Here is a 56,199-nt window from a genome sequence, read left to right on the forward strand (position 1 = left end):
GGTTTTGAATGGTTGTTTATGTGGTGGCGTTCCTTATAGCGAGATAAAGATACCCGCCAAACATGCACTCATTAGGTTCGCTAGCGTACCAGCCGCTACCGCTTTCAGACCCATGTTCGCTACGTCTTTACGACGCTCAGGTGCCATTACACCAATAGAACCAAGTTGAATGGCAATAGAACCGATGTTCGCGAAACCACACAATGCAAACGTGATGATCACTTGCGTATGTTCAGTCAGCGTTGCTTTGTGTTGGACGAAATCGATGAATGCAACGAATTCGTTCATTACGATTTTCTGACCGATGTAAGAGCCTGCCGCTAATACTTCGTGACCCGGAACGCCGATTAACCAAGCGAGAGGGGCAAATAGGTAGCCAAAGATCGCTTGTAGCGTGATGCCCGCAAAGCCGAACATTTCGCCTAGGTTTTCCAGACCCGTGTTCACCATTGCAATCACACTCACGAACGCGATCAGCATTGTACCTACCGCAACCGCGACTTTCATACCGCCCATCGCACCACTTGCTAGCGCGTCGATCACGTTGCTCTCTTCAGACTTATCCAACTCGATGTTGTTGTAATCACTTGGCGTTTGACGCTCTGGCACGATGATTTTCGCCATCAAAAGGCTACCAGGAGCAGCCATGAAGCTCGCTGCGATTAGATACTTAAGCTCTACACCTAGACCTGCATAACCACCTAGAACACTACCCGCGACTGATGCCATACCACCTGCCATTACGGCGAACAGTTCTGAACGAGTCATGTTTTGCAAGAAAGGGCGGATAAGAAGTGGCGATTCGCCTTGAGAGAGGAAGATGTTACCTGTCGCAACAAGAGATTCAGCTTTGCTGGTACCCAAGAATTTTTGGATTGCACCACCGATAAATTGAATCACTTTTTGCATGATACCCAAGTAGTAAAGGGCAGAGATAAGAGCGCTGAAGAAGATGATGATAGGAAGAACGCGAACCGCGAAGATGAAGCCTGTAGAAGCAAGGTCACCGAAGAGGAATTTGATGCCTTCATCGGCAAAACTTAATAACCCTGCAACCCCATTACTCAAACTGGCTAGCGCCGCTTGTCCCCATGGGAAGTAAAGCACTAAGGCTGCAAAACCCATCTGAAGCAGCAATGCACGAGACACGGTTTTCCAATTGATTGAAGAACGGCTCTCTGACAGCAGGAACGCACAACCTAACAGTGCAACAATACCAAATAGACTAAATAGAACACTCATGAATCGGACCTACTGAACGTTGAAAAAGAAAGGAACGCCAAAAGCATTGGCAGAAGAAAGGGACAACGCATCGAGTGACAGCGCACTCGCAGATCCAGATTGGAGGAAGAACGGATAGTTCGACATCTTATTTTTACCTTATACAAGCAATTGAACGTAGCTGGTCCGGTCCGTGGGGTCATTCACTGCTGGAGAGTTCTCGACTCATCCCGCTCCATGTGACGGCTTGTATGGGTAAGGGTCCTGAACAACGAACCCTAATTCCCGCTTAAACGGGTCGCAAGTATAGCCATCAAAACGAGAGTTTCATCACATTTATTTACGCAAACGTTCAAGCGTTCATTATTTAAGCAAAGATGCCATTTTGTGGTCATACTTGTAGGGAAAATAGGGGTATTGAGAGGACAAGTAATGGTAAAACCGCCAAAAGCGAACAATAAATGTTCAGTTAAACACCAAAGACCAAAAATGAGCAATTTTACTCTCGCCAATCTATGGATTTTGGATATACAATTTGGAACGCTTCATTCAGAAGCCTCTGTGTATTCAGAGCATCATGATGCCGAGATGGTGAAATTGGTAGACACGCTAGCATGAGGTGCTAGTGCCTTAGGTGTGAGGGTTCGAGTCCCTCTCTCGGCACCATTCCTTTCTTTCAAAGAATTTAGAGTGTAATGCAAAGTTCTAAACAGGCAAAACAATCCGCTGACGCTAACCAACTACTTAGCGAGCTCGCGGTGCACGCCTTATTACACCTGCACTTCAAAATCCACGCATCATCGCGAATGCTTCCCCTTAAAGAACGTAACGATCTATTGCAAAAGTGGCTTAAGCCTAAGCTCAAAAGCAATCGCTACAAACTGATTAAAAAGCCATTAAAGTCTTTGACTCAACAAGCAAAAGGGGAAAATGGCAATTTAGAAGCTTTACTTGAACGTTGTGTAGGTGCCGATAAACCTGGTAACCCGCAGCCTCACCTTGATAGCTACCTGCTGCTGATCAACGAAGTCGAGAAAAAATTAGGCACGACGGTAATGCTATCTCGTCCTGAAGATGTCGACTTATCTCACGACCAACACGGTTGTTTGCTGTGTGTGCTGTCTGATAACTTAAACCAACACTTCGACGATAATAACGCCCTAATCGCACCTATTTCGATGCTTTTCCGTGGCCCTATGAGTCAACGCTCTCTGTTCCTAGGCAGTATATACGCGAGCAATACCTTCAATTACGAAGTGCTGTACCAAGACGAGCAATTTGTGCGAATAACGCTAGATTTGGCGTAATACGACACTCAAATAAATCAAAAAAAGCCGCGAAATTCGCGGCTTTTTGCTTAATTAACGTTTATCAATGTCATTAACGACCCACAGAATTATTAATCCAGTTCGCGGAAACGAGCTGTGAAGTGACGAAGTACTGGTGGTTCGTATTCAAACGTCAATCCTTTCAGTTCATGAGCACGATTCTTCAACTCGATGATCGCATCAGCGATGTAATCCATGTGATCGTTGGTGTACACACGACGTGGAATGGTCAAACGCATCAACTCAAGTTCTGAAGCTTTTTGTTCACCGGTTTCCGGATCGCGACCAAGCAACAGTGACCCAATCTCTACCGCTCGAATTCCCGCCTCTAAGTACAAAGCATTACACAACACTTGTGCAGGGAATTGCTCTGGTGGGATATGTGGCAGAATCTTAGCCGCATCAACAAAGACGGCATGACCACCTGTTGGGTATTGAATTGGAATGCCACCCTCGCGTAGACGCTCACCCAAGTATTGCACTTGGCTAATGCGGTAGTGAAGGTAATCTTCATCCGCACCTTCATACAATCCGCGAGCCAAGGCTTCCATATCACGACCTGCCATACCACCGTAAGTGACAAAGCCTTCCATCGGTACACATCGTGTTTGAACCGCTTGGAAAAGCTCTTGATGATCGCGAATACAACACATACCACCAATATTCACCATCGGATCTTTTTTCGCTGACATGGTGAGCATGTCACCGTATTGGTACATCTCGCGAATGATTTCGAGAATTGACTTGTTCTCGTAACCCGCTTCACGCAGCTTGATAAAGTAAGCGTTCTCGCAATAGCGAGCCGAATCGATCACCACAGGGATGTCGTACTTGGTTGCGATTTCGTACACGCTGCGCATGTTTTCCATCGACACAGGCTGACCACCAGAGCTGTTACACGTGACCGTTGTGATGATCGCACAGATGTTATGAGAACCATGTTCTTCAATGGTTGCCACCAACTTATTAAGGTCAAAGTTACCCTTCCAGTCGTATGGCGTGGAGGTATCAAACGCTTCTTCCGTCACTACGTTAATCGCTTTACCGCCATTGAGTTCAATGTGGCCCGCAGTGGTATCGAAGTGATAATTCGAGATAAATACGGGCGTTTCACCACCGCGAACCTGACGCATACGTTCAATCAAAGCAGGGAATAGGATTTGCTCCGCCCCGCGACCTTGGTGCGCAGGCACTGTGAGCTTGTAACCAAAGAAATGCTCTACCGCGTCACACAAGTTGTAATAGTTACGACTGCCTGCATAGGACTCATCGCCCATCATGATACCTGCCCACTGATTGTCACTCATAGCACCTGTACCAGAGTCAGTCAGTAGGTCGATGTAGACATCATCACTACGAAGAAGAAATGGGTTAAAGCCCGCTTGTTTAAGGGCAACTTCTCGGTCAGCCAAGGTCGTCATTTTGATTGGCTCAACCATTTTGATACGGAACGGTTCTGGGATACGTTTCATTGTTAATTTCCTTATACGCATGACCCTACGCATTTAAGCGTAAGATTAAAAACAAACTGACAAATTGCTTTTCAATGCGGGAGCATTGAGGAAATTAACGCGCAGAGATTTTACTAAGAAGAGACAAGCAGTAGTCTAGGTTGTACCAGAACGACAGCACCAAACGGCTATCGAGAATATCTTTAATTCTCATCGTCTTCGTCCTCCTGATAAAAAGAAAAGCCAGAAACCCCATGTCTCTGACCTTTTCAATATAGTGCAGTTTTCAATCAAATTTCAGTGAAGCTCACCTCATTTTACGAAGGTCTTGCCCTTTTCATTCTGCGTTTGATGTTGTTCTCTTTGACCATGTAGTCGAACAAAGGAGCAAACAAGTTGGCAAACAGAATCGCTAGCATAATGCCTTCCGGATAGGCTGGGTTGAGTACGCGGATAAATATCGTCATCACACCAATCAAGATACCGTAAGCCCACTTACCACCATTAGTAAACGCAGCGGATACTGGGTCTGTCGCCATAAAGAAGGTACCAAACGCAACACCACCGATCACGAAGTGCCAGTAGAACGGCATAGAGAACATGGGATTTGTATTCGATCCAATCGCATTAAGCAGTAGCGAAGTTACGGCTAAGCCAACAAAGACCCCTGCAACAATTCGCCACGAAGCGATCTTCATGAAGATCAGTACTAAACCTGTGAGCGCAATAAGTAAGGTAGAGACTTCCCCCATCGAACCGGGCAGATTGCCAACAAACGCATCCATCCATGAGATAGACTGCCCCGTCATGTTGTTCGTCAAGGCACTCTGACCACCTTCATACCATTGGCTCAGCGGTGTAGCGCCAGAGTAACCATCTGCCGCAACCCAAACAACACCGCCAGACATGTTGGCGGGATAAGCAAAGTACAAGAAGGCTCGCCCTGCTAGTGCCGGATTTAAGAAGTTTCGCCCCGTGCCACCGAAGATTTCTTTCGCTACCACAATACCAAAAGTGATACCTAACGCGGCTTGCCACAGTGGAATGGTTGGCGGCAGAATCAATGAGAACAGAATGGAGCTCACGAAGAAGCCTTCATTCACTTCATGTTTGCGGACGATGGCAAACAGAACTTCCCAAAAACCACCAACGATGAATACCGTCGCGTAGACAGGCAGAAAATAGGTCGCGCCAACAAGCATTTTGCTTGCCCAACCGGCTTGACTCGCGACTTCTACCGAACCCCAAACCCAGCTTAGCCCCCAAGAGGCATCAATGGCTTGCTGCGCTGCTGCTTGGTCAAGACCGTAGAGCAAAGCGTCGCTGGATTGCTGCCCTATGTTGTACATGCCCCAAAACATCGCGGGGAAAACGGCTAGCCACACCATAATCATGATCCGCTTTAGGTCTATGCTGTCTCGAACATGAGTAGCGCCGCAATTCACTTTACCCGGCGTGTAAAAAAGGGTTTCGACAGCTTCAAAAAGTGGGTAGAACTTTTGGTATTGGCCTCCCGGTTCAAACTTTGGTGAGACCTTCTCAAAATAATGCTTCAGACTCATAACGTCTCCTCCTTTAGAAATGTTACGAGTGCCACTCAAAAGCGATCTTTTTTTACTCTTTTCACTCTTCTGTTCCGTATCTACAAGTTCGTCCGTAATTCCCTGCAATTATGTAAACCGTGAAAGTCGTGCTTATACTCAATCAATAACAAAACAACGGAGTGAATTTATGAAGTTAAGGATGATGTGGACGACCATTGTGGCGATTACCGCGCTTCCATTCGCTAACAGCGCAACAGCAGTCGACAAACAAATTTCACCGGCTTTGAAAAAGAAAATGCAAGCGATATGCGGCGCACAAGGTGGCGTTCCAGGAGGGTGGCAAGTAGCGAAAGTCACCCCAGATGCTGAGCGCTCTCTCAGTATGATTTTGTATCAAATGAATGTCACGGATAAGCTAAAACAAATCAATGATGTGAGAACCCAAGTTGTAGGCGGTATACACTATGCGATGGAGTTTGAGCTTAAAGATGGGCAAGTTTGGAATGCGATTGTTTTGCACAGTGCCCGCGGCGATTACATGATCGAGAGACATGCCAAGAAAGGTGAACTTTGCCCTAAAGGTGGAGAGTCTTAACGGCTCTTCCAAATACAGCAAAGGCGACCGTTTAGTCGCCTTTGTTTTATGTCGAGATGACTTTCTTTACGAACTCGGCTTTTGCATCCGTATATTTTTCGATGGTTATTTCAGCTTGCTCCACCAAAGAAAACTTTAGAGTTAGATACTCGCTTCTAAGCTCAGCACTTCCATTTAGTCTATCTCGAAATTGAATCCAGTCTCGCCACAAATGTCCTTGATACTGAGTGATGTGCAGATAGTGTGTTTTGACTTGATAAGAATCATCGGTGAACTTCGCAAAGACAATCTCATCTTGCTTTTCCACTTTCAACCGCAGAAATCCAACACTTTTCAGTGCATCAATCAGTTTTGGAGAAACATGAGGAAAGTGCTCAATACCTAGCACCATATCGATAATAGGTTTGGCAGGCATATTCATAATGGCAGTACTGCCAATATGCTCGATTTGAGTTAGCGGTATCTCCGTCATTAACGCAAGTTCAAAGCGGCAACGCACAAACTCCTGTCGCCATGCAGGGTCATGTTTAACAACGTCGACTTTGTGATTGGCTAAACCTAATTTCATCCATCCCTCTCCTAATAAACCCAAATATCATAAGAAGGAAATTATCCAATCACCAAAGTAAAAGCCAAACTTCCAGCACACCCGACACTAATAACCTAACAAACAAAGTCATTATTTTTCTGGGGTACTTCTAGTTTGGCTTTTTACTGTTAAACCGCCTCGGTTTTTGCCTCTATCTTCTCATTCACTTTATCGCAAATGTACTCCCCAATCGGCATTGCAGATGTCGCTGCGGGAGAGGGTGCGTTGCAAACATGCAGGCTTCTTGCGCTCTCGGCAAACAAGAAGTCATGAACCAAAGTGCCATCAGATAACACCGCTTGCGCGCGAATACCCGCAGGATATGGTTTGAGATCTTCGACCTTGATGCTTGGGCAGTATTTGTTGACCAACTTGAGATAGCCCGGCTTCCACCACGAGTTCTTAAGCTCATTCAATCCGGTTTTTAGATGCTTTTGTGTCACCTTCCAGAAACCTGAAAAGCTGAGCATTTGCATGGTATCTTGCAGGCTAAAGTTGACCTTATCGTACCCTTCTCGCTTCCAGCCTTGTACCGCATTTGGACCAACGGTCACACTACCATCAATCATACGAGTGAGGTGAACACCCAAAAAAGGCAAATCAGGATCTGGGATTGGGTAAATAAGATGATTCACGACTTGGTCGTGCTTACTATCCAAACGGTAGTATTCGCCGCGATAAGGGATGATTTGGAAATCGGTTAGAATACCCATCATCTTAGTCATGCGATCCGCCATCAAGCCACTACAAGTAACCAAGAACTTGGTATTGAGCTGCATGGTTTGACCGTCTGAAATGCAGGTAAGTTGGACTTCTTCATCCTTCTCATCGGCAGCCACTACTTTGGTTCTCAGGCTGATTTGACCACCGAGCTTTTGGAACTCTTCCGCCATCTGCTCAGTGACCAAACGATAATCGACAATACTGGTGGTTTTGACATAAATCGCGCCCAAGCCTGTGATGTTTGGCTCAGCCAGCTTGAGTTGAACTTCATCGAGTAGCTTTACGTCGATGCCGTTGACATGGCAGCGCTCATAGAGGGCATTCATACGTTCGACTTCTTGCTCATTGGTAGCAACCAGTAACTTGCCACAGTTCTCCACCGGAATATCGTGCTCGGCGCAGAACGAAATGGTTCGCTCTACCCCTCGCTTACAAAAATCTGCCTTTAAGCTGCCCGGTGCGTAGTACACCCCGGCATGAATCACGCCGCTATTGTGTCCGGTTTGGTGCTTGGCAAAACCGGACTCTTTCTCAACCAATAAAATGGATTTGTCTGGATGACGTTGTTGAAGTTGCCATGCTGTCGACACACCAACGATACCGCCACCAACAATGATGTAGTCATAGGCTGATTTCATGCGACCTCTTATAAAACCGATAGTTGAGATTGTTGCAATTTGAACTTGTGACCACTGTAAATGAACACCGCGACAAATACCGCGCAGCTTGCCACACGAACCAACATTGGGATGTCGTGCCAAACCAGCAATGTACCCACCACAATCAACACAAGACGCAGCAGAATGTTTAGAGGACCTTCCAAGTAACCTTCAATCGCACCAATCAATGCATAGGTACCGATGATGGCAAAGAAGCCCACGGTAATCACTGACGTCACATCCCAACTTACCAAGCCTGTGTAGGCAATAAGTAGCGGCACAAGATACAAACCTTTGGCGATTTTCCACGCCATTAAACCGGTGCGCATTGGCGGTGTTTTTGCGATGGTTGCCGCAGCAAAAGCGGTCAAACACACTGGAGGGGTTACGTTGCTGTCTTGCGATAACCAGAAGATAATTAGGTGAGCAGCCAGCAGTGCTAAGCCTACCGCTTCCATACCCAGACTTTGCTCTAGTAGGGTTTCCATAAAGTCAGCGGGCACTAACGCCACCATTTCTTTTGCAGTTTCCAACGCCATTGGTGAATTAAGCAGTTCTAGCTTTTCTGGCGCCGCCAACATAAAGATCGCTTTTGCTTGCTCTGGCAATTGACCCGACACCATTAATTCAAGCAATTGGTTTTCCGCAATCAACTTGTACAGTGCAGGGGCAGATAGTGTACCCAAAACAATGTAAGCCGCCGTTACTGGTAACCCCATGCCCAATACCAGAGAGGCGAGCGCAATAAGAACGATCATAATGAACAAGTCGCCATTCGCCCAGCCGTCGATCATCAATGAGAACGTGTTACCGATGCCCGTGGTGCTGATCACGTTGACCACCAAACCAATACCCACAAGCAATACGGCGGTTGTCGCCATATTTTTCGCACCTTGTGAAAGCGCTTCGATGATCGCTTTTGGTCCCATTTTATGATCTTTTGAGAACCAAGAAGCCACCACGACAGAAATGATCGATAGACCCGCCGCGTAAGTTGGCGTAAAGCCTTGGACCAAAAGAGTAACCAATACAGCGAGCGGAATAAGGTTGTGCCAGCCGCTGACTACGACTTTGAGTAGAGATTCATCGCTGGTCGTGATCTTCTGAACGCCGCTGCGTTTAGCTTCGATACGCACAAAGAACGCCACAGACAAGAAGTAGATAAGAGCTGGAATGAAAGAAACCGCGATGATATCAACATAAGGAATTTGCGTGTAAGACGCCATGATGAAAGCACCCGCCCCCATCACTGGTGGCATCAACTGACCACCTGTCGATGCAGCTGCTTCAACGCCCGCAGCAAAGCGCGAAGGGAAACCCGCTTTTTGCATCAAAGGAATACTGATAACACCGGTTGAAACCGTATTTGCCACGCTAGAGCCAGATACGGAGCCCATCAAGCCCGAGCCAATTACTGCGATAAAACCGGGACCGCCGATGATTTTGCCAGCCGCCGCACGTGCCACATTGATGATGTAATCGCCGACGCCAGAGCGAACAAGAAACGCACCAAATAGAATGAACATGAATACAAAAGTCCAACTGATGCGTGAAATAGAACCGAACATGCCCTCTGAAGAATAGAAACTGCGGTAAAGCAAAGTTTCCATACTCAAACCCGGGAAGTGGAAAATACCGGTTGCCCACTTACCCCAAAGCACAACGTAGCTTAAACACACCACAATCAGCACTGGAATAAACCAGCCCATAGTACGTCGAATCAGTTCGATAACAATCAAGATGGCCAAGATGGCGAACACCCAATCGCTGGTCACGAACTTCACACCGCGTTCGTACAGCGCGTCTTCGGCATAAGGAATGTAGAGCAAGCACGCGACGGCCCCCATGGCAATCAACACATCGACGCCCAGTGCAATCTTACTCTGCTTGAGAGAGATATGGGCTGGGTACCAAAGCGCACAAATTACTGCAAAACCAGCAAAGTGAGTGGCAGAAATCCATAACTCCGGTAACGTCGATAAGGTATTAAACCAAATGTGCAAAACAGATAGCACCACGGCAAACACTGTAATTGTGGTCGTTACCCACGGAAAGTCTGTGCGCGTGGGCAGCTCAAACTTCTGCAATTCCTTCTCTATTGAGTCGCTCATCTTATACTCCAAGCTCTAGCGGCTTTTTTCGTTTTAAATCGTTTGTAGGGATTAGATGCCCCAAGCCAATGCTCGGGGCGAGCTGACGTTATTTCGCCATTAGGTCTGATGGGATTTCGATGCCCATTTCTTTGTAGTAACGCGCGGCACCTGGGTGAAGAGGTACTGGCAAGCCAGCAATTGCTTTTTCCATTGCCATTGCTTTTGTTGCTTTGTGGATGCCTTGTAGGAATGGCAAGTTCTCGTATATTGCTTTGGTTAGCTGGTATACGTCTTCTTCCGAAATATCTTCACGAACGGCCAAGAAGTTTGGTTGTGCGATAGTCGTGATCGGCTTGTCTAGACCTGGGTAGGTGTTGGCTGGGATCTCGTATTTCGTCCAAAGTTTGTAGTGGCCATTCGCCTCTTTGATTTGTTCGTCAGTAAACGAAAGAATCGAGATATCTTTACCTAGCGCAGCAAAAGCTTGAGTGACCGCCCCAACGGGGACTCCCGCTGGCGTGTTCATGCCGTCAATAGTGCCATTTTGAAGCGCACTCGCGCTACCACCGTAGCCCATGTAGGCTAGATTGAATTTATCTGGGTCGACATTCAGACCTTTCATGATTTGACGACCAGAATTCTCTGTACCAGAGTTTTTCTTACCGATGGAGAACTTCTTACCATCTAGGTTGTTTAGATCTGTCACCGTGCCCGTTTTTGCTAGGTCAGAGCGAACAATAAAGTGCTCAACATTTTGCCACAGCATAGAGACTGAACGCAGCTGCTCTTGGCGACCACTCTTCTCATAAGGGCCTTCGCCAGACCAAGCCCACGCACCGTATAAGCCCTGCAGAATCGCGAACTGGGCTTCGTTTTCGTTCAACAGTTTGACATTTTCACCAGATCCAGCAGAGCTAATAGCAGAAAGGGAGAAGTGATGTTTAGGTGCCAATTTCACTTTACTTAATGTCGCCAGTGCTACACCCACTGGGTAGTAAGTTCCGCCTGTCGATGCCGTTGCAAGAATGTAGCTACGCTCTTCCGCTACTGCATTAGCAGCAATACCAAAAGAAGTCACAGCGACAGCTAAAGCTTTTACCAGCTTATTCATTTTCATTATTACTCTCCGTGTAGTCGTTTCACGATTTTGATTTACAAGGCATTAAACCCTCATTAACAACAAATAGCCTAGAGCAATAGAAATGCCAACTTTTAAGTTGTTGTATTTATTGAGATAAAAATCAAGACCCCGTATAAATGAGCAAAATCATGCTGATTTGATAACAAAGCAATAAGCAAGATATTGCCTATTTCTGAGGATAAATTTGTGCAACTACACAGCAAAAGGTTAATGAAATGTGATCTGGAATGAAAAAATGCTCCGTTTGCCGATGAGCAATATTTTGCCGATGAGCTCTTGGGCTGAACCGGAGCTAAAGCGTCTTAACAATAAGAAGAAAAAGCGCATCATTCTAAACTGCTCACTTTATCGGCGGAGCTTTGCAGCCTAAATGACTACAAATAGCACAAAAATACAGCAAAACAAGCAATGTTACAGAAATGAAAAGTCATTTATTCTGATTTTGGATTTAAAACCAGTTCGATCCACCAGTTCGGAAACAAACATTGACCGTATCAACTTATTTTCTTCTTCGGGGTTGTGCCAATGGCCCCATGTTCGTTAGGGTAACAACACGCCAAGGCAAACGTATTCCTTGGTATTTTTTCGTCATTAAGGATCATCCATGTCAGCAACTGCGCAATCACAATTCGCTTTAAAACGCCCATCTGGCGTTACTGCTGCGATCCTCCTGCTCTCTCTGGAACTGATTCAGAGCTGACAGGCTATATCTAAACTTTCTGTCAGCTTGAGAAAAAGCTGACGGGAACACCACATACTCCTCCCATTCCTTTCAGTTTCTTCCAAGCGAAACATAAGAGGAATAACAATGTTAAGCGCACGCAATATCGCCGCTTTGGGCTTCATGACTTTCGCCATGTACTTAGGCGCGGGTAACCTGATCTTCCCTCCATTTTTGGGTTATCAAGCAGGTGAAAACTTTCTGAGCGGGATGTCTGGCTTCCTCTTGACGGGCGTAGGTCTGCCTGCAATGGCACTAGTAATGGTGGCTATCGTTAACGGTTCAGACAAACTAACCACTGCCCTACCTAAACCTTTGGCAACCAGTTTTTGGGTGATGGTGTTTATCGTGATTGGCCCTGCGTTTGTGATTCCACGCGCGATTACTGTGGCTTACCAATTTAGCTTTGCACCAATGTTTGGTGATGCCGCTTTGGTGCCTTTCACAATTGCTTTCTGTGTTATCACCATCTTGTTTGCGCTATACCCGGGCAAATTGGTCGACAACCTAGGTAAGATCTTAACTCCTGCTTTGATGGCTATCTTGGTGATCATGTCTGTGACCGCATTGGTTTACCCTGCTGGCGAACTAACCACAGCAACAGGTCCATACGTATCTGGCGCATTTGCTGAAGGCTTAACCCAAGGCTACATGACAATGGACGCGCTAGGCTCTATCGGTTTTGGTTGGATTATTTTCCGTGCGATTCGCAGCATGGGGGTAGATTGTCCGAAAGCCACCGCAAAATACACGCTAATCGCCGCTTTGATGTACGCGGTTGCGATGGCATTTGTTTACATCTCATTGGCTTACATTGGCTCGACGAGCTCATACTTAGGTTCTGAATTCAGTAACGGTGGCGATATCCTAACGGCGTTCACCTTCAACCACTTTGGTGCGTTTGGTTCACTATTGCTAGGTGCCGTAATGGTATTGGCTTGTTTGACTACTGCTATCGGCGTAACCACAGCAGGTAGTGAGTTTTACGACAACACTTTCAGCAAAGTGAACTACAAAGGCTGCGTTATTACGACCATGGTGTTGGCAGGTTTGATTGCTAACGTAGGTCTGGAGCAACTATTGGCTATCACATTGCCTGCAGTTGTGGTGCTTCACCCAGTGGCGATTGCATTGATGATCATGGCACCAGTGCGCAACAAGATGTCACAGTTCATGGTGGTAGCGACGGCGTTCACTGCTCTAGTGTTTGGTTGCGTTGATGCGCTGCACATCCTAGGTTACATGCCAGAAGCGGCAAACCAATGGTTAGACAGCAATATGCCGCTGTACCACTACTTTGCAAGTTGGATTGTTCCGACGATCGCTATGGTGGTTGTGGGCGTAGTATTTACCCGCAAGGCAAGCCAACAACAAGCCGAGTTGGTGAACCAAGCCTAGATTGGCAAGTACCTTAACAAATAAGTACCTCAACAAAAAACGGCTTCCTAAGTGAAGCCGTTTTTTCTACGTGTAATCAGAGCGATTCAGCCCAAACTTCTGCATCTTTTGGTTGAGGGTTCGGCGTGGTAAATCTAATTCGACCATCACATCCGTAATTCTTCCTTGGTTTCGAACTAACGAATCATGTAGCACCTTGCGTTCAAAATTATGCAGCTGAATCACCAACGGCACCCCTGCTTGTGTCTCTTCGTTTGTCGAGGAAGGGCGACTAGAGAGAATTTCCATAACCGAAATTGTGTTGTCTAACGCGAACCTTATGGCCACGTTTCTTAGTTCCCGCACATTGCCCGGCCACGCATAAGCAAGAATGGCTTTTCTATCGGCTTCACTCACAGGTCGGCAGTTTGGGTTGTTCTTCAATGTGAAATGTTCGAATAAGATCAATGCGTCTTCTTCACGCTCTCTCAGTGGCGGTAGATAGATCTGCGCCACATTAAGGCGATAATATAAATCCTGACGAAAGTCGTCATGATCATTGAGATCTTCTTTCGCCGCCGCGATCACCCGTAAATCAACAGAGATTTGTTGGTTGCCACCTACTCGCTCTATGGTGTGTTCTTGAAGAGCGCGCAATACTTTCACTTGCATTGACAGAGGCATGCTTTCTACTTCATCAAAAAACAAGGTTCCCTTATCTGCGTATTCAAGCTTACCAATGCGCTTTTTGGCCGCGTCGGTAAATGCGCCAGCTTCATGGCCAAATAATTCGCTCTCGAACAGTGTTTCAGGAATTGCACCACAGTTAATGGGCACAAAGTGATGGGCTCTCCGTTGGCTCTCATTATGCAAACTGGTGGCCACCAGCTCTTTACCACAACCTGTTTCACCATAAATGATCACGTTAGTATCAATTCGCGCTAGCTTGGCAACTTGCTCCCTTAGTTTTTGCATCACTTTGCTTCGCCCAACCAACACTTCTTCTAAGCCGCTAATGCTAGAAAGATACTCCTGACGATCTTGAGTAGAAGTTTGCGCGCGATAACTCTCAACGGCCTCAGTCACGCGTTGAGATAGACGCTCTGGCTGGAAAGGCTTCTCAATAAAATCAAACGCACCGCGTTGTAAAGCACCAACGGCCATATCGACATCACCGTGGCCAGTGATCAAAATAATCGGGGTTTGAATATGGTTGGCAATCAGGCTTTCTAGTATCGATAAACCATCGATGTCTGGTAGGCGAACATCACTCACAATGGCATCAAATTCTTGGCTAAGAATGGCGGCTTTGCCCTCTTCCCCCAGACTGAATGCCGATACATCAAATCCCGCCAGCTGCAACCATTGGCTAGTTGCCTGACGAACAATATCGTCGTCTTCGATAAGTGCAATTTTAGGGGAGTCGTTAAAAGCCATACGTTACTGCCTGATTTATAAGTATAGGAATTCATCGTGGTGTACTAACGGTAGCAAAAACCACTGTGGAGAAAAGGAGCTAGATCTCACTTCTTGCTTACAAGTCTTTAACATCCAACCGGTTAGGCGCACTCTTTCATCGTCGAAAAAGATCAATACCAGTATGGGGTCGGTATGCAGCGTAGAAGAATTGGCAAAACATGGCTTATAGTCGCACTTGCATCCATGCTGATTCTGTCTTGCTATATCGCCAGTCGAGAGGTTGCTCGTCAATGGTTGAGTGTCGAGACTCAAAACGAAGCTCAACAAAAGTTGCTCGACTATATCGGTGAAGTTCGCCGGGCTCTAAAACGCTTCTATCACCTGCCATACCTTGTTACCAATAACCCAGAAACCATCGCGTTTGTAAAAGGGAATCTAACTTATTACGAGCCGCTACAAACCCAACTGACTCAACTGGATAAAGCCGCTAACACAGAAGGTTGGCTGATCCTGTCTAACTCTGGTGAGGTATTGGTGTCGAGTTTAATCGAAGAGCGCTTTAGCCTGTCTGACCGAAAAGCGATTGTGGAACAAATTCACAGCCAAGGCGGCGGTGTCTCCTTGGTGAACAAAACCAAAGGCTCCAGCCCGCTGTATTATTTGGCCGCTCCTATCTATGACGGCTTGGATATCGCTGGCATTGTGGTAGTACAAATCAACCTGAGCCTATTGACTGAGCAAACCATTACCAGTCAAGACATCATCACATTGCAAAATCGCCAGCAGCGTTTCTTCCTATCGAGCAGCCCAGTCTATAACGCAGACTGGTTTAACGAACCGAACAACACAGTCCAGTTAGAAACTCAGCGCTTATACGACAACACCAATATCAGAGCATGGACACTCAACCATCAACGCTATTTTGCACATACCGTGAAGCTGGATGACTTGAATTGGTACGTCAGCTACCTCACCCCTTCCAAACCGATTCAACAAACTATTAATGTGATTGGTTGGAGCGTAGCGGCGCTGCTCCTATTGATCGTCTTGCTTGTCATCATTGGCTTGCAACGTCGCCAAAAACACATCAACCAACAACGGATTCAAGCCCTTTTGGAAGAGTCCCAACGCCGCTTGAAGCAAATGATCAATAAGACTCACGTTGGTTTGTTATTGATTGACGAACAAGGGCAACTGTTTGACCTCAACCCGATGGCGAAACGTTTGTTTTGTTTGCCAGAGAGTGTTAATCGACACACTTTTGCTTGGGAGCTATTTGATGCCGGTAACCCAAATTCCACCACTCTCAAGTTACTTAAAGATCTACCTAAACATAAAGAGCTAGCAGAGATCAGCACGGTCGAAACCATCGCCAAAAGGAGTGATGGCAGCGTCTTCCCAGTTCTGTTCTCCCTGACCAGTTTCCCTTGGCATGGCGAGCAGTATTTTCTTGCAACGATCATAGACATCAGCAAGCGGAAAAAAGCCGAGCAATCACTACAACAGGTCAACCAAGAACTGGCACAACGTGTAGAAGAGCGAACTCAAGCGCTGAAAGAAGCACAAAGCCAGTTAATTGAATCGAGCAAAATGGCAGCCTTAGGTCGTATGTCGAGCGCGATCACTCATGAACTTAATCAGCCGCTAACGGGCTTGCGTACTCTGCTCACCACTAATGAGCTATTGGCTGAACGCGGTGAAACCGACATGATGAAAGCCAATAACGTCTTGGTACAGAGACTGATTGATCGCATGGCAAGCATGACCAGTCAGCTAAAAACGTTCGCTTACAACAAACCAGAACGTTTACAAGCGATTTCCCTTACCTCTGCACTCGAAGAAACATTGCGTGTTTACCAATCTCAACTAGACAAGGTGGATGTGCGGATCCGTGTTCCTCGAAATTTAACCAAGATCATGGGAGAAGAACAACGACTGCTGCAGGTGCTTGGCAACCTAGTATCGAACGCATTGGATGCGATGGGCAACACCACTAATCCTCAGCTCAACTTGATCGTCAATCCAACGGCAAATCAGGCAGAACTAACGGTGAGTGACAATGGCTGTGGCGTGTCGGATGAGATGCTCGAATCGATGTTTGAACCCTTCCAAACCTCAAAGAAAATTGGTGAGGGACTAGGGCTGGGTTTGGCGATTACGGCCAACAACATGCGTGATATGAATGGACAAGTTACCGTGCATAAGAATGAACAAAATGGACTGACTTTCACTTTATTGTTCAAATCAGCTTAAGTCGGTATTGATTACAAAATCATCATCAGAACTCGGCATCTCCCACCGTTTGAGAAAAACACGATCTCGATACAAGAATCCCGCCTTGACCTACACTATTCTCAAACACAGAAACACATACTGCAAAACAATAAAGAGTGAGAAACATGATTACGTTTCCTGAACATTTTCTTTGGGGCGGTGCTATTGCTGCAAACCAAGTAGAGGGGTCGTACAACCTTGGGGGTAAAGGGTTATCGACGTCAGACATGCTGCCAAACGGTATTTTGAGTCCGCATCAAACCCGTGAAGAACGTACGCCGGGCATCAAAGACGTGGCGATCGACTTCTACAATCGCTATCCAGAAGACATTGCGCTATTCAAAGAAATGGGCTTTAACTGCCTGCGTCTGTCTTTGGCATGGAGCCGCATCTTCCCGAACGGCGACGAACTTGAACCTAACGAAGAAGGTTTAGCGTTCTACGATAAAATTTTTGATGAACTGGCGAAGCACGATATCCAACCTTTCGTGACCTTATCTCACTACGAAATTCCTTACGCACTGGTCGAGAACTACGGTGGTTGGGGCGATCGTCGCGTGATCGAATTCTTCGAGCGTTATGCTCGCACCGTGCTTGAACGCTACAAAGACAAAGTGAAGCTGTGGTTAACGTTCAACGAAATCAATATGTCTCTGCATGCGCCATTTACCGGTGTTGGTTTACAAGAAGACGCTAGCGAACAAGAGATTTACCAAGCGATTCACCACCAGCTAGTGGCAAATGCGAAAGCGGTAAAACTGTGTCAGCAAATCGTACCAAACGGCAAGATTGGTAACATGCTGCTTGGCGCGATCAACTACCCATATACCTGTAACCCTGATGACGTGCTGGCAGCAATGCACGAAAACAACAAATGGTTGTTCTTCGGTGATGTACAAACTCGTGGTCAGTACCCTGGCTACATGAAGCGTTACTTCCGCGAAAATAGCATTGAAATTCAGATGGAAGCCGGTGACCTAGAAGAGATCGCATCAGCAAGTGTCGATTTCATCTCATTCAGCTACTACGCAAGTGGCTGTGCAAGTGCAGACCCAAAACAGAAAGAAGTAGGTAACATCGTCGATAGCGTGCCAAACCCATATCTTGAGAAGAGCCAATGGGGCTGGTTGATCGATCCAAAAGGTCTACGCGTTCTGCTTAATTTCCTTCACGATCGCTACCAAAAGCCATTGTTCGTCGTAGAAAACGGCTTAGGAGCGCGTGATGAAATCGATGAAAACGGTGAGATTCAAGATGATTACCGCATCGCTTACTTGAACGATCACCTTGTACAAGCACACGAAGCGATTCTTGATGGTGTTGAGTTGATGGGCTTCACTAGCTGGGGACCAATCGATTTAGTCGCGAACTCAACCGCTGAAATGAGCAAGCGTTACGGTTACATCTACGTTGATCGCCACAACGATGGCCAAGGTACGTTAGAGCGTAAACGCAAGAAGAGCTTCTTCTGGTATCAAGATGTGATTCGTACTGCTGGCGGATCTCTCAAAAGCTAGTTTTAGTAAGCAACTCATCAGAAACAACAAAGCCCTGCAAACGCAGGGCTTTTCTTATTCCCGATATTCAGTCGTACAACCTAGTGGCTACACACCAATTTCACCACCGTCTTCACGACGAATAACCACCGTTGCGGCACGTGGGCGCAGTGTCATCCCTGCAGGTGTCTCTTCCGCAGCATTGTCGCTATAAGGCCAGTTACCTGGGTGCTGAATGTTCACGAACAAAGACTTGTAATCTGGGCTGATGGTAAATCCTGTCACTTCACAGCCGTTAGGACCAACAAAGAAACGCTTCAGCTCAGCTTGGTTTTCTGCGCCGATCACTTCTTGTGTGCCGTTTTCATCTGTCAGCTTTGAAGGTACAACCGCAAGCATTTGGTCATTGGTGTAAGACGTCACTTCATCTGCACCGTTATCCGTCTGAATCCAAAGGATGCCACGAGGGTCAAACGCTAAGCCGTCTGGGCTCGCAAATTGGTTTAGCTCGGTCAAGCTCGAACGGTTAGTGTCCGCATCACCGTTTGCTGGAGAGCCAAACACGAAGATATCCCACGTGAAGTCTGTTGCTGCTTCGCCTTCATCCCAACGGATTACGTGACCAAACTTGTTGTTTAAACGTGGGTTTGCAGGGTTAGTTTCCTCTGTACGCTTGGTGTTGTTCGTTAGCGTCAGGTAAACCGAGCCTGTGAATGGGTCAACGGTACACCACTCAGGGCGATCCATTGGCGTCGCACCAACAAGGTCGGCTGCGCCAGCCGTATTCAGGATGATTTCTGCCAACGAATTGAAGCTATCTGCCAAAGTGCCACCAGAAACTGTCGTGCTATCTAGTGTCAGTGGCAACCAAGTACCAGAGCTGTCTTCGTTGAAGCGCGCCACATACAGTGTGCCTTCATCCATATACTTATCGCCCGTCGCCAAACGGTTTGCTGGATTAGCATCTGCTGGGTCCCACGCTGCTGCAGATTCAAATTTGTATAGGTACTCAAAGCGAGAGTCGTGGCCAGAGTAAAAGACCACAGGCTTACCTTCTTCAAGCTTACCGAAAGTACAACCTTCGTGACGGAAGCGACCTAGTGCAGTACGCTTTTTAGCACGTGAGTTTTGCGTGTAAGGGTCGATCTCAACGATGTAACCATGGCCGTTCGCTTCATTACGGTAATCATCCAATGCACTTGCGCCTGTAGGCTCAACATTGAAGCGCGTAAACTCGTCCAAGCGTTCTTCAGCGTTGCCCGCCAACGTTTCCCATAAGTAGCGAGTGCGTTCGTCATCTACACCAATACGATCTTGCTCTTCAGTACGAACACCTGCGTTGACGAAGTAACCCGGCCAGTTCTCTTCACACGTCAGGTACGTGCCCCAAGGCGAGAAACCATTACCACAGTTGTTTAGTGTGCCACGTGCTTGGCTGCCATCTTGAGAGAAGCGAGTCACGGCCAATTCTGTATTCGCTACAGGTCCAGAAAGATCCATAACTGTCGCGCCAGTGTAACGGCGGTTTAGTGGGTCGGTATCCACCAGCTTCCACATGTTGTCTTCAAGTTGAACGCGAACCACGGATACACCGTGCGCGTTAATTTCTTTACGAACTTCGTCGACGATAGTACGCACGCCGCCCACAACGGTTGGACCGCTAGGATGCAATGCTGAAGTATCAATGTACTCGTGGTTAATACACAACAAGCCATCAGTATCACTGTCATTTAGTGAGAAGAAATGCATGCCGTCATGATGCATACCAAGCGCATTGAGCTGATCAGCACTCGTATTGCTGCCATCGTCTTTCCAAGCATTACCTTGTGCATTTAGAGGTGTGCCCCAAGGTACCAAAACTTGTGCGACATAACCTTGCGGAATCGAAACTGCATCCGTCAGAGAGCCCGGAATAGAATCAAAATTCAATACTGCGCTAGACACGTTAGACCCATTGCCAGCTGAAGTGCCAGAGCTAGAATCGTTACACCCAGATAAGCCAAACGCACCAAAAGCGGTCATCGCACTGATACCTAGGCCACCTTTTAGGATACTGCGTCGAGATAGGCTCGCTTCCAGTACTTCTTCAAAAGGCTTGTTATTACTTTGGTTGTAACGCGTCGCGTCGAAGGTTTCCTTACTCATGGTGTTGCTTTCCCAGTGTTAGGTTGAATTATAAGTTTGTTAATTATCAAGCGAGAGGAAGTTTGGAAGAGAAAAGTGACAGAAGTAGTCCATCTTTATGAACTTTGTGTTTAGAAAATGTTATAAAGCACCCATCTATTCTATGTACTCCCGATTTTGCTTGGGCAAAGCCTGTTTTGGGGGTATAAGGTGTACTCAAATCATCCACGAGAGATAATCATGAAACTAGATAAAATCGATAACAAAAATCGTCGTCTACGCAAAAAGCTATTCCTAGGTGAATTCGCAATCCTAGGTTTTGAAATCAGCTGTGAAACAGACATCAACGACTTCGACCGTTACGATGCATTCGTTGATGAGTTTATCGACTACATTGATGGTCTAAACCTATGCTTTGGCGGCGGTGGTCTAGAGCTGTTTGAAGGCTTCCTATGTTCAACAGAGCGTTACGAAAGCGCAACTGAAGAACAAAAAGCACAGGTTCTAGCTTGGCTACAAGCTCGCCCAGAAGTAAGCAGCGCAAAAGCTGGCGACTTGGTTGACGCAAACTACCTGTAATTACGGAATCACTCTGTAATAAGCAGAGTTGAACAAGTAATGAGAAAGCTGGTCTTCGGACTGGCTTTTTTGCATTTAAGGCTATGGTTTTGTGCTGAAATGTTGAATCTAGAAAGAGTGGAACGTTTGGTTGTTTTGGAAGCTTTGTTTAGGAAAGCAGGAAGCTTGGAGTCTTGGAAAGTATGGATGTGCCAGATAATTTTAGAGCTGGCATGTTATGGAAGGTAGTTCGTCCATTGCCAGCTCAGTGTCACGAGTGTGGTTAACTATGCTTTTTTGGTAGCGTCAGTTTTTGTGTCTTTCCAGTATTGAATACGTACACGATGCAACTGTGCTCTTCTCATCTTTTTCATAGCAATCTCCCTCATTTATATAGGTAGCGCTCATCATGAGCTTATTGTCTAAGGTTGTTTCCCCTTCAATCTATCGGGGAACGAATAAATTAACCGTGATTGATTTCACAACATAATGACAAAACACGACGCGTTGCAGTCAATTTTTGAACAGTTCGACTGTGTTTTATCGTATGGCAAGAGTCAACCTATCCACTGAATATGACAGATTAATGGCAATCAAGTTCCCTATTTCATCTGTCATTGAATCTTAATAATGATTCTTCAACAACCTAGCAAATAATATACCAGTTGCACATGAATTCTCACTCGACATCAAAAAGAGGGCACACCTGCCAAAACTAAGCAAGAGGCTAGGGCTGAATGCGTTGCTGGTAATGTTGTCGGTAATCTCGTGGGGTAAGCCCTTTGTAAGTTTTGAAATGGCGATTAAATAAAGCTTGATTCCGATACCCTACTCGCTCAAACACAATCCCGATCGGTAACTCAGTTGATTGCAGCAATTCCGCAGCGTGATTAATACGTAGCTTCATCAAGCGCTGGCTAAAAGGTTCTTTAAAGTGCTTTTGAAATAATCGAGTCACGGCACTTTCACTGAGCGATAAATCGTTCGCTAAGTCGGCAAGGGTTATTTTACGAGCAAAGTGCTGCTCAAGATACCCATTGACCTTAGCAACCCGCTCTCTTTCTTGTTGCTCATGTTCACTCAGCGAGAGGTAAGAATGCGTCATCAGTGTTTTTGCGGCTTCATCATGGGCAAGCAAGGAGAGAACGTGAATAAAACGGGCAAGCTGTTCCATTGCAGGGACTTTCATCAGCTCATGCATCAAGTCCACCACTTGTTGGGCCGTTCCCTTAGAAAAGACCACACCTTTATTGGCCGCTTTTAATAACGGGTCCAGTTTACGTAGCTCCGTGCAATAAAACATGAGATTGGAAATCCACTCACGCTTAAACCAAACCACGTGTGTCTCACAATTGTCTTTCGGAGACGTAGAGCAAAAAGAATGCGGAACGCCAGGGGCAATCAACAACATCTGATTATGTTCGATATCCATCTCGCAATGACCGACATTTAACACTCCATCAAAATGACGATGAATAACCAACTCATACACATCATCATGAAAGTGTAAATCAGACTGCTTTGTTGACTCATCAATTCGACGATAACGCCAAGAAAAGCCTGGTCTCTGAGGTATTTTTTCAATGTACGCCATTCATCACCCTGCTAGATAATATTGCTCTACGCGTAAATAGTATCAGTAATAGAGGTCGATTCTTCATTACGCCTCAATAGTATTGATATTGAGCGGCATACTATCAACTTGGCCTCACTTCGATCCTTATTCTTGCCTCGGAAAGACAAGCTAATTAAGGAGCGGCTATGACTAACTTAAAAACCAAACTACGACAAATCATTCGAAAAACTCGCGATGAATGGGCCATATTTGCAGTAAAAGAGATGGGAATATCATCTGAAACTGTCGCTAAATCTTATGGCTACCGTTCGAGCTGTGATCTTGAGCAAACTCTTAAACAAGGCGAAAAAGACGCCGCTTCGTATATTGGCTCGGAACCTTGTGCGAGATCTCTTACACGCGATGTAAGTAAAACGACCATTTTTGACTAAGAATAAATCAAAAAACAAACCTAAACATATGAAAAATAATAACTATCCTTTTTAAGCAATATTCGCTGCCAAAGTTTTTTTATCTAGCTGATTGAGAGTAATCAGCAAAACAACAATACTAAATGTGTCGACAGGATGTTGGCGGGAACAGGAAAAAAGCCTAAAGGATTGGGTATCTTCAGGATGAAGATTTGGTAGCTTAGGATGAGTTATCAGCAAGGATGTAGTTAAACTCTAGGACAGAGTTCGCCCGTCAGGATGATAGGCAAGAATGGACACCGCTAGGAAGGCGATGAACAAGGAACTCGGTTAAAGGATTTAGCCACAATCAAGGATAGATGCAGGGAGCACCTATTAGTAGCCGGATTGCTGCAAAAAAGAATAAGCCCCGTCTGGGAAACCAGGCGGGGTTTTATTTTGCCTGTCATTTATCTGCCACTCTGCGTTCTGCTATGCATCATGCTATTATTTCAGCAATTTCTCTAGCAAACGACGTCCTATGCTGAATCCTGTTTGGTTACATACATTCAAAACTCTTGTCGAAGTCGGTCACTTTACTCAGACGGCAGAAAAGCTCTACATGACCCAGCCCGGTGTCAGTCAGCACATAAAAAAGCTTGAGCAAGCTTGTCAGCACCCATTGATTAAACGCGAGAACAAAAGCTTCGAGCTCACTGAACAAGGCCGCATGGTGTATACCTACGCGCTAGAACTTGAAGAAAAAGAGAAAAGCCTACTAGAAGACTTAAGCTTTGATGACCCACACGCAGGATACTGCAAACTCGCCTGTTCTGGCGCACTTGCTTTGATGCTGTTTGATCCGCTACTTGAAAAGCAAAAACGACATAAAGGCTTATCGATTCACCTAGAAGCAGCCCCTAACCAATCTATTCTTAATGGGGTTGCAGAAGGGCGAATTGATTTGGGCATCGTGACTTACTCACCGAATAAAAGCGTGTTCCAAAGCGAGCAAATTGGGCGAGAGACATTATGTTTGATCTTGCCTAAATCCTACCAAGGAAAAACCCTCACACCGGAACTACTAAAAAACTGTGGTGTGATTGGACACCCAGACGCCGAACATTACATGACGTTCTTTTTCGATCAATGCGCAGAACCCTCATTAAAAGAGATCCAAGTCAGTGACATGCCACTCTCAGGATATGTGAACCAGTTAAGCCAGATCTTATTGCCAGTGAGCAAAGGACTCGGCTTTACCGTTTTACCGCGCAGTGCGGTGGAGAGCTTTTCGTTAAGAGAAGAGTTGTATGTCGCCGAGTTAAAACAATCGGTGTACGAAGATTTATTTTTGGTGAGAAAACGCAGCCGCACATTGCCACTGCGCTACCAAACCATCAAACAGGTCTTACTGAATGTAATGAGTAGCGTTGCAAATCAATAAAAATAGCCACCTAAACGGCTGAACTCTTTCCAAATCACTCTCAATGCCAAGAGAAGTAAGCGGTCAAATGGCCGCTTTTTTCAGTTTTCCTACTTCGAAAAGTGATGAATTTTTGGTTCAATTTTCTTTTTCTCACCCTTGACAGTCGCACGCAGTAAGGCGTGAGAGTTCAATAAATTATTTTTGTCGTGTCGACGATATTTTTTCGTTTTCATATAGTGAGAAAACGCCCTAAGGTGCGCACCTCTGACGACGTGGTTGTCCAACCACAATTCTAAATCGTTGAAGCGAGTGGATGCTGTCACATCAATTAAACCCACTCACTATACTCTATGTTTATATTTTTAATTTGGTACTGACTTACTAAGGAATTGCCATGCGTATTGCTATTCTTTCTCGTAATGAGAATCTATATTCAACCATGCGCCTAAAGCAGGCGGGTGAAGAGCGCGGACATCAAGTTGATGTGATCGATACTCTGCACTGTTATATGGATATTACGAGTAACAACCCTAAGATTCGTTACAAGGGTGAAGAATTGCCAAAGTATGACGCGGTTATTCCACGCATCGGTGCATCTATCACTTTCTACGGTACAGCGGTTGTCCGTCAATTTGAAATGATGGGCACATTCTGTGTAAACGAGTCAGTAGCAATCAGCCGCTCTCGTGACAAGCTACGCTCTATGCAGCTGCTATCACGCAAAGGCATTGGTCTACCTCGCACAGGTTTTGCTCACCATCCTGACAACATTCAGGACGTGCTCAAAAACGTTGGCGGTGCACCTTTGGTTATCAAGCTACTTGAAGGTACTCAAGGTATCGGCGTTGTACTTGCTGAAACAACAAAAGCGGCAGAAAGCGTAATCGAAGCATTCATGGGTCTAAAAGCGAACATCATGGTGCAAGAGTTCATTGAAGAAGCAAATGGTGCTGATATCCGCTGCTTCGTTGTAGGTAACAAAGTTATCGCAGCAATGAAACGCCAAGCAAAAGAAGGCGAGTTCCGTTCTAACCTTCACCGTGGTGGTTCTGCTGAGCTAGTAAAACTAACCAAAGAAGAGCGCGCAACCGCGATCAACGCAGCAAAAGTCATGGGGCTAAACCTATGTGGTGTTGATATTCTTCAATCGAAAAACGGCCCTGTTGTGATGGAAGTGAACTCTTCTCCTGGTCTTGAAGGCATCGAAAACGCAACAGAAAAAGACGTTGCAGGCATGATCTTCGACTTCATCGAGAAGAACGCAAAACCAAACGCTAACCGTACACGCGGTAAAGGCTGATAATTGTTTGAGTGAGAGCCTATAAACTGGGCTCTCTTTATCACTCATCGCTAGGATGACACTATGAATCAGAAAATGATCATTGGGAACGCCGAAGCAATTTGCTTACCTGAGTTAGGGATTACTCATCTTGAAGCGCGTATTGATACAGGCGCACAGACTTCTTCTCTGCACGTAGATAACCTAGAGTGCACAGAGCAAGACGGTCAGTCATACGTAGAATTCGATCTACACCCAGATGTTTACCACTTAGAACAAGTGGTTCGCTGTAAAGCTCCACTGAAGGCGAACCGCAAAGTGAAATCATCAAACGGAACGTTCGAACACCGCTGCGTGATCACGACGATGCTACGCATGGGCGACCAAGAGTGGCCTATCGACATCACGCTGACTAACCGTGAAAAGATGACCTACATGATGTTGCTAGGTCGTCAGGGTATGGCAGACAAAGTTCTGGTAGACCCGAGCCAATCTCACTTATTGGCTCCATAATCCCCGTAGCTTCAGATGAGCGAACTCCGTGGTCGCTCATCTGGCTCTTAAATACTATTCTAACTGCCCTTCTCCTGTTTATCGTTCTTTCTTCTCAGTACAGATCGCATTAATCCTTTCAGTTTTATCTTCGTTACTCGCCAGTGGGTAATCGGTCTAACTGGTGCAGTATTGATGATGTGTTGATACGCGTCTTCATCAAACTCAACCTCTCCCCCATGTGCCGCCAATAAACAACTCGGATTCATCTCAAAAACGCGCTTTAACGAACGGCGATATTGGTTGGGGTGAAAGATAGGAAACGGCGCAATCAAATGGCTTTTTACCTGCACCATCAAATCCGCGACATAAAGCACATCTTGCTCAGCATGATAAACCGATAAATCTCTATCAGTATGCCCCGGTGTTTCCAATATCTGCCAATCAGTAAAACCGGGAATCACTTCTCCATCCACCAGCTCGATATCCGGTCTTAGTTTTCGCGAATACCAAAGGTTACACTTAGGTTTGCGCATTCGGTTCGCCATCCAACGCGCCAAAATCAAATCCGTAAGATGCATCAACCAACCATCAAAACCACCATACCAATGTGTGTCTCGTTTTGCTGCCAATAGCTTGCAGCCCGTTAAATCTCTTAGTTTGTGCGCTGCACCAGCGTGGTCTGGGTGCATGTGGGTGACGACCACCAGTTTTAGATCTGCAAACGGGCGATTGAGTTGGTGCTCGATAAAATCTTTAAGATGAGGGATATCCGCTCGACTGGCGCCATCAAGCAGCATTAATTTGTCTGGGTACTCGACAAGATACATGGTTTGGATGTATCCCTGAATTCTGTGCAGCTGCAAAACATGTCCTTGTTTTGTTGAGTCTTTGTTCTTATTTCTTATCGACCAAATCCTTACTGGTCAGACCAACTATAACAGTAGAGTGGACACTCTGTTAAATAAATGTTTACACCGCAGTTCGACAATAATTATTAATCGAAAGAACAAATTTTAATCATTAGACTCTGGTTGAGTTTTATCCGTTAATGCGCGCACACGGAGTTCGTGTCAGGGTATGAGGTTAGCGCCTCATGATTTGCTTTTTTGTATTTTCTCCTCTACTTCCTATGAGGGCTTAAATACATTTTTGTGAGAATCGAGTTGGAAAAAGCAACTAAATTAGACCGCATCCGCGCGGACTACAACGTTCACTACTGGAGCCAAGGCTTCTACGGAATTGATGACCAAGGCGAGGTATACGTATCTCCTCGTAGTGACCGTGCACACCAAATCCCTTTCAGTGCGATTGTTAATGAGCTAGAAGCTAAGCAGTTGAACCTGCCTGTATTAGTGCGCTTCCCGCAAATCGTGCACCAACGCGTGCATGGCATTTGCCAAGCTTTCAACCAAGCAATTGAAGAGTACCAATATCCAAATAAATACCTGCTGGTATACCCAATTAAAGTAAACCAACAGCGTGAAGTGGTTGATGAGATCTTAGCGAGTCAAGCACAGCTAGAAAACAAACAACTGGGTCTTGAAGCAGGCAGTAAGCCAGAGCTATTAGCCGTATTGGCATTGGCTCAACAGGGCAGCTCCGTGATCGTGTGTAATGGCTACAAAGACCGTGAATACGTGCGCCTTGCACTGATCGGTGAAAAGCTAGGCCACAAAGTATTTATCGTACTAGAGAAGCTATCTGAGCTTGATCTGGTACTTGAAGAAGCAAAAAGCTTGGGTGTAACACCACGTCTTGGTTTGCGTATCCGCCTTGCGTCTCAAGGTGCGGGTAAATGGCAAGCAAGCGGCGGTGAGAAATCGAAGTTCGGTCTATCAGCATCTCAAGTATTGAGCGTGATTGATCGTCTAAAACGCGAAGACCAGCTGGACACCATGCAATTGGTTCACTTCCACCTTGGCTCACAGATGGCAAACATCCGTGACGTGCGTAATGGTGTAAACGAATCGGCACGTTTCTACTGTGAATTACGTGCCATGGGTGCAAACATTGATTACTTCGATGTTGGCGGCGGTTTAGCAGTAGACTACGACGGCACACGTAGCCAATCTTCGAACTCGATGAACTACGGCCTTGCAGAATACGCACGCAACATCGTGAATACGGTAGGTGATGTGTGTCAGCAGTACGAACAACCGATGCCAGTGATCATCTCTGAATCGGGTCGCTCTCTAACGGCACACCACGCGGTGTTGATTTCTAACGTTATTGGCACAGAAACGTACCAACCAGAAGAAGTATTCGAGCCAGCGGTAGATGCTCCGTTCTTGCTACAAAACATGTGGCGAAACTGGGAGAACCTGCAAGATGGTACGGATGCGCGTGCATTAATTGAAATTTACAACGATACCCAAAGCGATTTGGCTGAGGTTCACTCACAATTCGCTACTGGCGTACTGAACCTTGAACAACGTGCGTGGGCAGAACAACTGTCGCTGCGCATTTACTTCGAGCTAAGTCGTCAAATGAGTACCAAGAACCGTTTCCACCGTCCTATTTTGGATGAGTTGAGCGAACGTCTTGCGGACAAGTTCTTCGTGAACTTCTCTCTTTTCCAATCCCTGCCAGATGCATGGGGTATTGATCAGGTATTTCCTGTTCTGCCTCTTTCTGGTCTTGGTGATGTGGAAGAGCGTCGTGCGGTGATGTTGGACATCACTTGTGACTCCGATGGTGTGATTGACCATTACGTTGATGGCCAAGGTATCGAGAGCACACTACCAGTACCAGCATGGAGCAAAGACAAACCGTACCCAATGGGCTTCTTCCTAGTAGGCGCATACCAAGAGATCCTTGGTGACATGCACAACCTATTTGGTGATACCCACAGTGCAGTAGTCAATGTTGATGAAGAAGGTCAATTTGAGATCAGCTACATCAACGAAGGTGATAGCGTAGAAGACATGATGCGCTACGTTCATATCGACGTAGATGCGATTCGTGATAATTACAAACAATTGGTTTCAGCACGTGTTGAAGCCAGTGAACAAGAACAAATCCTAGCTGAACTAGAACAAGGTTTGGCAGGCTACACCTATTTAGAGGACTTCTGATATGAATGATTTGTTTACTAAAACCGATTATTCGCTTTACTCCAACTCTATGTCGTTTCTACGTCGACCGTACGTCAAAAACCCAGTATCGGTAGACGCAGACGTTGTGGTGCTCGGGGTTCCTCTGGACATGGCGACTTCTGGTCGTCCTGGTGCGCGTATGGGACCAGATGCGATCCGCCGTGCGTCAGTAAACCTTGCTTGGGAAGGCAAGAAGTTCCCTTGGGACTTCAACGTATTTGATAAATTGAAAGTGACCGACGCAGGTGACCTTGTGTTCGATTGTGGTGATGCTGAAGATTTCACTTACCGCCTAGAAGCGGCAACAAGTGAGATTCTAAAGAGCGGTAAGACAATGCTAGGCTTGGGTGGTGACCACTTCATCACACTACCAATCTTGCGTGCTTACGCGAAGCACCATGGTCAAATGGCACTAATTCACTTTGATGCGCACACAGACACTTACGCGAACGGTAGTTCTTACGACCACGGTACTATGTTCTACCATGCGCCAAAAGAAGGTCTGATCTCTGCGAAGAACTCAGTTCAAATTGGTATTCGTACTGAATATGACCAACAAGATCATGGCTTCAATGTGATCAACGCAATGCAAGCGAACGACATGTCTGTAGAAGAGATTCTGGCAGAGATTCGTCGCACGGTTGCGGATAAGCCTGTGTATGTCACTTTTGACATCGACTGTCTGGATCCGGCTTTTGCTCCGGGTACAGGTACACCAGTTTGTGGTGGTCTGAACTCAGATAAAATTCTGAAGATCATTCGTGGTTTCGCTGGCATGAACATCGTAGGTATGGACGTGGTGGAAGTCTCTCCTCCTTACGACCACAGCGATGTAACGGCCTTGGCTGGCGCAACTATCGCACTTGAGTTACTTTACGCCTACGCTTCAGGTCGTGAATAACGAAAGTTGTTCTCAATGAACACAGAATTTCAAGGGGAGCTTCGGCTCCCTTTTTCGTTTTCAACACCCAACAAAAATAGATTAGATTTTCTAATCCAAATCATAGATTTTTATCTTGCTCAACTTCACATTTTTTGATTGCTAAGTCAGCACTCAAGCTCTAATATCTCGCGCCTAGATTCCCTAATCACTTTGTTTATTTGGCTCTCCTATATGGAGCGCTAAGGCTTTTTACGTCTTAAATTTCTGGAGAGATACGCAAATGTCCGCCTCGTTTCCATTAGCGAAACTTACCTTTTTAATCGCAATTCTGACTGCCGTAGGTCAAATGACTCAAACGATGTACGTGCCTTCTATTGGTCATATGGCGGGTGAGTTCTTGGTATCAGCGTCGTCACTTCAAGCTGTGATGGCGTGTTACCTGATCCCTTACGGTCTGTCGCAGTTTGTGTACGGCACACTGTCTGATCGCCTTGGTCGCAAACCAATCATCGTTGCGGGTTTGATCATCTACATTCTTGGTACTTTGGTGGCGCTATTTGCTCATGAGTACGAATGGTTCCTAGCCGGTAGCTTTATCCAAGGTTTGGGTATCGGTTGTGGCGGTGCGATGTCTCGCACACTGACTCGTGACTGTTTTGAAGGCGCAGAATTGCACCGTGCAAATAGCTTGATCAGCATGTGTGTTATTTTCTCGCCATTGATGGCCCCTGTACTAGGCGGTTACCTAACTGAAGCTTTCGGCTGGCGTTCTAGCTACTTATTCCTTGCACTGTTTGGTATCGCAGTAGTGATCACCATGATGACAAGTATGATGGAAACTTTGCCGAAAGAGCGTCGCAAACATGAATCTGTGGCGAAGAGCTACAAGTTCGTACTGTCAGACAAACGCTTCCAAGGTTTCTTGCTGGTATTGGTGGCAACGTTCGCAGGCGTCGCAGTATTTGAAGCAGCAGCGGGTGTACTACTAGGTGGCGTACTTGGTTTACCAGCAACCACCGTAAGCTTATTGTTTGTCTTGCCGATTCCGGGTTACTTGGTCGGTGCAGGTTTATCAAGTTACATCGCACAACGCCGTTCTGAGCGTCGTGCTCTGAACGTTGGTCTAGTGGCTATCTTAGTTGGCTCTGCTGTCGTGTTAATTCCTGGTCTGTTTGGTCTAACAACGGCATTGACCCTGATTGGTGGTGCAACTATTTACTTCTTGGGCGCTGGCATTTTGTTCCCAGCGGCAACAACCGGTGCACTTTCACCGTTCCCATACCACGCGGGCACTGGCGGTGCGATTTTAGGTGGCATGCAAAACCTAGGTGCGGGTATCGCGACGCTGTTGGCTTCGCTCTTCCCTGCACAAGATCAAATGCCACTTGGTTGTTTGATGATGGCAATGTCGATCATCGCCATGCTTGGTCTACGCTGGGTTAATCGCAAGCACGACCATTCAAACGAAATGCCACTGGCGATCTAAAATCTGATTCTCATCCCCACCGAGATAAAGAAAAGGGACATGCTGCAAAGTGTGTCCCTTTTTTGTTGCACGCATCTTACCCTTTAGCTCTCATCCACCAGCAATTGCATTTAACATCCCATCCAATCTTTGCTAAAAAGAACAGTTGCTTATACAGAAGTTATTCGTTTGCCATTCGATATAAATACTTTCACTGGAAGAACACAAACGTACTTTTACTCGCAAGATAAATGAATGGCGAAAAAACACGAGAAGAGTACACAATAAGGATACACAGATGCGTTTCACTTTAACCACGTTGGCCGTATCGGTCGCGCTAGTCGCCGGATGCAGCAATCAAGGATTACCAACCATGAACCATTACTCCCAATCGCAACTCGTTGCTCAACAAACCCAAGCACCCGTTGCTAAAAAAGTCCCTCATGCGATGAATATTCATGGTGATACACGAGTCGATAATTACTACTGGATGCGTGATGATGAGCGCCAAGACCCAGAAATCTTGCAACACCTTGAGCAAGAGAATCAGTACGCAGAAACCGTTTTAAAACACACCGAAGCACTGCAAGAACAGCTTTTTGAAGAGATCAAAGGTCGTATTGCGAAAGATGACAATTCAGTACCCGTTCGTAAAGGCAGTTACTACTACTCAAATGAAGTGACGGGCGATAACGAATACGAAGTACACCTGCGTGCAAAAGACTTTGCAGGTAAAGATAAGCAAGTCATCTTAGATGTTAACGAGCTGGCAAAAGAACATGAGTTTTTCAGTATTGGTGGCTTAACGATCAGCCCAAATGAAAACTTGTTGGCTTATGGCGAAGATACCCTGAGCCGCCGTATTTACACCATCAAGATCAAAGACCTCACGACAGGCGAATATCTAAAAGATGAAATTGAAGGCGCCTCAAGCGCAATCGCGTGGCAAAACGATAACCAAGCCTTCTACTACATCAAGAAAGACCCGCAAACACTGTTGGGTTATCAAGTTTACCGCCATGTCTTGGGCACACCTCAAACAAGCGATGAGCTAATCTACGAAGAAACCGATAGCGCTTACTACACCTTCTTGAGTAAGAGTAAAGACGGTGAGCAAGTTTACATTTGGCACTCAAGCACAGAGACAAGCGGCGTATCTGTGATTGATGCTAACAACCCGAACGCTAAAGCCGAAGCTTTCTACCCTCGAGAAACTGGTATTGAGTACAGTATCGCCAAACTGGGTGATTGGTATTATGTCTACACTAACTACCAAGCTGTAAACTTCCGTTTGATGAAAGTGAAAGCAGAAGAGATGCATGACCGCTCTGAATGGGTTGATGTCATTCCTGCCGACGATAACACTCAGCTGGTCGATTTCGACTTGTTCGACGACCACCTTGTTTACGAGCAACGCACAAACGGCTTATCCACCGTCAAGGTTCGCCAACTATCGACGGGCAAAGAGTTCCCACTTGAATTTAATGACACCGCGTTTGCGGCTTACCTGACAGGCAACTACGAATTAGATAACTCAAAAGTTCGTATCTACTACAGCAGCCTGACTACACCGGGTACTTACTATGATTTCGACCTGAATACAGGTGAATCAGAAATCATGAAGCAAACACCAGTACTGGGTGATTTTGATGCCGATAACTACCAGTCAGAGCGAATCATGGTGACAGCTCGTGATGGCAAACAAGTGCCAGTTTCATTGGTTTACCGCAAAGACCTATTTAAGAAAGACGGCACCAATCCAATCTACCAATACGGCTATGGCTCTTACGGTTCAACTATTGAACCAACGTTCCGTTCAACCCGCCTGAGCCTACTTGATCGCGGCTTCGTGTACGCCATCGCTCATATACGCGGTTCAGAAATGCTAGGGCGTCCTTGGTATGAAAATGGCAAAAAGCTGACTAAACAAAACACCTTCAATGATTTTATCGATGTAACCAAAGGACTTGTCGAAGAAGGCTACGGGGCCAAAGATAAAGTCTTTGCTGTTGGAGGCTCCGCGGGTGGCCTGCTAATGGGTGCAATCATCAACCAAGCACCAGAGCTTTATCGTGGTATTGGTGCGCACGTTCCGTTTGTTGACGTCGTGACGACCATGCTGGATGAGTCGATTCCTCTTACCACCAACGAGTACGATGAATGGGGTAACCCAAATGACAAAACCTACTACGACTACATGCTGAGCTACTCACCGTACGATAATGTTAAAGCTCAAAACTACCCGAACATGTTAGTGACGACAGGTTTGCATGACTCACAAGTTCAATACTTTGAGCCAATGAAGTGGGTAGCCAAACTTCGTGAAATGAAGACAGACGATAACGTCTTGTTGTTCAAAACCGATATGGAAGCAGGCCACGGCGGTGCTTCTGGTCGATTCAAACGATTGAAAGAAGACGCGCTTGAGTACGCTTTCTTCCTCGATCTGTTGGAAACGAAATAAGCTTGATGCGCTACCTATCATAAGTCACTGAAAAAAATGCCCGCTTTTACGCGGGCATTTTTCAACCTAGATACTCGGTGACATGACTCAGATGAGCCAACAGAAAGAAAAACGCCTACTCACAGCGAGTAGGCGTTAACACAATAAATGTGTTTAGGCAGTAGAAACTGTCCTATTTATTAGAAGTAGTAACGAGCACCAAGTGACCATTCGTCATCAGATTTATCGTCGCCCATGTGCGTTCTAAAACCAGCGAAAGTTTTCAGCTTCGAGGTCACAGAGTACTCGACTTGAGGAGCTAAAACATCGCGGTTAGGGTCTAACACATTGTCATCGCGATCAACATTTTCATAGTAAAGGATAAAGTTAAGGCCATTATCTAGACCATATGCTAGAAGACCTGAGATTTGATCTGAGTCCGTCATACCATACAAGTTCTCGTTCAAACCATATACACCCGCCACATAAATACCCTTGCCATAAGAACCATAGCTTGCAGCAATAGCTGTCGAGGTTAGTTTTTCCGAATCAACATCACCACCTGTATATGCAAGACCGACATTGAAATCTGAGAAGCTTAAACTTGCTGCAATCTGGCCGCGATCATCAAACTGAGAACCTCCAGCGTTAGTTTCACCTTGCCAACCAACGCCAAAGTACAACGACATATCATTACCAAAATCGAAGTTGTTTGAATAACTTAGCATTTTGTTTGCACGGCCCGTACCAATCGAACGCCATGAACCCGAACGACCGCCATCGTAAAGAAAATCGTTTGCATATTTAATTGGCATATCCGTTAAACTTGCAACACTGTAGTAAGGAGACCATTGCGTGCCTACGGTCACTTTACCCATTTCGCTGTGTAAAGCTAAGTAACCTAAACGGGTTGAAAAGGTTGTATCACCACCGTCAACAAGGTTGGTTTGCCATTCTCCTTTTGCTTCTACAGTTAGGCCATTCCCCAAATCTTGTTTACCGACAATATTGATACGAGGAGATACTTCTCCGACTTCTACATTTTCGCCGTTATCACCAATATCAGTGGTAAAGTGACCACCAATCGACATTGATGTGCCATCGCTGTTGTAAACTTCTGCTGCGAAAGCTTGAGAACCACATGCTAGTGCCGCCACTGCAACGGCTAGAGTTTTCATTTTCATTGTTAACATCCATATAGTTGTTTGTATTGGTTCGCCCCGACAGCAAAATAAAACAAATCAATCGCAACGAACAGATAACAAGGTAGTAATGAAATATAAATGAAACAAATATTTTCTTATGCAATAGGTGGTATTTGTGATTGCTTTTTGATCTAACTCTCATAAAAAAAGGGAACTTTTCAGTTCCCTTCATAAATTTCGTGGTGTTTTTCGTGTTACAACTGCCAGCGTGCGAGTGGCTTCTCAGTTTTGATACCGTTATTGCCCCATCGGTCAATAACATCAATTTGCAGTATGCGATCCCGTGAAACCAATGAAATTAACGTTTTTGACGGACGTCTACTGGTGAGCAGCCACAGAGTTTCATCTTCCTCAAATTGAGCTTTTAAAGATAGTTTCTCTGCTTCGGACCATTCCAATTCAGGTTTAAATTGGCGGTCAACAACAAACAACTGATTACCTGATGCGAAATCTTCTAACGATTCACCCAACAATACCACCGAATCGATCTCTTTTTCGAAAATAACGCCTTGCTGCTGATTGATCAGTTCACGTACATCTAGCATTAGAGCTTGCTGGTTCTTCTCTATCTGAGTCTGATACTGAGGATACACTTTTTGCAGATCCTCACCAACGATGGCAGCCATCCGAATCAAGTTCGTCGGGTTCATCCACGCAAATTTAGACGTTTCACCGTTTTCTAGTTTCAACGCTGCAACCCCTTGCGCCCTTGGCGAAATAGCCTGAGAAGCATCAATTTCAATCAAACGTACGTTACCCTGACGAGCGTAAACAAAGGTAGGATCTTGATGCCAAATAGCTCCCAACGTGATCGCCACCGTTGCATCCTGACCCGCTTTAATCACTTGTTGCTGACCCTTGCTCCCAAACCAGTTAACTAAACGCTCAATGCCATATCGCTTAGGTGGTAAGTAACTGGTTTCAATCCCAGTCCCTTGCATCAACTGCTGTGACAGCATGTAAGTGACAGGGGTACTGGTGAGAATGTCTTTAGCAACAGTAAGTGGCGTATATGCGCTCGCTGCTATTATGCCCAACCCGATGATTAGCTTTTTCGTATTCATATTTAGATACCTGACTAGGCTTTACGTACGATGCGGTACATCGTTGCGGTTAAAAAGAAAATGGCAGAAACGATAATGATCGAAGCGCCAGATGGCACCGGAAGTTCCAACTCCATCGGTAAGACCGTCCCCACCAAGCACGCGATGGTTGCGAGTAAGGATGAGAGCAACACAAAGCTACCTATTCGCTTAGTGAGTAGACGTGCTGTAGCCCCTGGGATAAGTAGCAACGCACCGACTAGCACGGCACCAATGATCTTCACTGCTGCAATGGTGACAAGCGTGATCATCATAACGAACAGGTAATCATAGAAGCTGGTATTAAAGCCTCGCACACGAGCAATATCTGGGCTGATGCAAGTCAACAAAATGCGGTTAAATGTCGGGATCAGCAGTAATAAAATGATCAAGCAACTCACTGCCAAAATCGTAATATCTCTATCTGTCACCGTCAGGATCGAGCCAAACAGAACGTTCTCTAACATGTGGATATTGATTTTTCGTGCCACATACATCAGCAAGGCAGCACCAACTGCCAAAGCCAGCGCAAGGAATACACCAACGAGTGTATCGTATGGAACATTGGTTCGATTTCGTACGAAATGCAGCAATAAAGCGAAGATCATGCAGAAACTAAACAGTCCAATAAATGGATTTTCTGGTGGCTCGCCCAGCAGGACACCAATCGCAATACCAGTCAGAGCTGCGTGACCGACGGCTTCAGAAAAGAACGCCAAACGCTTGGCAATCACCAACGTGCCCAAACCGCCCAACAAAGGACCCAGAATTAACGCAGCGACAATCGCGTTAACCATAAACGCATAAGCAAAACTGTCGCTTAACCAACCCGCTTCAACGCCATGCAGAGCCAGTTCTCTTAACCAATCCATTACGCAGCCTCCACTTTCGCGGTGTACTGCTTAAACAGAGACTCAATTCGCTCTGGGCTTAACACCTCAGAGTGATGTCCTGACGCAACTATCTGACGATTCACAACATGAACTTGGGCATCTAAACGACGCACAGCCGTTACATCATGATGTACAGCGAGAACTGTTTTCCCTTCTGCGACCACTTCATGAATCAAACCCTCTAGGTAACGAACCCCTTGCTCATCCATGCCTGTTGTTGGCTCATCTAGGACAAGCAAACTTGGGTCGTCCAGTAAAGCTTGAGCAAACAACACCCGCTGTTGTTCGCCGCCTGACAGTTGTCCCATACGACGGTCACAACGCGCAGCCATCCCCACACGCTCTAACTGAGCCAGTGCTTGTTGAGTTTGCTTAGACTTACGTCGCCAAAACAGCGGAACGCGTGTTTGATTCAGCAATACAAAGTCCATCACTGTCAGTGGCAGACTGGCTTCAAACATGGCCTTTTGAGGTACATAACCAATTTGACCTGCTTGTTGCGTCTGCTTTGGATCTGGCCAATGAACCGAGATATCACCAGTAAAAGGCGTTAGGCCCAACACTGAACGCAACAGGGACGTCTTACCACCACCGTTAGGCCCCATAATGACGTGGCATTGTCCCGCCTCGAACTGGGTTTGAATACCTTGCAGAATGAGGTTGTCACCATATTTCAGGCTTACCCCGTCAAGAGAAATAGAAGGGCCTGGCATCACGCTTTCTCCTGCGCGTGTTTGCTTGCGACGAACTTCATCGCTTCAATAAGCGTCGCAACGTTTTCTCGCATTTCAACTTCAACCTTATTGGTTTCGTACTCGCCATGGGTCATATGAGAAAAACGGTAAAGCTGTACGCCAGTCGCTTCTTCGATCGTATCGACAAAGCGGTTAGGCATATTGAGTTCGTAAAACAGCACATCAATGCCGGATTGACGGATCTTCTCAATGGTTTCTTGAAGTTGGCTAGCACTTGGCTCGACACCGTGTGCTGGTTCAATCACCGCTGCAACATCGACACCAAACTCTTGCAAGATATAACCGTAAGCATTGTGCGTGGTCGCAACCTTCATGCCTGCCGTATCTAACTGCCCAAGTGACAACATGGCATCACGCTTTAGAAGGCGAAACGCTTTTGCGTACTTTCGCGCATTTTTACGGTAAAAAGCGGCATTTTCTGGGTCAAGTTTACTCAGTTCACTCGCAATGGTGTAAACCTTTTGAATCGTAGTCGATAGGCCAACAAACGTATGTGGATTCACCGCACCTTTGCCGACTGATTGCCCCATTGCTGGTAACAGCGGTACTTCTTTGTTTGCTTCTATCACCACTAGGTCATCACGTTGAGCCGCTTGGATCACTTTTAGTGCAAAATCGTCATGGCCAATCCCATTCACGACAATCACATCCATTTGGTTCAAACGCTTAAGATCATTCGGTTGCGGCAAATAGTTATGAGGATTAAAGCCTGCATCGACCAAAGGAATGATCTCCGCTTTATCTCCGACCACCGCTTTGACATAGCTGTAGTAAGGCTGCAAGGTAATACCTATGTTCAGCTTATCTGCGAAGGTTGAAGTGGACACGGCCAGTAAAGTACATGCCGTTAGAATTCGACGTAAGAAGGCGCGTTTCTTGATAGTTGTTATCATATTGATGGTTACTTATTGAACGTGATGACTTGTTGATCGCAATATTGATGGATCATAACGACTTAGTGGGCATGCGTAGCAGTGGATGAAGGCATTAAGACAACCTGGTGCCAGCCATTTTGCTTTCGCTCGTCTTGCTGGATAAGGTGACTCAATTGCCCCAGTGAAGCTGATGTAGAGAGCCAAATATCAGCTTGCTCATGACGACTGTCTAGGAGCATCGAAGCCGAGCCCTTCTCGCCTTGCCTAATACCAATGTAAAGACCCGTATCCAGCTTTTGCCACTGATGAGAGCCTTTGCGCTGCCAGCTTTGGTCTTTAACAAATGGAGCAACCCAAAATTCTTCCAGCTCACTGATTTCTGGCCATTGGCCTTCATCAATATGAAGATCACGGATTTCCTCATGAGCAAGTTTGAGCTCAGCAATCATGGCAAGTTCTTCTTGTTCAAGATCGGTAATCAATACTTGATGTGCGAGTGCTTCAGTATGTTCTGATTCGGTTTGATGATAAGGCAGCAAAAGCGTTGATATAGCGAGTATGCCAGCAATGGTCAGAGCAACCCATTTGCCTTCGCGACTGCCATTATCTGGGCGAACTTTCTGGGTAATCATTTTTCTTTTAACTCAACCACATCCACTTCTACTGGGTTTTCGTGACCAGCATCGAAGACAAGGTAGAAGTCCGTTTGAGGATGAGTAAATTCAGCAATCGAACGCTTGTCCGTGGTTACTTTGGCAATCAAGTTGTCATCGTAATCGTACATCTCAACATCGTAATCCACTGCAGTTGAACCATCAGAGTAGCCCGCTTCGCAGATCACTTTTTCTTGTTCTAGATGGCAACTCATCAATGGAAAATGCGCCGCGGCTTGAAAGGAAATAAAACCAGCAAAAATAGCTGAGACTTTAAGAATTGAAAGGTTTTTCATGGTGCATCCAAAATGGCTCAGTGTTTCACTGAGCCAAGCTTTGATTAGTTAAGTTGCGTTTCAAAAGTCAGGTGAACATTCGCACTGGCTTTATCTGCTAGTGGGTCGTTTTTCAGCTCACCTTTGTAGTTGGCTTTCATCAGGTAACGGCCCGCCACTTCCGGCGTGAACGTAATTTTGCCGTCTTTATCACTCACTACATCGATTTGCTCTTGATGATTGCGGTAAAGCGTACCTTCACGAGTAATTTCCGCAGTCACACCTTGTTGAAGCTCCCCATTGAAGAAAAATTGGAAGATCACTTCTTCACCTTCAATAATGTCTGATGGGTGCGTAAGCGGCTTCATCTCAAGCAACTTACCTTCAATCTCAAGTGCTTTTTCTGTAGGCATGCCCACCGTTACGTAGCTTTCTGCGCGGGTGTAGCTTAGCTGAGTCACCACATCACGCGCTTTTTCTGGAATAACGCTCGCGCGGTCAGCTTTACTCGCTTTTGCCCATTTAACCGTGTCACGACGGCCTGCTTTGTATTGGGTGTAATAGCTAGGTTGATTGTTGATCGCGACCTTGTGTGTGCCTTCCTCTTCGAAATAGAAGTCAAACATCGAGCGGCGTTTGCCACGCACAACAAAGTTAGGACGCTCAGAACGACCATCGGGCATGATCACCAACGCTTGCTCGCTGCCTGCTGGTTTATCAAAAACAAACGTCCCGTGAGATGCGGTTACATCGAACGACAGCCAATCACCGCCTTCTTTTGATACCGTGAAATGAGAAGGAAGAACCCAACGAGGGTGCGCTTGTGCCGTTGTCGCCGCAGCTAACCCCATCGCCATTGCGCTTGCTAGTGCCACCGCTTTCATTTTGGTTTTCATTATTATTCCTTCTCTATCACTTAACTTGGTAATTGACGGTGATTACGCCCGTCTCTTCCGTTGGTTTGATTTGGTAGCGTGCTTCTTTGTCCGCTAACTGAATTTTTTGACGCAGGTAGTTGCGACCACCATGCTCACGCACCACTTCCACATGGAGCGTGTAATCACCTTGCTCAAGGCGCTGACCATCGTCGTTGGTACCATCCCAAACAAAGCGATATTGACCTGCCGGGCGAGTTGCTGATGTCACCGCATCAACCAGTTCACGATCGTAACGACCTACTTTGCGCCACCAGCTACGAAGATCTTTCAGCCATTCATCTTTACCGACCCAAAGCTGGATGGTTTTCACTGGTTTGCGTTTCTCATCCTCAATCCAAAGTGCCACATAAGGGCGTGCATACATTGAGGTATCAATTTTGGGTAACTCAAACTCAAAATCGACTTTTGCGCTGTCAGGTAAAGGCGCAGCCAATAGAGGCAAAGGAGCTAAAGCTGCAATCAAAGCCATTTTGCAAAAGGAGTGGTGACAAAAAGATCGGCCTTTTTTTAACATCGGGTTTTCTCTGAATAGGCCGCTATGGCACAGCAGCAAAATAAATAATAAGTGACAACACAGTGCCAAAAGACATCCACTGCATTGAGGTTCTAAAAGTCTTTTTCTTTGGAAGTAGCAGACACACACCAGTCAAAACAAAAAAGACCATCAGCAAGGCAGTGATATCAATAAACCACTTCCAAACCTCTCCACTGTTTCGGCCTTTATGTAGGTCGTTTAATAGCGCAACAGTGCCGTAGTTGGTGCTTTCAACTTCAGCTTCACCGGTCGTCATATCAACGAATACTGTCGCGTTGTAACCTGGACCTTTGAAATCCAAAGAAAGCTCACCAATGAGCAACTCACCGTCCTCAACCTCGGTGTACACATCAAGTGCTGATGGCGTGCCTCGTAAGGCTGTTTCTTGTGTTAAGAAACTCAACAGGGCAGAGCGATTAGGTTGGAAGCTTCCCTCGTTAGCAAAGAGTTGTTCATTCGGAATGGTCAGCGTGTGTTGCTGAATGATGGGTTCACTGCGCTCGAACAGTTCTGGGCGATTTAATGTGATACCAGTTAACGCAAAGAATAGCGTCACCAATAAAAGAGCCATCGAAATGTAAATGTGCAGACGGCGTGCCCAAGTTTGCACACCTTTGCTTTTGAGCAACATAAAAAACAATCATCACCAGTAAATGAGCGAATAATTTAGGTGATAATCATTCGTATTGGCATTTAATTTACATTGTTTACGTTTAGAGGCAGAGTCAGGCTCCCGGCAGAAACGACGGGAGCACATGAAGAGAAGCTTATCGAGCTAAAATAGGATAAGTGAAGAACACCAAATGGCAGAAGTTAAATAAGAAATGGGCTAACACCGCGCACCACAAGCGACCAGTGAAATGAAACACCAGCCCGTAGCCTAGTCCCGCTAACGTTGCGAATGCGATAAGTAGAGGACCACCAGCAAAGTGAGCCAAGCCGAACAAAATGCTAGCGATAACCAAACCTAGTCGCCAATCAAAACGGCGGGATAATGATTGCTGTACAAACCCTCGGAACAGCGCTTCTTCAGCCGCACAAGTGAGTATTAGGTTGTTCAACGCAAATAGCCACCACCATGATGGCAAACTGAACTCCGGCTTTAATGCACCAAGCATAGCGGCAATAGGCAGCAGTGAAAGTAACGGAATCATCACCAGCAATGCAGGTTTTACTCTGCCTTTAGCCTCACTCCCCAGCAAAAAAGGATAAGCGAGAAAGAGAGCAAAAAGAGCCAGCGGCTTATCTAAGTTCAGATACATCGAGAAAGGTGCGCTCAGTGGGCCTGCCGTCACTTTGTCGAGAACTTGCAGATTATTAAATCCCGGAATGAGATGCACAAAGAGCATCACACACCAAATGATCACAACGCTCCAGCCCAAATAATAAACGAGCTTCATTTTTTGGTTCGACGCCAACATAGGCAATCGATACGCCACGCCCAAAACCACCAAAGTACTTGCGAATGCGATCAACTCTATCCGACCGATAAACAGTGCACTCAGCAACGTGAGTCCAAGTAAAGATAGAGCAACCGCCCTTTGCCGCAAAAATACCGCACCTATCGCGAGAATAAGTGGTAACCATAGCCAGATAGCAGAATCGAGAATCATAGTATTGTCCTTATAAGAAAAACTGACGTTCCAGTCTTAACGCTGGATGAAGGTAATATAACGTTATGATATTTAAAAAGAGATCGAACCAGACTCAATATTTACAAACAAAAAGACCCGAGAGTTACCTCGGGTCTTTCGAGCATTAACACATAGCCTGTTTACAATTGGCTTAGCTATTCTGGCTCGTTTTTGCTTTGCGTAGTTGAGACAAGTATTTAACCCAGCTCTCGGCTTGGGTTGATGGTTCAATCTCGTTTGCACGTTTGGCATTCGCTAGTGCATCTTCTAGGCGTTTCAGCTTGTAGTAAGCACGAGTCTTCACTAATGCCACATCGGCTTTACGCCCAGAAACCTTGTCCAAAACAACCAGCGCGTCTTTGTACTGACCTTCTTGAACAAGCAGTTGAGACAAATTCCAGTAGTATTGACGATCCAACTTTGCAGCCACTCGCCAACTTGCTATCGACTTATCCCACTCCTTAGCCATCTGCCAAAACGTCGCTTGTTGAGCTTTCAGTTTGCTATCTGAGTTAATGTCATCGAGCTCACCCAACACTTTCGCGGCTCGCTCCGGGATGCCACGCTTGCCATAAAGCTGAGCAAGAAGTCTTAAGTCATCTTGGTTCAACGCGACGCCTTGTAATTTAGCAAGAGCGAGAGAATCCAGCGCACGCTTGTCATCATCAACACGTAAATACAGAGCAACAAGCTGACGCCACCATTCCACACGCTCAGGCTCAATCGCAATCAAGCGTTTGATCGTGCCAGTTGCAGGACCCCACTTTTTCAGTTCAAGCTCTGCAGACAATTTGATCGATAACGGAGCCATCTCATCTGGCTGACCCAATTTCTCGTATCGAGCCATCGCAGAAAGCACTTTGTTCCATTGACTTAACTGGTAATGAGACTGTGCGATACGTAACCAAATATCATGTGCTTTTTGCGTTTTAGGTACTGCTTTACTCAAGTCGTAGTAATGAGGTAGAGCTTTAGAAAATTGCTGCTCGTTGAGCAACATATCCGCCAACATCTTACGTGTTTGCCAAGCTTGCTCGTCTTTCAAAAGACCACTATTCACAGCGATCTCCAGTTGTTTGATGGCAGGCTTAACTTGCTCATTTTGCCAGTAGAAAATACCCAGCATACGAGCAACAAACGCTTGATCATAGTCGCGAGATAAGTCGAGGCCTTCGAGCGTGGAGATGGCTTCTTGCAACTTTTCTTCTTGCGCTAGGTTGTGGGCACGCTGAACACGAGTCGCCGTGTACTGACTCAGTTCATTCGCGACAGTGGTAAAAGCACTCAGGCTTAACACCGCTCCGATAAAGAATTGCTTCATCATTTGGGTAACTTGAACTCCACTCTTCTGGTTTGCCCAAAGCGCTCCACCGCGACACCGTTTTCGACTTTAGGTTGGTACTTCGACTTCTTCAATGCACGAATAGCATCTTTCTCGAACACTCTCTTAGGCTTAGCATCAATCACTTCAACGTCTTTAGGGCGACCTGTCGCATCAATGGTAAAGCGCATCACTACGTAACCTTCCATTTTACGTTTTAGGGCTTTGCTTGGATAACGAGGCTCTGGGCTGTAAAGCATTATCGCCTGTTGGTTGCCCATGGTGCCTTTTAAGTTCGGCGCACTGATCGCGATACCATCCAGCGCAGTATTCAAACCCAATGCGCTGATTGGCGTTACTTGGCTCATTGGCTCTACTTGGGTTTCCGCTTGAGACAGATCCATCGGCTCTGGCGATTTTGGTGGTACAGGCTGCTCAGGTACAGAGCGTTGACGACGTTGAACATCAGCATCATTCTCTACCATCACCATATCAAAGCGCACCGCCTCCGAAGGCTTAGGTGCACGTTGATTGCCCTTATCGACCATCCACGCCATAAAGCTAAACAAGCTCACCGCGATCAAAACTGATGCTGGTAGCGCGAGTAATAGCCTTTTCATTAAGGTTTCTCCGCCGCCAAAGCAATGTTCTTCACGCCAGCACCCTTCGCCGCATCCATGACTTTTACAACCGTACCATTGTAAGCATGCTCATCCGCTTGAATGACAAGCGATGCATCTGGCTGCTCAAGCAATAGGTGCTCAATGGTGGCTTCGACACGCTCGATGTCCACCAAACGTTTATCGATGTACACGTCATTTGCTGCGGTTACCGCAATAAAAATACCCGCATCTTTTTGACTAACGACATTCGATGCTTGAGGGCGATTCACTTCCACACCAGACTCACGTACAAATGAGCTAGTCACAATGAAGAAGATCAACATGATGAAGACAATATCCAGCATCGAGGTTAAGTCGATCTGTGCTTCATCCTGTCGATTGGTTCTACGTCCGAGTCTCACTTCTGACTCCTTAAAGATTGTTCTAACTGGAGGGCTTTGCGTTCACACACTTTGCTTAAGCGCGCATGCACAAACATGCCAGCAAGTGCTGCAACCATACCTGCCATGGTTGGCAGCGTCGCAAGTGAAATACCAGAAGCCATCAATTTTGGATTGCTGCTACCTTGTGTGGCCATCACATCAAAAACCGTAATCATACCTGTTACCGTTCCTAATAGACCTAGCATTGGACAAATGGCCACAAGAACTTTAATCGTTGATAGATTTTGACGCAGTTCAATGTGCGCTTTGGCAATCCATCCTTCGCGGATTTGATGCGCGTACCAAGAATGATGATCAGCTCTTGCCGACCACTGCGCACAAAGCTGTTTCTTCACCTTTGGAAATTCCGTTGTTAGGTAAAGAACACGCTCCATAACCAGTAACCAGCACATCGCAACAACGGCTGCCAACCACCATAGGATTTGGCCACCTTGCTGCATAAAACGCATCAAGGTTGAGGCCCAATCCTCACTGATCAAACCCAATGTGTTGAGTAGGATCTGCTCCATTACGCTGCGTTCTCCGCTACAGTATTCGGTGCTTTTTGACCTTTTGGCATATCACGCTCAGCTTGCTCTGCCACAAGGCCAATACCTTGCTTCTCAAGGATATTGCGAATGTTCTCTGCTTGAGAGCTCAATACGTTGTGAGCAAGAAGCAATGGCATTGCCGCAACGAGACCAAGTACAGTGGTAACAAGTGCCATTGAGATACCGCCAGCCATGACTTTTGGATCGCCGTTACCAAACTGAGTGATCACTTGGAACGTTTCGATCATGCCTGTTACTGTGCCCAGCAGACCTAGCATCGGTGCCAGCGCCGCAAGTAATTTCAGCATTGATAGGCCTTTCTCAAGGTGCGTTTGCTCATCCACGACCGCTTCTAATAAGCGAAGCTCTAACGCTTCAACGCTACGATGTTTGTCTTTTTGGTAAACCGCTAAGATACGACCGAGTGGATTATCTTCTGGTTGAGCTGGGCTCTTAAGCTGTTTGGCGATCTTTTGACGAGCGATGATCAATGACACACCACGAACCAGCGCGATAATCAAACCAATAGCTAACAAGCCAAGAATGATCTTACCAACCACACCACCTGCGTTCAGGCGATCTGCCATCGTTGGTGAGTTTGCTAGTTGCTCAAGTAGAATGCCACGAGATGGGTCAATCACCACGGCATCAATTTCGCCAGCCTTTACGCTGCTTGCCGTTGGACCATTTTCTGGTTGGCGCAGGTAATTAACCGCATCACCGCGCTGACCATTCCACTTCACGTAACCAGCGTCGTCCAACAGTGCCATTGAGCCAAGGCGGACACCATCAACCGTTTGCTCACGACCTTCACCATCGAGCAATGAGAATGACACGTTCGCCAGCTCACCACTTGCTTTAACTTGCTCTTCCATGCTGCGCCACATCGCTTCAAGCTGCGGCAATGTTGGTAGTGATTTAGCAGCAACGATATCATCGATATTTTGCTGGTATGAGTTTGCGTCTACACCAGTAACAGAATGCTTAAGTTCTGCTTCCAGCTCTTTTGCGTTTTGACGAACAACGCCAAACAACTCACCTAAGCTGCCAGTTTCAAGGCGTAGTTTTTCTTCTAGCTGAGCCAGTTCAGCTTCATTTTCACTGAATGTCACACCGAGGGTGTCAGCTTCTGCTTGCAGCGCTGCTCGCTCTGCCACAAGCTTGTTTTTCATTGCTTGCAGCTCTTGTTGGGTTTGCTTAAAGCCAGACTCACGAGCCACATTGTGTGACTGCTGTTGGCGATTTTCTTGTTGTGCTTTTTGCAGTAATGTGTCGCTTGCAAATGTGGTGTGCGATAGAAGCGCAGTACTCGAAATCAATGCGACTGATAGCCATTTCTTCATCATTTATTTGCCCTCCGCAACGTTTAGAGACACAGGCAAAGTAAGCATGCTCGGTGCTATCTGTTTGTTCGCCATAGCAAATGCGTTATCGAGTTCTGCTTTCTGTTCCGTTCCAACGGCTTGCCATGCTTTTTGTTGCTGAGACCAACTCCAGAAATGCTCACCAGACAGGCTACGCGCAATAAGTGACACTCGGCCTAAGTAGAGAATATCGGCTTCCACTTGGTCGTCGCTGTCCAAAGCGATCTTACCTTGGTAAACGCCAATCTTAGTGCCGTAGTCCATTTCAATTTGGTACGCTTCTAGAATTCGACGGAATTTTTCAGCATCCGCGACGTCAGCTCGGGTCATCATGGCATCAAGTTTTTCAATGCGCTCTTCACGCTGTGCTTTGCGGATAGGTTTATCATTCGCCACAATCGTTTTAAGGCCATCAAGCATGTGATACATCAAAGGCACTACGCCTTGACGAGTCTGAGCGATCTGCTCAATCTGCTCGTTCAAACTGGCGACTTCGTCATTCTGGCTATCGACAAGATTTGACAGGTGATCGCGATAAATCTTCAAGTTGCTGACTTCTTCTTGCAGCTGCTCAATTTCAGCTTCTAGAGACAAAGATTTCTCTGCACTTGCATCAATGCGCTTTTGGCTCACTGCCGACGCTTGGTTGGTTTTACCCTGCACTGCTTGTGCATCGTTAAGATTTTCCGCTTGAACGGGAATCAAAACCGATGAGATCAACAGAGCGATACTTGATTTCATTAGATTCATACGAGTTATATTTCTGTTTTCCAAAAACGACTAAAGGGGAAGACCACTCTTCCCCTTTAAAAATCAGATTGTTATCAGTACTTGAACTGGATAGTCGCCATGTAGTTTCGGCCTTCGCCAATCACTACGCCACTCGCTCCATCTTGCTTACTGTTGGTGCTACCGCCACCTGCTAGGTAATCAGTATCAAACAGGTTTTCAACATTGAATCGAGTTACGATATCCAAGTTCTCATCATACTTGTGTGTGTACGACACGCCCATATCAATACGTGCATACCCATCTTTCTTAAATGTGTTCGCCGCGTCACCGTAGCGCTCACCTTCATAAATCAAACCTAGGTTAACGTTGGTGTTGTTCTGAACTTTGTAGCTAGACCAAACACTTGCTGAAAACTCTGGAACGTCTGCCGGACGGTTGCCTTTGTAATCTGCACTTTCAGTGATTTCAGCATCTAGGTACATTGCAGAAGCCGTTAGTGAAAGCTCCTCAGTTACAAAGCCCTGCGCTAGGATTTCTGCACCACGGTGCACTTGTTCGCCATCTTGCGTCTTCTTGTACATCACGTCGCCGCCAGCATTAACACCGTCTTCTACATCTAGCGCGATGTTTTCAAGGGTGATATCGAATAGCGCACCCGTAACGTATAGGCGCTCATCAAATAGCTCCCACTTGGTACCCACTTCGTACGAGATACCACGTTCTGCATCTAGCTCTTCACCATCGTTAGTGTAGTCCGTGCTATTTACTGTACCTTGAGGCATAAAGCTCTCAGAGTATTGAACGTAAATCGAGCCGTTACTTGCTGGGTGGAAAATTACACCTAGCTTCGGTGAGACCTGACTTTCTGTCAGTTCATCACTGCGTTTCTCATCATAACGAACACCAGCAAGTACCTGCCAGTAATCGTTAATTGTCATCATGTTTTGCGCGTAAATACCCCAAGTGTCGTATTCACTAGTCGGCCATTTTTTAGAGCTCGTTGGCTGAGGCTTCGCGACCGTTTCACCCGCAGGAACATACTCACCGTCATGGAAAGCCATAAAACGGTCGTAACTGTAATCTAGGTAGTTTGCGCCGACTAAGAAGGTGTTGTCTGTACCAAACAAAGAGAAATCTGTCGTCACATCTACGTAAGCAGTATCAAATACCCAGTGGTCTGAACGCTCGTTACCCTTGTGCTTGATCGTTCCGTCTTCTTCGTACATATCGAATTTCGGGTAAGATTCCACATCAAAGCGCTTAAAGTCTTGACGGTTATAGCCCGCTTTCACATTTACGTTATCTGTAACTTGCGCGTTAATGTCTATACCGTAGTTTTCTACATCGTTATCGATCTTCGACCATTGTGCATCCCAAATATACTTGTCTCCAAGCACAGGCTTACCGTCCACAATGTAAGCACCTGAATCAACACTACCGTCATCTTTAGTACGGTCATAATGAGCCGACACCATAATATCTTCCGTGATGTCATATTCCACAACCAGACCACCTACTACGCGGTCAGTCTGTGGCTCAGTGCCATCACCGTATTCACGCCATGAGCCGTAGCTCTCTTTGGCAAGAATCGCACGCGCACGCAGCGTTTCTTCTTCATTCAGGGCACCACTCACATCTAATACTGTGCGTGAGTGATCATTTGAACCAATATCTTGGCTCAAGCTTGCTTGCGTTTCTGTTGTTGGCTTCTTCGAAACCATGTTCACAAGGCCACCCGGCTCAGACTTACCGTAAAGTAGGCCTGAAGGCCCTTTAAGAACTTCAACTCGCTCTAAAAGCTCAATTGGTTGACGGTAGTGAGACCAGTGCTGACGTCCATCACGTAGGAAGCCATCCGAGCTGCTTAGTTCAAAACCACGTAGTGAGAAACGCTCACGGTTACGGCTCGTACCACCTGCGCTAACACTTGCGTCATTTTGTAGAACCTCACCTAGTGTACTTGCACGCTGCTCATCGATGACTGCTTCATCGATCACAGCAACCTGCCCCGGAGTTTCCAGCTGCGTCATTTCCATACGCATTGCTGTGCTGTTGGTATCCGCTTTGTAACCAAACTCACGGCCTTCTACTACTAAGTGTTCATCTGTTGTTTGAACTTCTGCCACTGCAGGCGCTGCTAGCACCGCACCGATCACTAATGCCAATTGGCTCTTAGTAAACATATCCTTTCACTCCGACTATTTTCGGGTCGCACACTCTATGATGTGATTCCCTTGTATTTATTTCGGTAGTGAATATAAATGACAACTATTACCATTTGCATTAAATTTACATTCTTTGCATTCGTAAAGATTTGTAAAGAGGCCGTGTTCAATTTGATTCATGAACTAGATGCGAGTCACATTATTACTCGTGAGCGTGATTTCGCTTACTGCCGAAACAGCAAAGTAACGGCAAGTCCACCTTCAGGTCTATTTGATGCGACAGCCTTGCCCCCCATCATTCTCATCGACTCTTTGACTATCGCTAGCCCTAGACCATAGCCACCTAACTTCTTGTCACGAGAGGCATCTAAACGAGTGAATGGGTCGAATATATCTGACAACTTATTTTGTGGAATACCAGGACCGTTGTCAGAAATCGTTACCGCCAAGTAACTCTGTGTATCAGAAGCTTTATTCGATAAGCGAACTTCTATTTGAGCAGAGTCCCCTGCATACTTAATCGCATTACCAATCAGATTGTTTAAGCATCGCACCACTAAAGTGTCATCACATTGAGCCTTAGCCCTTGTCGCGTCTGAAACAAATGAAAGGCTCTGCTGAGCTTTTAAATCTATCTTGCATCGTTCCACTTGAGGAGCAAGCAAGACCTCGAGATCAATGCGCTTTAGCTCTGTATCGTAACGAGCATTCTCTAATCGGCTGAACTCCAGAATCTCGCCAATCAAGTGGTTAAGTTCATTGGCTTCTTCTTCCATTCGATTCACTAAGCTCTGTTCACTGTCACCGACTCGCTTTCGCAATAGATGCAGCACGAGATTTTGTCGAGCAAGAGGCGTACGCAATTCATGGGAAACATCACGAATTAACCGGCGCTGCTTCTCCGCCAATGAATGGATCTCTTTGGTCATGTGGTCAAAATCTCGCGCGAGTTCATTAAATTCTCGCGTATTCGATTTCAACTCATCTACCACACTGACATTGAAGTCACCATTAGAAAGCTTCTTGCTCGCCTCTCTCAATCGGTCCAAAGGCTGCTGTAGATTACGCGCCATCAGCAATGAAAACAGTGCCAATATCACTCCAGCAATCACAACCTTTAGAATAGAAAAATAAAGAATGAAATCATGTGCCGGATGTAGTTGGTGTGGCAATTGGATCATCAAGCTGTTATTGCCAACCAAAGGGATGCTAAATATTGGGCGACTTACTCGGTCTTCTAGTTGCTCGTCCAAGCTTCTTTTGAATTTTAATTTGAACTCAAAGTGAGGGTGCATCATACGGTGCGTCAACGGATGTTGGTTTTCGTCGAGCACGAATAGATAGAAGTGTTGTGCATTTGCCCAGTCCGCTAGTTCATCCATGTCGCCTTCCTCAATGAGGATATTTGCCTGATGAGCGAGCTCTAGCATTTCAACTTTTACACTCGCTGGCACTTTAAGCATGGCTTTCACCAAAGCTTGTTCTGCAACCGCTTGAACAGCCAAAATGCTAATGACAATAGCCGTCATATAACTAAAGAGCTGAAAGGCAAGACTGTCTCTGCGCTTAGCGATGTAGGATGGGCAAACGAACTTCATTAACTCGTTACCGCTTCAAGGTAGCTGTAGCCTTTCCCACGAAACGTTTTTATATGCTGTTTGGAAAAGCCAGCTTCCACTAATTTTCGACGAATATTGCTGATGTGCATATCTAGGTTGCGATCAAAAGGGCTGAGCTCTTTCTTCAAAACTTGGGTCTGTAGTTCAGCTTTGGAGATGACAACACCTTGGTTTTTCACCAAGTAGCAAAGTAGTTCCGCTTCCGTGCCAGTCAGAGGCAAACTGTTCAACTGGCCGCTGATACTTTGAACCGTATTACACATCGCTTGCCTCTGGCGCTCTAACCCTACGCGGCGAAGAATTGCTTTTATACGCATCAACAGCTCTGCAACGTTAAATGGCTTACCGATGTACTGGTCAGCTCCCGCTTGATAACCATCTAACATTGAGTTCTCATCATTGAGCGCAGTCAGCATCAAAATCGGCGTGGCAAAACGTTGGCAAATACGACGAGCAACTTGCATCCCGTTTAAGTTTGGTAGCATTACATCAAGGAGAACGAGATCAACTGGTGTTTTTTCCATGTACTGCAGTGCACTCTCACCGCAGTGTACCGATGAGACCGTGTAGCCTTCTTCTTGCAGCACAGTTTCTAACAGTTCGCACAACGGAACGTCATCATCAACGATCAAAACTCGAGACATTACCAACCACCATTAAATAAAAATGGTTCGCATTCTATTACTCATTTGCAAATTAAACAACCATAGTTTTTGTGGTTTTTATTTCAGTAAATGGCTCAAAAAAGGCTCGCCTCTCAGTAAGTTTCTCCGTATCCGATTCGTCCTACATAACGCCTTAAAAAATCAGTACGTTAAACTCGTTACTTTGACAAAACTTTCAACGATTTAAGTAACGTAACGCATAATACGTTTGCAGAAATCTTGTGAGCGGCATTTTGTCTTCAGCGAACAACCCGAATCTTGCTTGTATGATCCCCGTGATGAATTTATCGGGATCAATACGAGCCAATAAAACTCCTCATACATTTGAACGCTTTGATCAGCCGTAAAAAAGAGTACAATTCTTTGCAGTTTCTTATTGAGAATAGACGTATATGAAAACGCTACTGATAGGTCACCGAGGTGTGGCAGGTAAATACCCGGAAAACACAAAAGTCAGCGTTCAAGCTGCTATTGATATGGGACTGGCTTGGGTTGAAGTTGACGTGCAGCCAACCAAAGACAACGTACTAGTAGTTTGCCACGATCATACCGTGAATCGTTGCAGTAATGGCAAAGGTCGTATTGATCAAATGACCCTTGCTGAGCTCAAGGCGTTAGATTTTGGTCGTTGGTTTAGCAATGAATTTGCCAACGAATCCATCATGACTCTAACAGAGCTACTAGAACTCGCTGCGGCAAATGGCCTAAACCTGAATATCGAAGTGAAAGTCGATCATCATTCAGCGGAAGATGTTGCCAAGATGGTCACTCATACTCTACTAGAAGGCCCATTAGCTAAAGACCACATCCTTTTATCAAGCTTTAGTCACGAGGTTATCAGGGCACTACACAAGCACTGTGAAGGCTATAGGCTAGGTGTTTTGAGCGAGTTTTTTTCTCGTAAAGACCGATTATTATTAGAGGAAGTTAAAGCTTACAGCTGTAACCTCAATATTAACTGGGTGCGTTCTCGTCAAATCAAGAAGCTGCAACAAGCGGGTTATAAGGTGATGTGTTATACCGTGAACAACCCCAACAAGCTAAAACACCTACCTGCATTGGATGGTATCTTTAGTGATCACCCAAGCCGTTTTATGCCTTAAAAATAAACTCGGAAATGGAGCTCCACTACCACTCGATATTAATCGGAGTTCCCATTTTGACGAGCCTGATAAATTCATCCATCTCTTCATTGGTAATGGCGATACAACCATTGGTCCAGTCAAAGCTCTGAATAAACTGTGGAGCTTGAGTCTCTCCATTTTTTAGGCCGTGAATTTTAATCGCACCACCAGGAGAAACTCCTCTTCGATGCGCCTCCAAACGATCAATTGCATCTGGGTAACTGATATGAACGGAGCGATAGAAAGCGGAGTCGTTAATCACGTAAACTAGCGTGTAATCTCCTTCCGGCGTTCTATTGTCACCCTCTTCTTGCTTGTGTCCTTTCGGATTAGCCCCTAACGCAATCCGATATTCTTTAACCACTTCGCCATTGTCCATCAGATACATTCTGCGTTTTGACTTATCAACTTTGACCAAGTCAACCGCAGCCTGAGCACCGGACACAAACGTACAACATAAGATTAAAGACAACCATTTTACTGACATCGCCAGAACGCCTAACTAACCCACTCATAGGGAAAACAAAAAAAGAGAACCCATGCTAGTCAGATGGTGATTCTAAAGCAAACTGAATATGTTCAAATTTCGCTACTCTTTGTAACGAACTTGGATTACTTTATAAGGATGTTACTTTATAAATCCAGCACAAATAGAGAGGGTATTATGGTCAACATCGCTTTTTTCAGTGCAAAATCCTATGACGAAGCGTCTTTTAACAAAATCAAAAATCATCGTGATTTCGAATTCCATTTCCATGATTTTCGATTGACCTCTAAGACTGCCAAAATGGCACAAGGCTGCGAAGTGGTGTGCGCATTTGTAAATGACGATTTGTCAGCTCCAGTACTTAAACAGCTTTCTCTCGGTGGCACTAAGTTGATCGCCATGCGTTGTGCAGGCTTTGATAAGGTAGATTTAAAAGCAGCAAAAGAGTTCGGGCTGCAAGTGGTGCGCGTCCCTGCTTATTCGCCAGAGGCGGTCGCAGAGCACACCGTCGGTATGATGATGTGTTTAAACAGACGCCTACATAAAGCATACCAACGTACTCGTGATGCTAACTTCAACTTGGAAGGCTTAGTGGGTTTTAACTTCCATGGCAAAACCGTAGGTGTCGTCGGTACGGGCAAAATTGGTATCGCAACCATGCGCATCTTTAAAGGTTTGGGCATGGAAATACTATGCTACGATCCATATGAAAACCCACTTGCGTTGGAAATGGGCGCACGCTACTGCTCTCTTGAAGAAATCTATGCGCAGGCCGATGTTATTTCTTTGCACTGCCCAATGAGCAAAGAAAACTATCACCTCCTCAACGAGAATTCCTTCTCGCAAATGAAAGATGGCGTAATGATCATCAATACCAGCCGTGGCGAGTTACTAGACTCCGTGGCGGCGATCGAAGCATTGAAACAAGGCAAGATTGGTGCACTTGGTTTGGACGTCTATGACAATGAGAAAGACTTATTCTTCCAAGACAAATCAAATGACGTAATTGTTGATGACGTATTCCGCCGTTTATCTGCATGCCACAACGTATTGTTCACTGGGCACCAAGCATTCTTGACTCATGAAGCCCTGAATAACATCGCGTCCGTAACTATAAGCAACGTGGATGCTTTCTTTACCGGCAACCCGTCAGGTAATGAACTGATCAACTAAATCAATAGATCGAGCAGTATAGTAGAGCGTTGAATTTCAGCTATGCTATACTCCTCGACCATTAAAAATTTGAGTCCAATTACCATGAGCATAAAAACCGATATTCAAAAGCTGCACAACCGTTTAGATACTTGCCAACGCAAACTGGATGCGGCGCGTTCTCGTGGTGATCATGAAATGATTACTAAGTTCACGAATGAAGTTGACGATCTAACCAAGAAACTAAATCAACTTAAGCACAAGCAAACATACGAGCTGAACAAAGAGCGTAAGAGCCTGCTTGATATGCCATTCTCTCGTGAAATCACTAAAGCAGAGCAAGCAGATATCGGCAAGCTTAAAAAGCGTGTACGCGGCCTAGTGATTGTTCATCCGCTTACAAAAGTAGGTAAAGAACTACGCCTAGACGTCATGACAGGTTTTGCTCCAAAAGAGTTCTAATAACTCTATTAAGCAACGGATATTGAAAAGCCCAAGCAGTTAGCTTGGGCTTTTTTGTATTTTAAATTCAGTAAGTTGTGTTTTGGTTGAAATCTATTTAAACGGCGAGTGACAGTGCAACATGCGCACTTTTCAACTTATTAGAAGGTGAAACCTTAGACAACTTTCAAATGCTAAAAACGACGAAAGCCCGTTGATTTCTCAACAGGCTTTCTTTTTAGTGACTGAGTTCGAGGACGACTAACCCTAAGTCGCGACTGACTTGAGATTTGATGCAAATCCCATCCAATTCTCAAACGTCAG

49 protein-coding genes and 1 tRNA gene are annotated in these 56,199 nt (G+C 45.9%); 18 read left to right on the forward strand and 32 right to left on the reverse strand.

Features of this window, described 5'->3' with window-relative positions; translation table 11 throughout:
• Positions 1-33 precede the first annotated feature (33 nt).
• Positions 34-1,242, reverse strand: a complete 1,209-nt coding sequence (locus tag KIV40_RS16715) for a NupC/NupG family nucleoside CNT transporter (RefSeq protein ID WP_005432553.1) — start codon at positions 1,240-1,242, stop codon at positions 34-36.
• 561 nt (positions 1,243-1,803) lie between these two features.
• Between KIV40_RS16715 and KIV40_RS16720 the strand changes: the two genes are divergently transcribed.
• A tRNA-Leu gene (locus tag KIV40_RS16720) sits at positions 1,804-1,887 on the forward strand.
• Between the two features lie 29 nt (positions 1,888-1,916).
• Positions 1,917-2,528, forward strand: coding sequence for a DUF2913 family protein (locus KIV40_RS16725; RefSeq protein WP_005432556.1), 612 nt, complete (start codon positions 1,917-1,919; stop codon positions 2,526-2,528).
• A 92-nt stretch (positions 2,529-2,620) separates the two neighbouring features.
• Here KIV40_RS16725 and KIV40_RS16730 read toward each other — a convergent pair whose 3' ends face one another.
• Positions 2,621-4,021, reverse strand: coding sequence for a tryptophanase (locus KIV40_RS16730; protein ID WP_285350310.1), 1,401 nt, complete (start codon positions 4,019-4,021; stop codon positions 2,621-2,623).
• A gap of 296 nt (positions 4,022-4,317) precedes the next feature.
• Positions 4,318-5,562: an NADH:ubiquinone reductase (Na(+)-transporting) subunit B gene (locus tag KIV40_RS16735; RefSeq protein WP_285350311.1), complete on the reverse strand. Its 1,245-nt coding sequence runs from the start codon at positions 5,560-5,562 to the stop codon at positions 4,318-4,320.
• 169 nt (positions 5,563-5,731) lie between these two features.
• Here KIV40_RS16735 and KIV40_RS16740 point away from each other — a divergent pair, with 169 nt between their 5' ends.
• Complete coding sequence (locus KIV40_RS16740) at positions 5,732-6,139, forward strand: cystatin (RefSeq protein WP_285350313.1); 408 nt, start codon at positions 5,732-5,734, stop codon at positions 6,137-6,139.
• A gap of 46 nt (positions 6,140-6,185) precedes the next feature.
• Here the strand turns inward: KIV40_RS16740 and KIV40_RS16745 are convergent, their stop codons facing one another.
• From KIV40_RS16745 to KIV40_RS16760, 4 genes are all read right to left on the reverse strand, one after another.
• On the reverse strand, positions 6,186-6,707 hold the full coding sequence (locus tag KIV40_RS16745; protein WP_285350315.1) for a GrpB family protein: 522 nt from the start codon (positions 6,705-6,707) through the stop codon (positions 6,186-6,188).
• A 149-nt stretch (positions 6,708-6,856) separates the two neighbouring features.
• On the reverse strand, positions 6,857-8,089 hold the full coding sequence (gene lhgO, locus KIV40_RS16750) for an L-2-hydroxyglutarate oxidase (protein WP_285350317.1): 1,233 nt from the start codon (positions 8,087-8,089) through the stop codon (positions 6,857-6,859).
• Positions 8,090-8,097: 8 nt separating this feature from the next.
• Positions 8,098-10,221: a TRAP transporter permease gene (locus tag KIV40_RS16755; protein WP_285350318.1), complete on the reverse strand. Its 2,124-nt coding sequence runs from the start codon at positions 10,219-10,221 to the stop codon at positions 8,098-8,100.
• Positions 10,222-10,309: 88 nt separating this feature from the next.
• Positions 10,310-11,320, reverse strand: coding sequence for a TAXI family TRAP transporter solute-binding subunit (locus tag KIV40_RS16760; protein WP_285350319.1), 1,011 nt, complete (start codon positions 11,318-11,320; stop codon positions 10,310-10,312).
• Positions 11,321-12,152: 832 nt separating this feature from the next.
• Here KIV40_RS16760 and brnQ point away from each other — a divergent pair.
• On the forward strand, positions 12,153-13,463 hold the full coding sequence (gene brnQ, locus KIV40_RS16765; RefSeq protein WP_285350320.1) for a branched-chain amino acid transport system II carrier protein: 1,311 nt from the start codon (positions 12,153-12,155) through the stop codon (positions 13,461-13,463).
• Between the two features lie 66 nt (positions 13,464-13,529).
• On the opposite strand, the gene KIV40_RS16770 is transcribed toward brnQ, so the two are convergent.
• The gene (locus KIV40_RS16770) at positions 13,530-14,879 is read right to left on the reverse strand and encodes a sigma-54 dependent transcriptional regulator (RefSeq protein WP_285350322.1); all 1,350 of its coding nucleotides are present in this window, start codon (positions 14,877-14,879) and stop codon (positions 13,530-13,532) included.
• Positions 14,880-15,053: 174 nt separating this feature from the next.
• Here KIV40_RS16770 and KIV40_RS16775 point away from each other — a divergent pair, with 174 nt between their 5' ends.
• Positions 15,054-17,114, forward strand: coding sequence for an ATP-binding protein (locus tag KIV40_RS16775; protein WP_285350324.1), 2,061 nt, complete (start codon positions 15,054-15,056; stop codon positions 17,112-17,114).
• Positions 17,115-17,260: 146 nt separating this feature from the next.
• Positions 17,261-18,652, forward strand: a complete 1,392-nt coding sequence (locus KIV40_RS16780; protein ID WP_285350326.1) for a 6-phospho-beta-glucosidase — start codon at positions 17,261-17,263, stop codon at positions 18,650-18,652.
• An 87-nt stretch (positions 18,653-18,739) separates the two neighbouring features.
• Here the strand turns inward: KIV40_RS16780 and KIV40_RS16785 are convergent, their stop codons facing one another.
• On the reverse strand, positions 18,740-20,776 hold the full coding sequence (locus tag KIV40_RS16785; protein ID WP_045396756.1) for a PhoX family phosphatase: 2,037 nt from the start codon (positions 20,774-20,776) through the stop codon (positions 18,740-18,742).
• A gap of 219 nt (positions 20,777-20,995) precedes the next feature.
• Between KIV40_RS16785 and KIV40_RS16790 the strand changes: the two genes are divergently transcribed.
• Positions 20,996-21,334: a YggL family protein gene (locus tag KIV40_RS16790; protein WP_005432583.1), complete on the forward strand. Its 339-nt coding sequence runs from the start codon at positions 20,996-20,998 to the stop codon at positions 21,332-21,334.
• Between the two features lie 706 nt (positions 21,335-22,040).
• On the opposite strand, the gene KIV40_RS16795 is transcribed toward KIV40_RS16790, so the two are convergent.
• A complete protein-coding gene (locus KIV40_RS16795; protein WP_079401960.1) occupies positions 22,041-22,907 on the reverse strand; it encodes a helix-turn-helix domain-containing protein in 867 nt (288 codons plus the stop codon).
• Between the two features lie 167 nt (positions 22,908-23,074).
• Between KIV40_RS16795 and KIV40_RS16800 the strand changes: the two genes are divergently transcribed.
• The 4 genes from KIV40_RS16800 (at position 23,075) to KIV40_RS16815 (ending at position 26,496) form a co-directional block, all read left to right on the forward strand.
• On the forward strand, positions 23,075-23,320 hold the full coding sequence (locus KIV40_RS16800) for a hypothetical protein (protein WP_285350332.1): 246 nt from the start codon (positions 23,075-23,077) through the stop codon (positions 23,318-23,320).
• 499 nt (positions 23,321-23,819) lie between these two features.
• The gene (locus KIV40_RS16805; RefSeq protein ID WP_285350333.1) at positions 23,820-24,722 is read left to right on the forward strand and encodes a LysR family transcriptional regulator; all 903 of its coding nucleotides are present in this window, start codon (positions 23,820-23,822) and stop codon (positions 24,720-24,722) included.
• Positions 24,723-25,098: 376 nt separating this feature from the next.
• A complete protein-coding gene (gene rimK / locus KIV40_RS16810; protein WP_285350335.1) occupies positions 25,099-26,004 on the forward strand; it encodes a 30S ribosomal protein S6--L-glutamate ligase in 906 nt (301 codons plus the stop codon).
• Positions 26,005-26,067: 63 nt separating this feature from the next.
• The gene (locus tag KIV40_RS16815; RefSeq protein WP_005432588.1) at positions 26,068-26,496 is read left to right on the forward strand and encodes a RimK/LysX family protein; all 429 of its coding nucleotides are present in this window, start codon (positions 26,068-26,070) and stop codon (positions 26,494-26,496) included.
• A gap of 59 nt (positions 26,497-26,555) precedes the next feature.
• On the opposite strand, the gene KIV40_RS16820 is transcribed toward KIV40_RS16815, so the two are convergent.
• Positions 26,556-27,305 carry an MBL fold metallo-hydrolase gene (locus KIV40_RS16820; RefSeq protein WP_285350367.1) on the reverse strand — a complete coding sequence of 250 codons (750 nt, stop codon included), beginning with the start codon at positions 27,303-27,305 and terminating at the stop codon, positions 26,556-26,558.
• 336 nt (positions 27,306-27,641) lie between these two features.
• Here KIV40_RS16820 and speA point away from each other — a divergent pair, with 336 nt between their 5' ends.
• From speA to KIV40_RS16840, 4 genes are all read left to right on the forward strand, one after another.
• Entirely contained in the window at positions 27,642-29,552 is a 1,911-nt protein-coding gene (gene speA, locus KIV40_RS16825) for an arginine decarboxylase (RefSeq protein WP_285350337.1), read from the forward strand.
• 1 nt (position 29,553) lies between these two features.
• The gene (speB, locus tag KIV40_RS16830) at positions 29,554-30,474 is read left to right on the forward strand and encodes an agmatinase (protein WP_285350339.1); all 921 of its coding nucleotides are present in this window, start codon (positions 29,554-29,556) and stop codon (positions 30,472-30,474) included.
• A 262-nt stretch (positions 30,475-30,736) separates the two neighbouring features.
• On the forward strand, positions 30,737-31,942 hold the full coding sequence (gene emrD, locus KIV40_RS16835; protein ID WP_255985924.1) for a multidrug efflux MFS transporter EmrD: 1,206 nt from the start codon (positions 30,737-30,739) through the stop codon (positions 31,940-31,942).
• Between the two features lie 277 nt (positions 31,943-32,219).
• Positions 32,220-34,385 (forward strand): S9 family peptidase, encoded by a 2,166-nt coding sequence (locus KIV40_RS16840; RefSeq protein ID WP_285350342.1) that lies wholly within the window; start codon positions 32,220-32,222, stop codon positions 34,383-34,385.
• Positions 34,386-34,564: 179 nt separating this feature from the next.
• Here the strand turns inward: KIV40_RS16840 and KIV40_RS16845 are convergent, their stop codons facing one another.
• The 20 genes from KIV40_RS16845 to KIV40_RS16940 all read right to left on the reverse strand — a co-directional run bounded on the left by KIV40_RS16845 (position 34,565) and on the right by KIV40_RS16940 (position 52,650).
• A complete protein-coding gene (locus tag KIV40_RS16845) occupies positions 34,565-35,548 on the reverse strand; it encodes a porin (RefSeq protein WP_285350344.1) in 984 nt (327 codons plus the stop codon).
• 215 nt (positions 35,549-35,763) lie between these two features.
• A complete protein-coding gene (locus tag KIV40_RS16850) occupies positions 35,764-36,633 on the reverse strand; it encodes an ABC transporter substrate-binding protein (RefSeq protein WP_285350346.1) in 870 nt (289 codons plus the stop codon).
• Between the two features lie 14 nt (positions 36,634-36,647).
• Entirely contained in the window at positions 36,648-37,523 is an 876-nt protein-coding gene (locus KIV40_RS16855; RefSeq protein WP_285350348.1) for a metal ABC transporter permease, read from the reverse strand.
• Complete coding sequence (locus tag KIV40_RS16860) at positions 37,523-38,257, reverse strand: metal ABC transporter ATP-binding protein (protein WP_285350350.1); 735 nt, start codon at positions 38,255-38,257, stop codon at positions 37,523-37,525. Before KIV40_RS16860 ends, KIV40_RS16855 begins: the two co-directional genes overlap by 1 nt.
• The gene (locus KIV40_RS16865) at positions 38,257-39,192 is read right to left on the reverse strand and encodes a metal ABC transporter solute-binding protein, Zn/Mn family (RefSeq protein ID WP_285350352.1); all 936 of its coding nucleotides are present in this window, start codon (positions 39,190-39,192) and stop codon (positions 38,257-38,259) included. Before KIV40_RS16865 ends, KIV40_RS16860 begins: the two co-directional genes overlap by 1 nt.
• 62 nt (positions 39,193-39,254) lie before the next feature.
• Positions 39,255-39,806: a DUF6162 family protein gene (locus KIV40_RS16870; RefSeq protein WP_285350354.1), complete on the reverse strand. Its 552-nt coding sequence runs from the start codon at positions 39,804-39,806 to the stop codon at positions 39,255-39,257.
• Complete coding sequence (locus KIV40_RS16875) at positions 39,803-40,123, reverse strand: hypothetical protein (RefSeq protein WP_005432620.1); 321 nt, start codon at positions 40,121-40,123, stop codon at positions 39,803-39,805. The genes KIV40_RS16870 and KIV40_RS16875 overlap by 4 nt, the downstream gene beginning before the upstream one ends.
• A 44-nt stretch (positions 40,124-40,167) precedes the next feature.
• The gene (locus KIV40_RS16880; protein WP_134976314.1) at positions 40,168-40,998 is read right to left on the reverse strand and encodes a DUF4198 domain-containing protein; all 831 of its coding nucleotides are present in this window, start codon (positions 40,996-40,998) and stop codon (positions 40,168-40,170) included.
• A gap of 16 nt (positions 40,999-41,014) precedes the next feature.
• Complete coding sequence (locus KIV40_RS16885; RefSeq protein WP_086370325.1) at positions 41,015-41,554, reverse strand: DUF2271 domain-containing protein; 540 nt, start codon at positions 41,552-41,554, stop codon at positions 41,015-41,017.
• Positions 41,555-41,576: 22 nt separating this feature from the next.
• Complete coding sequence (locus KIV40_RS16890; RefSeq protein ID WP_285350356.1) at positions 41,577-42,206, reverse strand: PepSY-associated TM helix domain-containing protein; 630 nt, start codon at positions 42,204-42,206, stop codon at positions 41,577-41,579.
• A 136-nt stretch (positions 42,207-42,342) separates the two neighbouring features.
• A complete protein-coding gene (locus KIV40_RS16895) occupies positions 42,343-43,188 on the reverse strand; it encodes a type II CAAX endopeptidase family protein (protein ID WP_285350357.1) in 846 nt (281 codons plus the stop codon).
• Positions 43,189-43,360: 172 nt separating this feature from the next.
• Positions 43,361-44,533 (reverse strand): hypothetical protein, encoded by a 1,173-nt coding sequence (locus KIV40_RS16900; protein ID WP_012130139.1) that lies wholly within the window; start codon positions 44,531-44,533, stop codon positions 43,361-43,363.
• Positions 44,530-45,150 carry an energy transducer TonB gene (locus tag KIV40_RS16905; RefSeq protein WP_134976320.1) on the reverse strand — a complete coding sequence of 207 codons (621 nt, stop codon included), beginning with the start codon at positions 45,148-45,150 and terminating at the stop codon, positions 44,530-44,532. Before KIV40_RS16905 ends, KIV40_RS16900 begins: the two co-directional genes overlap by 4 nt.
• On the reverse strand, positions 45,150-45,554 hold the full coding sequence (locus tag KIV40_RS16910) for a biopolymer transporter ExbD (protein ID WP_005432634.1): 405 nt from the start codon (positions 45,552-45,554) through the stop codon (positions 45,150-45,152). The genes KIV40_RS16905 and KIV40_RS16910 overlap by 1 nt, the downstream gene beginning before the upstream one ends.
• On the reverse strand, positions 45,551-46,105 hold the full coding sequence (locus tag KIV40_RS16915) for a MotA/TolQ/ExbB proton channel family protein (RefSeq protein WP_134976322.1): 555 nt from the start codon (positions 46,103-46,105) through the stop codon (positions 45,551-45,553). The genes KIV40_RS16910 and KIV40_RS16915 overlap by 4 nt, the downstream gene beginning before the upstream one ends.
• A complete protein-coding gene (locus KIV40_RS16920; RefSeq protein WP_285350358.1) occupies positions 46,105-47,472 on the reverse strand; it encodes a MotA/TolQ/ExbB proton channel family protein in 1,368 nt (455 codons plus the stop codon). The genes KIV40_RS16915 and KIV40_RS16920 overlap by 1 nt, the downstream gene beginning before the upstream one ends.
• Complete coding sequence (locus KIV40_RS16925) at positions 47,473-48,240, reverse strand: DUF3450 domain-containing protein (RefSeq protein ID WP_029388703.1); 768 nt, start codon at positions 48,238-48,240, stop codon at positions 47,473-47,475.
• A gap of 74 nt (positions 48,241-48,314) precedes the next feature.
• Positions 48,315-50,405, reverse strand: a complete 2,091-nt coding sequence (locus tag KIV40_RS16930; protein WP_285350360.1) for a TonB-dependent siderophore receptor — start codon at positions 50,403-50,405, stop codon at positions 48,315-48,317.
• Between the two features lie 206 nt (positions 50,406-50,611).
• Positions 50,612-51,985 (reverse strand): sensor histidine kinase, encoded by a 1,374-nt coding sequence (locus tag KIV40_RS16935; RefSeq protein WP_012130145.1) that lies wholly within the window; start codon positions 51,983-51,985, stop codon positions 50,612-50,614.
• Positions 51,985-52,650, reverse strand: coding sequence for a response regulator transcription factor (locus KIV40_RS16940; RefSeq protein ID WP_285350362.1), 666 nt, complete (start codon positions 52,648-52,650; stop codon positions 51,985-51,987). The genes KIV40_RS16935 and KIV40_RS16940 overlap by 1 nt, the downstream gene beginning before the upstream one ends.
• A gap of 413 nt (positions 52,651-53,063) precedes the next feature.
• Between KIV40_RS16940 and KIV40_RS16945 the strand changes: the two genes are divergently transcribed.
• The gene (locus tag KIV40_RS16945) at positions 53,064-53,774 is read left to right on the forward strand and encodes a glycerophosphodiester phosphodiesterase family protein (protein ID WP_285350363.1); all 711 of its coding nucleotides are present in this window, start codon (positions 53,064-53,066) and stop codon (positions 53,772-53,774) included.
• A gap of 25 nt (positions 53,775-53,799) precedes the next feature.
• Here the strand turns inward: KIV40_RS16945 and KIV40_RS16950 are convergent, their stop codons facing one another.
• Positions 53,800-54,282, reverse strand: coding sequence for a murein L,D-transpeptidase family protein (locus tag KIV40_RS16950; protein WP_021018086.1), 483 nt, complete (start codon positions 54,280-54,282; stop codon positions 53,800-53,802).
• 177 nt (positions 54,283-54,459) lie between these two features.
• Between KIV40_RS16950 and KIV40_RS16955 the strand changes: the two genes are divergently transcribed.
• On the forward strand, positions 54,460-55,455 hold the full coding sequence (locus KIV40_RS16955; RefSeq protein ID WP_285350364.1) for a 2-hydroxyacid dehydrogenase: 996 nt from the start codon (positions 54,460-54,462) through the stop codon (positions 55,453-55,455).
• An 84-nt stretch (positions 55,456-55,539) separates the two neighbouring features.
• The gene (locus KIV40_RS16960) at positions 55,540-55,896 is read left to right on the forward strand and encodes a YibL family ribosome-associated protein (protein ID WP_005530256.1); all 357 of its coding nucleotides are present in this window, start codon (positions 55,540-55,542) and stop codon (positions 55,894-55,896) included.
• The last annotated feature ends 303 nt before the right edge of the window (positions 55,897-56,199 follow it).

The organism is Vibrio sp. D173a (genome assembly GCF_030248475.1).

What these genes read in the sequence shown, in the direction of transcription:
- KIV40_RS16730 (WP_285350310.1), bottom strand. Translation starts at nt 4,021, where the DNA reads ATGAAACGTATCCCAGAACCGTTCCGTATCAAAATGGTTGAGCCAATC.
- rimK (WP_285350335.1), top strand. Translation starts at nt 25,099, where the DNA reads ATGCGTATTGCTATTCTTTCTCGTAATGAGAATCTATATTCAACCATG.
- KIV40_RS16935 (WP_012130145.1), bottom strand. Translation starts at nt 51,985, where the DNA reads ATGAAGTTCGTTTGCCCATCCTACATCGCTAAGCGCAGAGACAGTCTT.
- KIV40_RS16945 (WP_285350363.1), top strand. Translation starts at nt 53,064, where the DNA reads ATGAAAACGCTACTGATAGGTCACCGAGGTGTGGCAGGTAAATACCCG.
- KIV40_RS16740 (WP_285350313.1), top strand. Translation starts at nt 5,732, where the DNA reads ATGAAGTTAAGGATGATGTGGACGACCATTGTGGCGATTACCGCGCTT.
- KIV40_RS16950 (WP_021018086.1), bottom strand. Translation starts at nt 54,282, where the DNA reads ATGTCAGTAAAATGGTTGTCTTTAATCTTATGTTGTACGTTTGTGTCC.
- KIV40_RS16725 (WP_005432556.1), top strand. Translation starts at nt 1,917, where the DNA reads ATGCAAAGTTCTAAACAGGCAAAACAATCCGCTGACGCTAACCAACTA.
- KIV40_RS16790 (WP_005432583.1), top strand. Translation starts at nt 20,996, where the DNA reads ATGAAACTAGATAAAATCGATAACAAAAATCGTCGTCTACGCAAAAAG.
- KIV40_RS16865 (WP_285350352.1), bottom strand. Translation starts at nt 39,192, where the DNA reads ATGATAACAACTATCAAGAAACGCGCCTTCTTACGTCGAATTCTAACG.
- KIV40_RS16815 (WP_005432588.1), top strand. Translation starts at nt 26,068, where the DNA reads ATGAATCAGAAAATGATCATTGGGAACGCCGAAGCAATTTGCTTACCT.
- KIV40_RS16760 (WP_285350319.1), bottom strand. Translation starts at nt 11,320, where the DNA reads ATGAAAATGAATAAGCTGGTAAAAGCTTTAGCTGTCGCTGTGACTTCT.
- KIV40_RS16745 (WP_285350315.1), bottom strand. Translation starts at nt 6,707, where the DNA reads ATGAAATTAGGTTTAGCCAATCACAAAGTCGACGTTGTTAAACATGAC.
- KIV40_RS16955 (WP_285350364.1), top strand. Translation starts at nt 54,460, where the DNA reads ATGGTCAACATCGCTTTTTTCAGTGCAAAATCCTATGACGAAGCGTCT.
- brnQ (WP_285350320.1), top strand. Translation starts at nt 12,153, where the DNA reads ATGTTAAGCGCACGCAATATCGCCGCTTTGGGCTTCATGACTTTCGCC.
- KIV40_RS16715 (WP_005432553.1), bottom strand. Translation starts at nt 1,242, where the DNA reads ATGAGTGTTCTATTTAGTCTATTTGGTATTGTTGCACTGTTAGGTTGT.
- KIV40_RS16920 (WP_285350358.1), bottom strand. Translation starts at nt 47,472, where the DNA reads ATGATGAAGAAATGGCTATCAGTCGCATTGATTTCGAGTACTGCGCTT.
- lhgO (WP_285350317.1), bottom strand. Translation starts at nt 8,089, where the DNA reads ATGAAATCAGCCTATGACTACATCATTGTTGGTGGCGGTATCGTTGGT.
- KIV40_RS16915 (WP_134976322.1), bottom strand. Translation starts at nt 46,105, where the DNA reads ATGGAGCAGATCCTACTCAACACATTGGGTTTGATCAGTGAGGATTGG.
- KIV40_RS16805 (WP_285350333.1), top strand. Translation starts at nt 23,820, where the DNA reads ATGCTGAATCCTGTTTGGTTACATACATTCAAAACTCTTGTCGAAGTC.
- KIV40_RS16800 (WP_285350332.1), top strand. Translation starts at nt 23,075, where the DNA reads ATGACTAACTTAAAAACCAAACTACGACAAATCATTCGAAAAACTCGC.
- KIV40_RS16755 (WP_285350318.1), bottom strand. Translation starts at nt 10,221, where the DNA reads ATGAGCGACTCAATAGAGAAGGAATTGCAGAAGTTTGAGCTGCCCACG.
- KIV40_RS16855 (WP_285350348.1), bottom strand. Translation starts at nt 37,523, where the DNA reads ATGGATTGGTTAAGAGAACTGGCTCTGCATGGCGTTGAAGCGGGTTGG.
- KIV40_RS16885 (WP_086370325.1), bottom strand. Translation starts at nt 41,554, where the DNA reads ATGTTAAAAAAAGGCCGATCTTTTTGTCACCACTCCTTTTGCAAAATG.
- KIV40_RS16895 (WP_285350357.1), bottom strand. Translation starts at nt 43,188, where the DNA reads ATGATTCTCGATTCTGCTATCTGGCTATGGTTACCACTTATTCTCGCG.
- KIV40_RS16840 (WP_285350342.1), top strand. Translation starts at nt 32,220, where the DNA reads ATGCGTTTCACTTTAACCACGTTGGCCGTATCGGTCGCGCTAGTCGCC.
- KIV40_RS16735 (WP_285350311.1), bottom strand. Translation starts at nt 5,562, where the DNA reads ATGAGTCTGAAGCATTATTTTGAGAAGGTCTCACCAAAGTTTGAACCG.
- speB (WP_285350339.1), top strand. Translation starts at nt 29,554, where the DNA reads ATGAATGATTTGTTTACTAAAACCGATTATTCGCTTTACTCCAACTCT.
- KIV40_RS16940 (WP_285350362.1), bottom strand. Translation starts at nt 52,650, where the DNA reads ATGTCTCGAGTTTTGATCGTTGATGATGACGTTCCGTTGTGCGAACTG.
- KIV40_RS16860 (WP_285350350.1), bottom strand. Translation starts at nt 38,257, where the DNA reads ATGCCAGGCCCTTCTATTTCTCTTGACGGGGTAAGCCTGAAATATGGT.
- KIV40_RS16905 (WP_134976320.1), bottom strand. Translation starts at nt 45,150, where the DNA reads ATGAAAAGGCTATTACTCGCGCTACCAGCATCAGTTTTGATCGCGGTG.
- emrD (WP_255985924.1), top strand. Translation starts at nt 30,737, where the DNA reads ATGTCCGCCTCGTTTCCATTAGCGAAACTTACCTTTTTAATCGCAATT.
- KIV40_RS16890 (WP_285350356.1), bottom strand. Translation starts at nt 42,206, where the DNA reads ATGTTGCTCAAAAGCAAAGGTGTGCAAACTTGGGCACGCCGTCTGCAC.
- KIV40_RS16780 (WP_285350326.1), top strand. Translation starts at nt 17,261, where the DNA reads ATGATTACGTTTCCTGAACATTTTCTTTGGGGCGGTGCTATTGCTGCA.
- KIV40_RS16775 (WP_285350324.1), top strand. Translation starts at nt 15,054, where the DNA reads ATGCAGCGTAGAAGAATTGGCAAAACATGGCTTATAGTCGCACTTGCA.
- KIV40_RS16880 (WP_134976314.1), bottom strand. Translation starts at nt 40,998, where the DNA reads ATGAAAACCAAAATGAAAGCGGTGGCACTAGCAAGCGCAATGGCGATG.
- KIV40_RS16930 (WP_285350360.1), bottom strand. Translation starts at nt 50,405, where the DNA reads ATGTTTACTAAGAGCCAATTGGCATTAGTGATCGGTGCGGTGCTAGCA.
- KIV40_RS16845 (WP_285350344.1), bottom strand. Translation starts at nt 35,548, where the DNA reads ATGAAAATGAAAACTCTAGCCGTTGCAGTGGCGGCACTAGCATGTGGT.
- KIV40_RS16770 (WP_285350322.1), bottom strand. Translation starts at nt 14,879, where the DNA reads ATGGCTTTTAACGACTCCCCTAAAATTGCACTTATCGAAGACGACGAT.
- KIV40_RS16925 (WP_029388703.1), bottom strand. Translation starts at nt 48,240, where the DNA reads ATGAATCTAATGAAATCAAGTATCGCTCTGTTGATCTCATCGGTTTTG.
- KIV40_RS16795 (WP_079401960.1), bottom strand. Translation starts at nt 22,907, where the DNA reads ATGGCGTACATTGAAAAAATACCTCAGAGACCAGGCTTTTCTTGGCGT.
- KIV40_RS16785 (WP_045396756.1), bottom strand. Translation starts at nt 20,776, where the DNA reads ATGAGTAAGGAAACCTTCGACGCGACGCGTTACAACCAAAGTAATAAC.
- KIV40_RS16850 (WP_285350346.1), bottom strand. Translation starts at nt 36,633, where the DNA reads ATGAATACGAAAAAGCTAATCATCGGGTTGGGCATAATAGCAGCGAGC.
- KIV40_RS16960 (WP_005530256.1), top strand. Translation starts at nt 55,540, where the DNA reads ATGAGCATAAAAACCGATATTCAAAAGCTGCACAACCGTTTAGATACT.
- KIV40_RS16870 (WP_285350354.1), bottom strand. Translation starts at nt 39,806, where the DNA reads ATGATTACCCAGAAAGTTCGCCCAGATAATGGCAGTCGCGAAGGCAAA.
- KIV40_RS16875 (WP_005432620.1), bottom strand. Translation starts at nt 40,123, where the DNA reads ATGAAAAACCTTTCAATTCTTAAAGTCTCAGCTATTTTTGCTGGTTTT.
- KIV40_RS16900 (WP_012130139.1), bottom strand. Translation starts at nt 44,533, where the DNA reads ATGATGAAGCAATTCTTTATCGGAGCGGTGTTAAGCCTGAGTGCTTTT.
- KIV40_RS16820 (WP_285350367.1), bottom strand. Translation starts at nt 27,305, where the DNA reads ATGTATCTTGTCGAGTACCCAGACAAATTAATGCTGCTTGATGGCGCC.